Raw genomic sequence first — 55,315 nt, forward strand, 5'->3', positions numbered from 1 at the left:
GCCTACGCGTTCTCGCGATTTCGCATTCCGCTGGCGGACGATCTCCTGTTCTTCATCCTATCGACGCGCATGATGCCGCCCGTTGCCGTGGCGATCCCGATCTATCTGATGTACCGGCAGCTCAACCTCACCGACACCAGGCTCGGAATGATCCTGCTCTATACCGCGGTGAACGTCTCGCTCGCGGTCTGGCTGCTCAAGGGGTTCATCGACGAGATCCCGCGCGAATACGAGGAGGCCGCCCTCGTCGACGGCTACACGCGGCTCCAGGCCCTGCGCAAGGTGGTATTGCCGCAGGCCGTCACGGGGATCGCGGCAACCGCAATCTTCTGCCTGATCTTCTCGTGGAACGAGTACGCCTTCGCTGTTCTCCTGACGAGCGGCGAGGCACAGACCATGCCGCCCTTCATTCCCTTCATCATCGGCGAGGGCGGGCAGGACTGGCCGGCGGTTGCTGCCGCGACCACACTGTTCGTCGTGCCGATCGTCCTGTTCACCGTGTTGTTGCGCAAGCACTTGTTGCGCGGCATCACCTTCGGAGCTGTACGCAAATGAGCGGTTCTGCGGGTGCCAAAAGCGGAATGTCTCGCTGGTTCCTTCGTGGGCCTTGGGAGGCCGGCGCGATGACCCTGATCGGGGGCGGCATCGTCATGCTGGTGCAGCCGTGGTCGATCGATCTGTACAGCTATTCCTTCGCGACCATCCTCGCCGGCACGGTTGGCTACGTCATCGTCAGCCATTTTCCGGAATAGGGCGGCAGCCATGGCACAAATCCGCGTCGAAAACCTGCGCAAGTCGTTCGATCAGTTCACAGCCGTTGAAGGCTCGAACTTCACCATCGACGACGGCACCTTTTTCGCGATGCTCGGGCCCTCCGGCTGCGGCAAGACAACCACGCTGCGCATGATCGCTGGCCTCGAGCTGCCGACCGAGGGCAAGATCCTGCTCGACGGCGAGGACGTGACCTTCGACCGTGCATCCGCCCGCGACATCGCATTCGTGTTCCAGCTCTTCGCGCTCTATCCGCACATGAATGTTGCCGGAAACATCGGCTTTCCCCTGAAGTGCCAGGGCATGGGCCGGGGCGAGATTCGCCAGCGCGTCGAGGAGACCGCGCGGCTGCTGCGGATCGAGCATCTCTTGTCGAGCAAGACGTCAAAGCTGTCGGGCGGCGACCGGCAGCGCGTTGCGCTCGGACGGGCAATGGTGCGGCGGCCAAAGGCCTTCCTGATGGACGAGCCGCTCGGGGCGCTTGACGCCGAGTTTCGGCATCTGATGTGCGGCGAGCTTCGCGACCTGCACGACCGCATCGGCGCGACCACCGTCTACGTGACGCACGACCAGCTCGAAGCGATGTCGATGGCGGATCAGATCGCGGTCATGAACAAGGGACGGGTAGAGCAGATCGGCTCGCCGCAAGAGGTCTATGACCGGCCCGCCAGCATGTTCGTGGCCGATTTCATCGGCTCGCCGCCGATGAATTTCCTGCAGTTTGACAGCGGCCTGCGGTCGGGGGATCGGGCTGTCGCCTTTCATAGCGTCAGCGTCGAAGTCCCGGAGATCCGCGAGGATCGTGCGAGCGCACCACTGGCGCTCGGGATACGTCCCGAGCACATCCGCTTTGCCGACGAGGCTCCCGTCCGCGGCGAGGTGTTCGGTGCCGAATATCTCGGCACCACGCAGATCGTCACCGTCGACACGCCGCACGGACGCCTCGCGGCGCGGCTGCCCTCCAGCGCGTCGGTGCGGATCGGCGAGACGGTGGGTCTTGAATTCCACTCCGAGCGGCTGGCGCTGTTCGATGTCGCCAGCGGCCTCGCCGTTCGAACCGCCAATGAGGGGAGTGTGCGCCATGGCTGACGTCGCGTTGCGCAACATTAGCAAGCGTTTCGGCGCGGTCGAGGCGGTCCGCGAGCTTTCGCTGGCGGTGAAAGATGGAGAGTTTCTGGTCCTGCTCGGGCCGAGCGGCGCGGGCAAAACCACGACGTTGCGGCTGATCACGGGGCTTGAGACCCCCGACGCCGGCTCGGTCATGATCGACGGCCGCGACGTGACGCGTGATCCGCCGGGATCACGCGATATCGCCTTCGTCTTCCAGCAATATTCGCTGTATCCGCACCTCACGGTCTATGACAATCTGGCATTTCCGTTGCGCTCTCCCGCACGGCGCGTGCCGGAGCCGATCATCCGCAAGCGCGTCGAACGGACTGCGGAGCTGTTGCACATCGCAAGCAAGCTGAACAACCGTGCAACCCGCCTGTCCGGCGGCGAAATGCAGCGGGTGGCGATCGGCCGCGCGCTGGTTCGCGATCCCTCGATCTACCTGATGGACGAGCCGCTCTCATCGCTGGATGCGAAGCTCCGTGCGGAGCTTCGTCTCGAGCTCAAGCGGATCCAGCTCGAGCTTGGCGCGACCATTCTGTACGTGACCCACGATCAGGTCGAAGCCATGACGATGGCCTCCCGGATCGGGGTGATCAGGGATGGCCAGCTTCTTCAGCTCGGCACGCCGCGGGAGATCTATGAAAGTCCCGCCAGCAGCTACGTCGCCTCGCGCCTCGGGACGCCGCAGATCAACTTCCTTCCCGCCCGGCTGTTGTCCGACGTGCCGGTGCCGCCCGGAACGGAAACTGTCGGCATCCGCACCGAGCATCTTCAGGTTGCCGCGCGCAATGGTGGGCAGATGGTCGGCCGCGTCCGTCGCGTCGAGCACCTCGGCGAGCAGAATCACGTTCACCTGGACTATAAGGGGGAGACGCTGGTGACGCTCGCGGATCCGCATCGGCCGCTACGGGCCGGTCAGGAGGTCGAACTGCACCTGGTGCATCCGCTCTGTTTCGATCGCGCAGGACAACGCATCCCTGCGATGGTTCACTAGAGGATCAACTCGATGTCGTTGCAACCCGAGACATTCAAGTCGCTGGTCAAGGTGGCCGCCGAGCAGGTCATCGCCAGCGCCCCGGAGCTCACGACGCTGGATCAGGCGATCGGCGACGGTGATCACGGAACAAACATGAAGCGCGGCTTCGAAGCCGTGCTCGGCAAGCTCGATGCCATCTCGGCGCAGCCGCTCAACGAGGCGCTGAAGATGATCGGCAAAACCCTGGTGATGACGGTCGGCGGCGCTTCCGGACCGCTCTACGGCAGTTTCTTTCTTGCCGCGGGCGAAGCACTCTCGCATGACCGGCACTTGCCGGACGATCTTGCGGACGTCTTTGGCAGCGGCGTGAATGCGGTGAGCGCGCGGGGGCGCTCGCAGGCTGGCGAGAAGACAATGCTCGACGTGCTTGTTCCCGTCCTGGAAACCTTGAGGACGGGGGCCGGCCAGCCGGATCTGATCGCTCGGGTCCGAGCCACTGCTGCCGAAGCGGTCGAGCGGACCGCACCAATGCAGGCCACCAAGGGGCGAGCGTCGTTCCTCGGACCGCGCAGCGTCGGACATGTCGATCCCGGCGCACGTTCGAGCTGCGTACTCGTGCAGGCGGTCTGCGCGAGTCTGGAGGGGCAGCCATGACCGACACTGTGGGTATCGTGATCGTCTCGCATTCGAAGGATATCGCCAAGGGCACCGCCGACATGGTGCGGCAGATGGTCGGCAGCGAGGTCAAGGTGGCCTTCTGCGGCGGCAATCCCGACGGCGGGCTCGGCACGAGCGTGTCCCTGATCATCGACGCCATCAACGATGCCTGGTCGGCGAAGGGCGTCGCGATCCTCGTCGATCTCGGCGGCGCCGAAACCAACAGCGAAATGGCGGTCGAGATGCTGGAGCCCGCACGGCGCGATCTCGTTGTCGTATGCAACGCCCCGATCGTCGAGGGGGCCGTGATGGCGGCGACCGAGGCGGCAGGCGGCAGCTCGCTGGCCCAGGTGAAGGCCGTAGCCGAGGAACTCTCTGCCGACTAACACGTCGGCGAAGCGATGATGGATGATGAGCATGCTGGACAAAGCGGACGGACATATCTTCACCGGCAATGTGCGCCTGGTCCACGCGGTGGGCATGCACGCGCGCCCGGCGGTCAAGCTGACCAAGCTCGCCAAGAAGTTTCAGGCCCAGATTTCCGTGCGGGTCGCAGGCGCGGCCGAGTGGATCAACGCCAAAAGCGTCGTCAAGATCATGGCGATGCGGGCGGCTCACGGAAGTACGATCGAGATCAAGGCGTCAGGCAGTGACGCGGAAGCAGCAGTTGCGGCGCTGGTCGATCTGATCGCAACCGATTTTCCGGATGAGGCGTCCTAGCATGCAGGGAGGCGCGACAGGGCTGGCCTTCCGCGGCAGAACCGCCTCGATCGGCTTTGCCCATGGGCCATTCGTCCGTGTCGATGCGGGCACCAGCGGCGAGCGAGTCGCCGGTTCGCTGGTCGAGGAGGCGCTGGCCCTGCGCGGCGCGATCGACGTGGCAAGCGGGCAGATCGCGGAACTTGCCGCGATCGCCGGCGGTGAGGCCGCGCAAATTCTCGAATTCCAGGTCGCGCTCCTGGAGGATGAGGATTTCATTGAAGCGATCTTCGCGTCGATCGGGGAGGGAAAGGCGGCGGACGTCGCATGGCGTTCGGCGCTCGACACGCAGATCGCGGACTACAATTCGGCGGAGGACGAATATCTGAAGGCGCGCTCGTCTGATCTTGCCGACCTGCGCGACCGCGTGATCAACGTTCTCCGGGGAGGCGAGGGCCAGACTCCAAGAATTCCGAGCGGTGCCGTCGTCTGCGCCGACGATCTGCCGCCCTCGCGATTCCTGGAGATCGACTGGTCCGGCGGCGGCGGTCTGGCGCTCTTGCGCGGCAGCCCCACAAGCCACGTCGCGATGCTGGCGCGGGCGCGGGGCATCCCCATGGTCGTGCAGCTCGGTGCGATTCCGGGCGTCGGGGCCACCGCGCTGCTCGACGGCGAAAGCGCGACGCTCGAACTCGATCCCGGCGCCGAGCAGGTTCGTGTGTTCGAGAAACGGCGCGAAAGCCATCGTAAAAGCAGGGCGTCGGCCCGTGCGATCCTCAGGCGGCCGACGGCATCGTGGCGCGGCGAGCGGATCAAGCTGTTCATCAATATCCAGCGCGTCGACGATCTCGAGCATGCGGATGCGCAATATGCCGATGGCATCGGCCTGATGCGCACCGAGTTTCTGCTGACGAGTGGCCTGCCCGACGAGGAGACGCAGTTTCAGGCTTACGACGCGGTATTGCGTTGGGCAGACCGGCGACCGGTCACCATTCGGACGTTTGACGCGGGCGGCGACAAGCCCGTGCCGGGCTTCACGATGGATGGCGAAGCCAATCCCTTCCTGGGGGTTCGCGGCTTGCGGCTTTGCCTGGCCCGGCCCGACATCTTTACCGTTCAACTTCGCGCGCTCGCGCGTGCCGCCGTGCGCGGAAACCTCAAGGTCATGTTTCCGATGGTCACGTCGGCGGACGAGCTCGAAGCAGGGCGGAAGCTGTTCGCTGAAATCGTGCAGCGCTTGCAGGCGGACGGCATTGCCGCGATGCTCCCCGAGCTGGGAATCATGGTCGAAGTCCCGGCGGCGGCCCTGGCGATTGCGAGTTTCAAGGCTTCCTTCTTCTCGATCGGCTCGAACGATCTCGCGCAATATGCCCTTGCCTGCGATCGTTCCAATGGAGCTCTCGCCCCATTGATGGATCCACTACATCCGGCCTTGCTCGAACTGATCGCACGGACCGCGGAGCACGGGCGGCGCGCCGGCATCAGCGTCAGCCTGTGTGGCGATATGGCGAGCGATCCGCGTTTCATTCCCGCATTGCTGAACTGCGGCCTGCGCGAGCTTTCCGTGAATGCGTCGGCGCTCGCGCAGATCAAGCAGACGATCGACCGGCTGAGCAGCGGAGGTGGCCTTGGCTGATACGGCGATCGATGAGCCGGCGGAAGCCGGCGCTGTTGCGGTTTACAAGCGCATCTTCAAGGAAGTGCTGGAGAGCCGCCCGTCGGGCATGCGGCTGCGTCTGGCGCATGCAATGGGCAAGAATCGCAGTTTCGTCAGCCAGATCAGCAATCCGGCATATCCGGTGCCGATTCCGGTGCAGCATCTCAATACGATCTTCGATGTCTGCCACTTCCCGCCGCAGGCGAAGACTGCCTTTCTTCGCGCCTATGCACGCGCGCATCCGCGTCGGATCGGCCGGCTGACCGAAGGATCGCACGAGAGAACCTTGACGCTGCACTTGCCGGATCTCGGCAGCGCCAAGCGGAACGCGGAGCTCGATGCGCTGCTTCAGGAATTCGCGCGGCGCCTGATTGCCATCGTGCGCGAAAAATGAGGCGTGCGACCAAAGGGAAGAAGCGGGGAGGAGACAATGAAGAAGTTCATCAATTCAGTCGACGATGTGCTCACGGAAAGCCTCGACGGCTTCGCGGGTGCGCATGCCGATCTCGTCGCGCTCGGGCCGCAGCGGAAATTCGTGCGACGCCGTGAGCTGAACCCGAAGAAGGTCGCACTCGTGTCCGGTGGCGGCAGCGGGCATGAGCCGCTGCATGCGGGCTTCGTCGGCTATGGCATGCTCGACGCCGCCTGTCCGGGACAGGTCTTCACGTCGCCAACGCCGGACCAGATCGTCGAGGCCGCGCAGGCGGTTTCCGGTGAAGCCGGCGTGCTGTTCATCGTGAAGAACTATGCGGGGGACCGCATGAATTTTGAGATGGCGGCCGAGATCGCCGAGGGCCGCACGGCGACGATCGTGACGGACGATGACGTCGCGGTCGAGAACTCGACGCACAGCATCGGGCGCCGCGGCGTGGCCGGCACGCTGATCGTCGAGAAGATCGTCGGCGCGGCTGCCGAGAAGGGTGCTGACCTGAAAAGCTGCGTTGCGCTCGGTGAGCGTGTCAATGCGCGCACGCGCTCGATGGGCGTGGCGCTGACGAGCTGCACGGTCCCGGCCGCGGGCACGCCGACCTTTTCGCTTCGGGAGGACGAGATGGAGATGGGGGTCGGCATTCACGGCGAACCGGGACGCCGCCGCGTCAAGCTGGAGCAGGCCGATGCGATCGCAGACGAGATGACAACGGCCATCGCGCAGGATCTCGACGCGCGTGGTGGGGCCGAGGCCCTCCTGCTCGTCAACGGATTTGGCGGGACGCCGACGATCGAGCTCTATCTGATGTACAATGCGGCGCGGCGAATGCTCGAGAAGCGCGGCTTGCGCATCGCTCGCTCGCTGGTCGGCAGCTTCGTCACCTCGCTGGACATGGCCGGGTGCTCGCTCACCGTGAGCCTGCTCGATAGCGAGACCGCGGCGCTCTGGGACCATCCCGTGCGTACGGCCGCGTTGAAATGGTGACCGCGATTCTCCCCGGCGGAGAATCGGTTGGGAATGGTTCACTGCAACGTCCGCTCAGTTCTCCAGCCCTGAAACTTGCCGTGTCTGTCGGACGCGGTATTTTTTTGCGGGCCCTTTTCGAAGGAATTCGCGTCCTCCTCTCTGCAATGACATGGCGCCCTTTCTACCTGCCGCAAGAATAACGTAGGAGATGCGCGCCCTCGACCAGCACAATCACTGCGCCGGAGGGCAATGCGAACGCGGCGGGATCGGCCCGGTTTTCAGTTCGGTAGCATGAGTCGAATTATACTCACATTGCGAAGTGAGTATAATTGCGGCGGCTACGATCGCAGTAGTTCTGAGCGCTCTGCATGTGCAATCTCGCTCTCGTGTGCGCGACATGTGCACTGAGAATCCGAAGAAGCGATTTCCGCTTCCAATTCATGCATATATCGTCCTAGAAGAGCCAAGCTACGGAAGCCTCGTCAAACGAGAATTCTCAGTCGGTCCAATCACATGAAGGGTCGATCTGAGCTAAAATACCTCAACAAAATGAACGAGTTAGATCGAAAATTTGCCACGGCCCCCATGATGGATTGGACTGACCGCCATTGTCGCGTGTTCCACCGGCAACTGACGCGGCGCGGGCTGCTCTATACGGAGATGCTGACCACGGGCGCAATCATTCATGGCGACCGGGAGCGGCTGCTTGGGTTCGACGCATGCGAGCATCCGGTGGCGCTTCAGCTTGGCGGGTCGGATCCGCAGGAGCTGGCGCAGGCCGCGCGGATCGGCGAGGCGTTTGGTTATGACGAGATCAATCTCAATGTCGGTTGCCCGTCCGATCGTGTGAAGGACGGACGTTTCGGCGCCTGTCTCATGGCGGAGCCGGAGCTGGTGGCGAGGTGCGTTGATGCCATGAAGCGCGTGGTCGCTGTTCCCGTCACGGTGAAGTGCCGCATCGGGATCGACGACCAGGATCCGGAGGCCGCGCTCGATGTGCTCGCGCGTGCGGTGGTGGCGTCCGGCTGCGATGCGCTGATCGTGCACGCGCGCAAGGCCTGGCTCAACGGCCTGTCGCCGAAAGAGAACCGCGACATCCCGCCGCTTGACTATGATCGCGTCTATCGGCTCAAGCGGGCGATGCCCGGTGTGCCCGTCATCATCAATGGCGGCGTTCAGAGCATTGACGAGGCAAAGGCGCATCTTGCCCATGTCGACGGCGTGATGCTCGGCCGCGCCGCCTATCAGGAGCCGTGGCGGCTGCTCAGCGTCGATGCCGAGATCTTCGGCGAGACGGCACCGCACATCTCCATGCAGGACGCGCTCGAGGCGATGATGCCCTACATCGAGGAGCAGCTGGCGCGCGGCATCCGGCTGCACGCCATCACGCGGCATTTCGTCGGCGCATTCCATGCCGTTCCCGGGGCGCGCGCATTCCGGCGGCATCTTGCCGAGCAAGGGGTGAAGCCGGGAGCCGGTCTCGACGTGCTGCGCGATGCGATCGCGCGCATCGCCGCCCGCGCGCCGGCCGAAGCGGCGTAGATTCGTCTAGTCGACCGCCGTGCGGGAGCGGCGGGGACCGCTCTGGAGCTCCGGATACCCTGTCAGCATCAGCGTGTCCGCGCGCACGCCCCAGCTTTCCAGGCGGTCGAGGAAGCTCATGCCAAGCAGATTGGTCTTCATCTGGCCGCGTTGCACGACGAGGGCCGGCACCGACTTCTCGACCAGCTTGCCGACGGCGAGACGGTCGAGCGTGAGCCGGGCCGCCTTGGTGTGGCCGCCCGCGGTCTCGAGGTCGACATCGTATTCGAGCATCTCGAGCGGCAGCCCGATCGCCTTTGCGGTTTCCCAGGTCAGCACCACCGACGTTGCGCCGGTATCGATCACCATCGGTGCGGTGACGCCATTGATCTTCGCGCGCAGCGTGAATTCGCCGCCCTGGCCGCGCGGGATCTGGACGGCCGGCGCCGGGGAAGCGGCCTGTGCGCGAAAAATGTGCGAGACCTTGTGGCTGGCTCGCGCGATCTGGTCGGGATCGCCATAGGCGACGACGGCACCTGCCGTGCCGGCAAGCATGATCAGAACGAGCAGGAGGCGGATCATCGCGCGCCTCCGAAGGCACGCAGGCGGATCAGATGCGTTTTGGTGACCCTGCGATCGGCGCCAGTCCAGCTTCCGTCATGCGCGCCGGCAAGAGGGCCATGATCGCGAGCCGGTCCGCGCTTTCCATGGCATGCCAGCGCGCGATCTCGGGCAAGGTCCGGCCGCAGCCGAAGCACAGCTTGGTCTTGGGGTCGATCATGCACACGGCGACGCACGGCGTTTCTTTGCTCATACGGACATAGTGAGGGATGGTCGGGCATGTCTGCAAGCATCACGTTAAGAGCCTGTGCCAGCACTCATGATCGGCTTGTGGCGCGGCCGGCGTTTCTCGTCCGGCAGGACCGAACTCTCCGGCTGCAGCGGTGGAGAATCATCCGACAGCGGCGCAAGCGCGCTCATCACACGCTCCGGCGGGAACGTGACGATCACCTCGGTGCCGATGCGCAGCTTCGATTTCAGCGTGAACGTGCCGCCATGCAGGTCGATCAGGTTCTTGGCGATCGGCAGGCCGAGGCCGGCGCCCTGCTCGGCCGACTTGATCGAATTTGAGCCCTGGCCGAACGAGGCGAGCACGACCGGAATCTCGTCCTCGGGGATGCCGGAGCCGGAATCCTTCACCGAGAGATATTGTCCGCCCGAGGCGGTCCATCCCGCCTTGAGCCAGATCTCGCCGCCTTGCGGGGTGAACTTGATCGAGTTGGAGAGCAGATTGAGCACGACCTGGCGGATCGCACGCTCGTCGGCCCAAAGCCGCGGCATGGCCTGCTCGAACACTTCGTGGATGGTGATGCCGCGGCTCGAGGCACGCAGCTTCATCAAATGATGGCAGTCGGCGACGATGCCGACCAGCGACACCGCTTCCTCATTGAGTTCGTAGCGGCCGGCCTCGATCCGCGACAGATCGAGGATCTCGTTGATGAGGTTGAGCAGGTGGACGCCGGAATTATGGATGTCGGCGGAATATTCCTTGTAGACCGGCACCGCGTGGGCGCCGAAGATTTCGCTCTTCATCACCTCGGAGAAGCCGAGGATGGCGTTCAGCGGCGTGCGCAGCTCATGGCTCATCTGCGCGAGGAAGCGCGACTTGGCTACGTTGGCGGCTTCGGCACGGTGGCGCGCTTCGTCCGAGATTGCCTTGGCCTGTTCCAGCTCGCCGATCAGCGCGTCTTTTTCTGCGCGCGCTTCCAGCGTGGCAAAGGTGGAGGAGTGCAGGCGGTGCGCCAGCAGGACGAAATAACCTTCGGCGGCGAGCGCCAGCGCTGCCAGGATGTAGTTGTCGAGTGAGCCGGTCATTGCAAAGCTCAGCGCCATCGCGACCGCGACCGGCGCCGTGGCGGCAACGGCGGCGATCGGCAGATTGGCGGCGAGCATGCTCGATACTGCGATCACCAGCAGCATCAGGAACATCATCAGCGTTTCCGTGACCATGTCGAGCACGGGATGAATCAGGATCGCTATCCAGCACAGGCCATAGAGCAGGTCGAGCACGACGAAGCGCGTCCGCCATGCGCGCGTCGCGGCGGGCGAGGCGGGCTCGGTCAGGAAACGCCGGCAACTGCGGATCATGGCGCTGTGGATGCAGAGCATGCCGGCGGTCCAGGCCGCGGCCGGGATCGGCTGCATCCACAGCCCGAACAGCACGCCGGTCGCCACCACCAGCAGCATCACGACATAGGAGGCAGACAGCCGCGTCTGGGCGTATTGCCGCAGCATCTCGGCGTCGAAAGCCGGCCGGGTTCCACTGGTCGACGTTAACTTGTCGCGCGCCTCGCGCACCCGCTGCGCCGCAGCCCTTCGGCTGCTCGCCGATGGCGCGCTCACCGGCTCGGCCGGAAGCTGCACAACCTCAGGCTTTTCAGCGGGGTTACTCATCAAGCAACACGATTCCTGCCCACGCCGGACGCGGGCCTTCTGCATTGTCTATCTGTGGCAAGAAATCCTTAAGAGCTGACTTAAGGAGCTAAAGAATTACGTTAACCGGGCGTTAATTCGGATCTCGCCCGCACGGCTCAATGCAGCGCCGCGTGCTGCGCGATGTATACCATCGCCCCCGCCAGATATCCCACCAACGCCGGCCCCGCGATGCGGCGCGCGTACCACAAAAATTCGATCTTCTCGAGGCCCATGGCGGCAACGCCCGCGGCCGAGCCGATGATCAGGATCGATCCGCCGGTGCCGGCGCAATAGGCGATGAACTCCCAGATGAAGCTGTCGGGCGGGTATTGCACCAGATTGTACATGCCCATCGTCGCAGCGACGAGCGGCACGTTGTCGATGATGGCGCTCAGCAGGCCGAGCAGGATGACGATGATATCGAGACGACCGACCGTCGAATCGAGCCATTTTGCCAGCAGTTCCAGGACGCGAGCGTGCTCCAGGCACGCGACGGCCATGAGGATGCCGACGAAGAACACGATCGAGCTCATGTCGATGCGCGTCAGCGCATGGACGAGGGTGAGGGGCCGCCGCGCATCCTCGTCCTTGTGGCGGTGAACGATCTCGCCGACCAGCCAGAGGATGCCCAGCCCGAACAGGATGCCCATGAAAGGGGCGAGGTGCGTCACGGCCTTGAAAACCGGAACGGCGACCAAGGTGCCGAGGCCGAGATAGAACATCAAATTGCGCTCGAACAGCTCGACTTTAAGCACCTGCGCTTGCCCTTGCAGCGGCGGGACGATCTCCTTTCCCTTGAGCCAATAGCCGATGATTAGCAGCGGTATCAGCAGGTTGAGCAGTGACGGCAGGAACACCGACTTCATGATGTTGACGGGAGAGATCTGTCCTCCGATCCAGAGCATCGTCGTCGTGACGTCGCCGATCACGGTCCAGGCACCGCCGGCGTTGGCGGCAATCACGATAATGGATGCAAACAGCAGGCGGTCGTTTTTGTTGCCGATCAGCTTCTGGATCAGCGAGATCATCACGATGGTGGTCGTCAGATTGTCGAGGATCGCACTCAGGAAGAACGTCACGAAGCCGATGATCCACATCAGCGTGATCTGCTTCGTGGTGCGGATGACCGAGGTGATGACCTCGAAGCCGTTGTGGGCGTCGATGACCTCCACGATCGTCATGGCACCAATCAGGAAGAAGACGATCTGCGCGGTCGAGGCGACGGATTCGTCGAGCTGGTGGTTGACGAGCGAGGCGTCACCGAGGGCGAGCGCATAGATGGTCCAAAGCAGGCCCGCTCCCAGCAGAGCCGTAGCGCTTTTGTTGACGCCGAGCGGGTGTTCGAGCGCGATGGCAGCATACGCAACAATGAAAACGGCGGCGATCACGCTCAGCAACTCAGTCCCCCCATTCGTTCTTCTCGATGCGCCTGTCAGGCCTCCTCGTGCCGCTGGCGCCGCGTCGGGTCGTTGACGGTCGCGGTTGCCCGGCAGCCACCGTCAACGCGCGCCTCAGCGTTGCAGGCGCGCAAGCAGGCTCGACGTATCCCAGCGCTTGCCGCCCATCTTCTCGACCTCGGAGTAGAACTGGTCGACCAGCGCGGTTACCGGCAGATTGGCGCCGTTGCGGCGGGCTTCAGCCAGCGAGATCGAGAGGTCCTTGCGCATCCATTCGACCGCGAAGCCGAAATCGTACTTGCCCTCGTTCATCGTCTTGTAGCGATTTTCCATCTGCCATGACTGTGCGGCCCCTTTCGAGATGGTCTCGATCACCGCGGCGACGTCGAGGCCACTCTTCTTGGCGAAATGGATACCCTCGGAGAGGCCCTGCACCAGACCGGCGATGCAGATCTGGTTGACCATCTTCGTCAGCTGGCCGCTTCCGGCGGGCCCGAGCAGTTTGCACATCCGCGCATAGGCGCCCGTGATGATCGGCTCGGCGCCGGAATAGGCGTCCTGCGCGCCGCCGCACATCACGGTCAGCACGCCGTTCTCGGCGCCGGCCTGGCCGCCGGAGACCGGGGCGTCGACGAATTTGAAGCCGGCCTTGGTGGCGGCGGCGTCCAGCTCGCGGGCGACTTCGGCGGAGGCGGTGGTGTGGTCGACGAAGGTCGCACCCTTCTTCATGCCGGCGAACGCGCCGTCGGGGCCGATCGTGACCGCGCGCAGATCGTTGTCGTTGCCGACGCAGCACATCACGAAATCCTGGCCTTCGGCGGCGGCCTTCGGGGTCGGTGCGATCCTGCCGCCGAATTTGTCCGCCCATTCCTTCGCCTTGGCCGCGGTGCGGTTGTAGACGGTGACCTCATGGCCCCCTTTTTTCACGAGGTGTCCGGCCATGGGGAAGCCCATCACGCCGAGACCGAGGAAAGCGACTTTAGCCATTGTGGTACCTTGTCCGCAGTTTGGGTTTACGGTTCTTGCCAGGCGGGGGACGCCTGGGTTCCGCGGTGAGGGCGGATCGGAGGCGCACCATAAACCCTTGAGGGCAGAGGGCAACGGCTTCGTTTGGCGGCCTCCTGTGCTAGGATGCCGGACCTAAGGACTTCAAAACAAGGGAGCGAGAACATGGGCGGCGTGAGCGTGGGCGTCCTCGATCATTTCAACATCCGGACCCGGAATCTGGCCGAGACCGTCCGCTTCTACGAGGATGTGCTGGGTCTCGAGAAAGGCGCACGGCCGAATTTCGCCTTCCCGGGCGCCTGGATGTACAGCGAGGGGAAGCCGGTGGTGCACCTCGTCGACATTTCTCTGACCGCCGAGCCACAAAAGCCGGATTCCGGCGTTGTCCACCACGTCGCCTTCGTCAGTCGCGGCTTTGACGGCATGAAACAGCGGCTGGCGTCAAAAGGGATGAAGTTCGAGTCCCGCCAGGTGCCCGGCGGCGACCTCTGGCAAATCTTCGTCCACGACCCTAACGGGGTCATGATCGAGCTGAATTACGAGGCCGCCCGGGAGCAGGGGGCGGCGCCTGCCGAAAAAGCTGACGATATCGGCAGGCAGTAGCCTTTTAGGCGTTTCCGCTCTAATGGGGCATCCTCAACTCTAGGAGATGCGCTTTGAGCGTGACGCAGCAACAGGTTCTCGACAGCCTCGCCAGGGTCAAGTCACCCCGCGGGGTCGCGCTCACCCATGCCAATGTGCTGAGCGCGATCAGCGCGTCTGACGGCAAGGTGTTCTTCTCGATCAATGTCGATGCCGCCGAGGCAAGGGCCTGGGAATCGGTCCGAGCCGAAGCGGAGGCCGCCGTGCGCACCGTTCCCGGCGTCACCACCGTCATGGTGGCGCTGACCGCTGAGCGCAAGCCGGGCTCCGCGCCGCCGCCACCCCCGCAGCCGAGCCGCGGCACGCCCGGCGTGCAGCCGGCCCACGCCCACAAGCCTCCGCAGGGCGGTGGGTCGCCGATGGCGCGGCAGTCTGAGATTCCCGGCGTCGCCGCGGTGATTGCGGTCGCCTCCGGCAAGGGCGGGGTGGGCAAGTCGACCACGGCGCTTAATCTGGCGCTCGGCCTGCGCGATCTCGGCCTCAAGGTCGGATTGCTCGATGCCGACATCTACGGCCCCTCGGTGCCGCGCCTCACAGGCCTGCGCGAAAAGCCGGAGCTGAACGACGAGCGCAAGATGATTCCGCTTCGGCGTTTCGGCCTCGCCATCATGTCGATCGGCTTCCTGGTCGAGGAGGAGACCGCGATGATCTGGCGCGGTCCCATGGTGATGTCGGCGGTGACGCAGATGCTGCGCGACGTCGAATGGGGCAAGCTCGACGTGCTGGTCGTCGACATGCCGCCGGGCACCGGCGATGCCCAGCTCACGCTGGCGCAGAACGTGCCGCTCAAGGGCGCCGTGATCGTCTCGACTCCGCAGGACCTGTCTCTGATCGACGCGCGGCGGGGGCTTGCCATGTTCAAGAAAGTCAACGTGCCCGTGCTCGGCATCGTCGAGAACATGAGCTACTTCCAGTGCCCGCATTGCGGCACGCGGTCGGACATTTTCGGCCATGGCGGGGCGCGGCACGAGGCCGAGAAGCTCGGGGTACCGTTCCTGGGCGAGATCCCCCTGCACATGGCGATTCGCGCCACCTCGGACGCCGGCAATCCCGTCGTCGACAGCGAGCCGGACGGCCCTCATGCGGCGATCTATCGCGCCATCGCCGGCCAGGTCCGGGACCAGCTCAAGGGTGTCATCGCGGCGGCCTGAGCCGGTCGCCACGGCAAGCTGCGGGACATGCGACTTTCGTAGAGCCCCGTCATGCCATTGTCGCGTTCCGCAAGCGGGACTTCCGTGTTAAAGGCCCACGGCAGTCAAGCCCCTTCGGTTCGACGCGGTCCCAATGCGTCGCCGGAATGAGCGGCGGCAAGAAGAGAAGTCAAGGGGAAACGCCCCAGCAAGGAGAGACCTGAAGATGAAGCGTCGTGATTTTCTCAAAGTGTCGGCAGCAGGCGCGGCGGCGACCGCGGTGGCCTCGCCGGCGATCGCGCAGTCCTCGCCCGAGGTAAAGTGGCGCCTGACTTCGAGCTTTCCGAAGTCGCTCGACACCATCTATGGCGGCGCCGAGCAGGTGGCGAAATACGTCGCCGAGATGACTGACAACAAGTTCCAGATCCAGGTGTTCGCGGCCGGCGAAATCGTCCCCGGTCTCCAGGCCCTCGATGCGACCTCGAGCGGCACGGTCGAGATGTGCCACACCGTCTCGTACTACTACGTCGGCAAGGACCCGACCTTCGCGATCTTCGCCTCGGTGCCGTTCGGCCTCAACGCGCGCCAGCAGAATTCGTGGCTCTATCAGGGCGGCGGCAACGAGCTCGCCAACGAGTTCTTCAAGAAGTCGAACGTGGTCGGCTTCCCCTGCGGCAACACCGGCACCCAGATGGGTGGCTGGTTCCGCAAGGAGATCAAGACCGTTGCCGACCTCTCCGGCCTCAAGATGCGCATCGGCGGCATTGCCGGCCAGGTGCTTCAGAAGGTCGGCGTGGTGCCGCAGCAGCTCGCCGGCGGCGACATTTATCCCGCGCTGGAGAAGGGCACCATCGACGCCGCCGAGTGGGTCGGCCCCTATGATGACGAGAAGCTCGGCTTCGCCAAGGTCGCCAAGTACTACTACTATCCCGGCTTCTGGGAAGGCGGTCCGACCGTCCATGCCTTCGCCAATCTGGAAAAGTGGAATGCGCTCCCGAAGAGTTACCAGGCGATCCTCACCAACGCGACGGCCAATGCCAACAGCTGGATGGCCGCGCGCTACGACATGCAGAACCCGGCGGCGCTGAAGCGTCTGGTCGCCGGCGGCACCCAGCTTCGCCCGTTCACCAACGAGGTCCTGGAAGCCTGCCTCAAGGCGACCAACGAATTGTGGGCGGAGATCTCGGGCAAGAACGCCGACTTCAAGAAGTCGATCGACGCCATGCAGGCCTACCGCTCCGACGAATATCTGTGGTGGCAGGTTGCCGAATACACCTATGACAGCTTCATGATCCGCTCGCGCACCCGCGGCTGATCTACGGCTTAAGTCGTAAGACCGGTAGCCCGGCCTCCTTAAGGAGGCCGGGCTTTTTCTTTGCCGCAGTGCGTTCGGGATAGCATTCGGCCCGGCGATGTTCCATGCTGCCCCCAAGCCTCGGCAAGAAGGCTCCACAAGCAGATCCATCAGGGTAGGAAATCATGAAGAGAAGAGACTTCATCAAGGTCACAGGACTTGGTGCGGCCGGTGCCGCCACGCTCGCGGCTCCCGCGATCGCGCAGTCGATGCCGGAAATCAAATGGCGCATGCCGACGAGCTGGCCGAAATCGCTCGACACGCTGTTTGGCGGCGCCGAGATGATGTGCAAGATGGTCGCGGAGGCGACCGACAACAAATTCCAGATTCAGATCTTCGCGGCCGGCGAGATCGTGCCGGGCCTCCAGGTGCTCGACGCCGTGCAGAACGGCACTTGCGAGATCGGCCACACCGCGTCCTACTATTATTTCGGCAAGGACCCGACCTTCACCTTCGGCTCGGCCGTGCCGTTCGGTCCCAACATGCGCATCAACCAGGCCTGGTACATGCTGGGCGGCGGCCGCGACATTCTCAACGAGTTCTACAAGGGCTACAATGTCGTCTCGCTGCTCGCGGGCAACACCGGCTGCCAGATGGGCGGCTGGTTCAGGAAAGAGGTCAACACGCCCGAGGACCTCAAGGGCATGAAATTCCGCATCGGCGGCTTCACCGGCCGCGTGCTCCAGAAGCTCGGCGTGGTGCCGCAGCAGCTCGCCGGCGGCGATATCTATCCAGCGCTGGAGAAGGGGACCATCGATGCCGCCGAATGGGTCGGCCCCTATGACGACGAGAAGCTCGGCTTCTACAAGATCGCGCCGCACTACTACTACCCCGGTTGGTGGGAAGGCGGGCCGATGCTGCTCGCGTTCGTCAACCTCGACAAATGGAACGCGCTGCCGAAATATTACCAGAGCGTGCTGGAGCAGGCCGGCCACTACGCCAACAACTACATGATGGCACGCTACGACAACGCCAATCCGCTGGCGCTGAAGAAGCTGCTCGCGGGCGGCACCAAGCTGCATGCCTTCTCGCCCTCGATCATGGATGCCTGCCACAAGGCCGCCAAGGAGCTGCACGCCGAAGTCTCTGCGACCAACCCCAACTTCAAGAAGGTGCACGACTCGCTCGCCAAGTTCACGAGTGACGGTTACGCCTGGTTCCAGGTCGCCGAGGTCGGCTACGACATCTTCATGGCGCGGCGCTCGCAGAGCTGATCGTTCTGTCCGTCGCATGAAGCGCCCCGAAGCAAAGGCTTCGGGGCGCCGTCGTTGCAGCGTTCCCGGTGGGCGTCCAAACAAAAAACATGGAAAACAACCCCATGCACAGTAGGCGGGGATAGGTTTATCAATGACTTGGCGGCGTAGCGCGAGCTTCTGCGGAATTGCCGAATTCACTTGATGCGTCGGGCAAAACAGTGGCAGGATCTCATAATCGCATAATCCGAATTTGCGGCTCGGCGCCGGACCCGGGGATCCGATGAGATTCGATCCCGATCAAGTTCAGAGCGCACTGCGCAGGGCGTGGTCGCTGTCGACGGCCAGCCAATGGACGGCGAGTAATCCGGCGGCAGGACAATGCAACGTCACCTCGCTGCTCGTTCACGAGCTCTTCGGCGGTGACTTGTTGAAGACGCCTCTTCCGGCCGGCGATCATTTCTACAACCGGATCGGAGGTAAGCGATACGACTTCACGGCATGCCAGTTCGATCAGCCAATCGCTTACATGGACGCGCCCACAAATAGAGCCGACGCACAGTTAGGAGCGACGAACGATCAACTGGCTGAACTCAGAGTGGCGTTTCGGGAGCACTGGGCCGGACCAGGCTAGCTGCAGCAGCCGAGATTGCTCTTGTCGTTATCAGAGGTTCGCTTGTTGGCGGTTTCCGAGCATTAGGGAAGCGGCTAGCGAACGACGCCTGCCGCGTCTCTCGCGTTTGGCATGAGCCAATCGAGTCCGAGCAGGCCAGATTCGAGGATAACGAAGGCGGCAATGCCGCCGAGCCAGCCGAAAAAGACGATTGAGAAGGTGCCGAGCAAGATCGCGCAAAAGACGTCAGAGAGCACCTTGCAGATGCGGAAGTCTCGGTCTTGGCCAGTGTCTTGGCCAGCGTCTTGGCCAGTTGGGAAGTACGGCATCGGGCTGCTCCAGGTGCCAATCCTGAGCCTTGGATCAACCCCGTTCAGCGGCAGATGTTCCGCGGATCAATTCTTCGGCTGGCCGAAATCGAGTGGCGGTGGCAGTTCGATTTCCGGAATCTCGATTTTGATCTTGTCCAGATCCACCTTCGCAGGCGCGTCGAGCAGCCCCGTCACCGTTATCGGGAATGCGATGACAACGGCAACCATGATCGCCTGCAGGCCGATCCAAGGCATTGCGCCCCAGTAGATGTCCGAACTCTTGACCTCCTTCGGCGCCACACCCCGCAGGTAGAACAACGCGAAGCCGAAGGGGGGATGCAGGAAGGAAGTTTGCATGTTGACGCAGAGCATGACACCGAACCAGATCAAGGCGGCATCCGCGCCGACGACAGGGGTGAGCAGCTTGTGCGCGATCGGCGCAATCATGGGGATGATGATGAAGGCGATCTCGAAGAAATCGAGGAAGAAGGCGATGAAGAAGATGAACAGGTTGATGAAGATCAGGAAGCCCCAGACGCCGCCCGGCAGCGACGTCAGCATGTGCTCCAGCCAGACACCACCGTTGCAGCCGAGAAAGACAATCGAGAAGCAAGTCGATCCGATCAGGATGAAGGTCACCATGCAGGTGATGCGCATGGTGGTCTCATAGCCCTGCTTAACCAGGATGCGCAGGTCGGGGATCCTGATTGCCTCGATGCAGACCCACGCCACTGCGAGATAGGCAATTGCAAAGGCGATCTTGAACGGCAGATTCGGCGCGAAATAGATGCCGATCATGGTGCCGACACCAGCAGCGGCGACGCCGACGAACAGCACCTTGTGACCAGCCGAGCTGAAATCCTTGTGATGGATGACGGCGAGCACGATCGCGCCGACGGCGCCCATCGCGCCCGCTTCGGTCGGAGTGGCGAGGCCGAGCATCATCGTGCCGAGCACCACGAAGATCAGAACGGCAGACGGAATGATGCCCAGAAGACACTTGCGCCAGAGCGCCCAGCCCTTGAGCGTCCTCGCTTCCTTGGGCACTGCCGGGACATGGCCCGGCTTGACCACGCTCAGAACAAACGTGTAGCCCGCGAACAGGGCGATCTGGAGAATCGATGGCCCCCAGGCGCCCAGATACATGTCGCCAACCGACTTCCCGAGCTGGTCCGCGAGCACGATCAAGACCAGCGAGGGAGGCACCAGCTGGGTAATGGTGCCGGAGGCTGCGAGCACGCCGGTGATGTAACGCATGTTGTAGCCGTAGCGGATCATGACCGGCATCGAGATCAGCGCCATCGCAATCACCTGGGCAGCCACGGTGCCTGTGATCGCACCGAGGATGAAGCCGACGATGATCACGGAATAGCCGAGACCGCCGCGAACGGGGCCGAACAGCTGCCCCATCGAATCCAGCATATCCTCTGCGAGGCCGCATCGTTCGAGGATCGCGCCCATGAACGTGAAGAATGGGATGGCCAGCAGCAGCTCGTTGGCGAGGACGCTGCCGTAGATACGCTCCGGGATCGCCTGGAGAAAGCTGAATCCGAAGAATCCCTCGTGGATAGCAAGAAATCCGAACGAAAGTCCGAGCGCGGCCAGTGTGAAGGCGACGGGGAAGCCGATCAGCATCGCCACGACCAGCCCGCCGAACATCAGCGGCGGCATCATCTCAATCGTGATCATTGGGTCGGCCGCTCGTATTTCGCATCGATGGTGACTTCACCGCGCAAGGCGGCAGCGCGTTTGATGACCTCCGAGATACCTTGCAAAGCCACCATGAAGAATCCGGCCGGCAGGACAAACTTGATCGGCCACCGCAGGAGGCCACCGGCATTGTTGGACATCTCGCCGATGATGAACGAGTTGTAGAACATCGCCCATGACAGGTAGCTGAGGAGCAGGCACGCGGGGACGAGGAAAACCAATGTCCCGATCAGGTCCAGCCACAGCTGCCCGCGTTCAGACAGCATAAGATAGAGGATTTCGACGCGCACATGCTCGTTGCGCTTGAAAGTGTAGGACGAACCGAACATCACGACGACAGCGAACATGTACCACTGGGTCTCGAGCCAACTGTTGGAGCTGTAGCTGAAGGCGTAGCGGATCATCGCATTTGCAGCGCTGACCAGGCAGGCCGCGAGCACCAGAACGTTGCAGATGTTGCCGACCTTTTCGTTCAGCCAGTCGATAGCTGTACTTATCGCCAACAATGGGCGCATCGATCTCTTTTCCCCGCTCGCTGAGCGCTGCTCCCAAACGAGCAGGACCATGGTGCTGCATCAGCAGCCATCCACGTCTGCGCGGGAGCCAGTCCACTCTCCTGATGCTTCAGCTCGCTCTTGTTGTCGGTTTTATCCGAGACATGTGGATGTCCTGGCCGCGCGTGAAGCAAGTCAGCTTTACCGTCAGCAGTTTCCTGGTCAACCGAAAAATGGGCAATCTGTCGCGGCGAGCTCGAGGTACGTCTAACCCTCGACGTCATACTGCTTGCAGAGGTGATCGCCGATCTGGACCAGCATGGCAACGCATTCAGGGTAGCCGGGCCGATCCGAGGTGGCCCGATCCGCACTGGCTCGAAATTCCCAGCGCTTGCCATCGCGGAGGATCGAGATTGTCATCCCTTCGGGACAGTCGGCATGAATCTTCAACTCGGCCTTCGCCATGGCGATGAGTTCGCTTTCAGTCTTCACGGGTTTGCTCATAATGCCCATCCCTCGATCCGATGTGGAGACTTGCTGGTATCTGCAAAGCTAGCAACCTCTCGCGGAGGACCAGAAGCTGATTGGCTTACACGAACCTGACAAGAGGTCGGCTGCCCGTCAGATGTAGCCCATCAGTCTCTACACAGTGAGACATCCGGAGTGTCGCGTGGACAGAGATCCTCCGCGGTGTAGCATTACAAGCCGCCAATGTTGCTGAGCGCGCAAGACTTCATCTCGACGTCAGCGCGGTAGGTAGTTTTTCGGTGTTCCTTTCGCGGAACGATCAGGCTATCGGAATCTGGCAATCGGGCTGAAGTCGCGGCGGTATCAGGTGGGTTTCACCGCCGCTCCGACTTCGCGGTACTGCTTACCGGGCTCTACCAGTCCCGACGGGAATCCAGCTTTCATCGAACACGGCGGCTCTCGATCCTTGATCGAGAAGCCAGGGCGGCCGTTTCCGTTGGGGACTTATCAATGAGAATGGCAAATGAAATCGTACAACTCCTGGTGCAATCGGCCGGCAGTTGGCTTTTTGAAGGTAATCGTTCGGGCCTGAGCGATCGCGAATGGATGGCCTTGCGGTTTCTCGCCCTTGCAAACAGATTCTCGAAGACGCCGACTGCTCTCGCCAGCTTTCTGGGTACCACTCGCAGTGCCGCATCGCAGATTGCCGCCGTTCTCCTGGAGAAGCGATTGGTGGTCCGTAAGCCTTCTGCGGAGGATAAACGCTCGATCACGCTATGTATCACACGTGAGGGAGAGAAGTTCCTGGAGCGCGATCCGATCAATGCTCTGCGCGATCAGCTTGTGGCACTCGAGGACTCCGATCGATTTCGGCTGCGGGACACGCTTCGCCGCGTCCTGGTGGGGCTCGATGTTGCCGAGCGCCGTCATCATACCGACGTTTGCAACCAATGCATGTTCCTGGTCGAGAACGGAGCGGGGAAAGACCGTCATTTCAAGTGCCGGCTCTTTCGGAAATCCATAGCGGAGAAGGAGACGGCCTTGCTCTGCACCTATTTCGAGGCGCGGAGCTAGAAGGCTCACCTGCTCTGCGCGGAACTGTCCAGAAGGGCACGGGTCGTCCGGGCTCGACTGACTTACACGAAGCTGACAGGGCGGACGGCCGTCGGACACTTTTTCGCTGGCCGCCGCGGCCGGAATGGTGGAAGAGAGCGAAGATACCGCGCGGACCGCGCGGCGACCTGGTTATCCGTCGGGACTACGATGCGCCTTCTGATCGTCGAGGATAATGCCGAGCTGTCGCGGCTCGTTGCCGGCGGGCTGGCGGCGGCCGGCTATGAGAGCGACATCGTGGGCAGCGCGGCCGAGGCGCGCGAGGCGGTGAGCAGCGTCAGCTATGCCGCGATGATTCTCGACCTCGGCCTGCCCGACGGCGACGGCCTGTCGGTGTTGCGCGAGCTGCGCCTCAAGATGGAGCCGCTGCCGGTGCTGGTGCTGACCGCGCGCGGCGGCGTGCAGGACCGCGTCAGCGGCCTGCGTAGCGGCGCCGACGACTATCTCGCAAAGCCGTTTGCGATGGAGGAACTGGTGGCGCGGCTCGAGGCCATCCTGCGCCGACCGGGCCAGTTGCTCGGCCGCTCGCTCAGTCTCGCCAACCTCGTCTACGACACCGAGAGCCGCCAGATCTTCGTCGACGACCAGCCGCGGATCATCTCCGCGCGCGAGACCTCGGTGCTCGAGATCCTGCTGCGCCGGCAGGGGCGGGTCGTACCGAAGAAGAACGTCGAGGACCACATCTTCGGGCTCGAAGGCGAGGTCGCTTCGAACGCGGTCGAGGTCTATGTCTCGCGGCTGCGCAAGCAGCTGGCGGAACATGGCGCCAAGGTCGTGATCCACACCATCCGGGGCGTCGGCTATCTCATGACCGAGGAGAAATAGCGTGGCCCGGCTCGGATCCAGTGCCGGGTCCTATGGCAGGTCGCCGACGTTCAAATCGCTGATCTGGCGCATCGTGTTCCTCCACATCGTTGCGGTCGCGGTGGTCGCGATCTTCCTGCCGCTGGTGCTGTTCTGGCTGCTCAATTCCGAGATCGACCAGCTGCATCGCGATGCCATGCGCGCGCAGGCCGAAGTGCTGGCGGGGCGCATCGTCGCGCAGCCGGACGGCACGTTGAGTTTCAACCTGCCCGACAGCCTCAAGGGCCTCTATTCAGACGCCTATGGCCGCTACCAGTACGACATTCGCGACGCCGAGGGCCGGTTGCTGTTCTCCTCCCACCGGCGTTCTCCAGCGGTGGCAGCTCCGCGCTTGTCTGACACCATTTCCGGCGCCGGCGTCACCCGCGACATCGACGGCAGGACGGTGCGCATCCAGGTTGCCGAGGACCTCGCGCACCGCGACGTCATCATCGACGACATCGTCTCGAACTTCTTCCGGCGGGTAGGGTGGATCACCATCCCGATCCTCCTGATCCTGCTTGCCACCGACATCATCATCTTCCGTCGCGCGATTGCGCCGCTGTGGAAGGCCTCGGAGGAAGCCAGCAATATCGGCCCGGCGCGGACCGACATCCGCTTGCCGACGGCACAGATTCCACGCGAGATCATGCCGCTGGTCACTGCCGTGAACCAGGCGCTCGATCGTCTCGAGGGCGGCTTTCGCGTGCAGCGGCAGTTCACGGCGGACGCCGCGCATCAGTTGCGCACGCCGCTCGCGATCCTGCGCACGCGTATCGAGACGCTCGACGACCGTGCGGCACGGCAGGCGCTGCATGCCGACATCGAAACCATGAGCCGCCTCGTCGCCCAGCTGCTGGAGATCGCCGAGCTCGACACATTGGTGCTCGATCCCAGCGAGACCGCGGATTTGCGCGCCGTCTGCGCCGAGGTGGTCGGTTCGATCGCCCCGTTCGCGATTGCGCAGCACAAGGACATTGCGCTGAAGGGCACGGACGCGCCGGTCGAGATCCACGGCAATTCCGAGATGCTCCAGCGCGCGATCTTCAACCTTGCCGAAAACGCCATCAAGTTCACGGCGAAGGACACCTCCGTCGACGTCGAGGTGCGCGACGATGGTTCGGTGCGCGTACGTGACCACGGTCCTGGCATCCCGGAAGCCGAGCGCGAGCTGATCTTCCAGCGCTTCTGGCGCGCCGACCGCCGGCGCAGCGACGGTGCGGGACTGGGACTCTCGATCGTGCGCGCGGTGGCGGACGATCACGCTGGCACGGTTGCCGTGGAGAACCTTGCAGGCGGCGGCGCGGAGTTCACGCTGCGGTTCAGGCTGACGCACAAGGTGACATCTTCACCCTCCCCTGGAGGGGGAGGGTCGCTGCGCATGTAGCGCAGCGGAACGCGGAGCGGGGTGGGGTGACAGTCTGTCCGTATTGAACAGTGCCCGAGTGGAGAGATCACCCCACCCCGGCGCTTCGCGCCGACCCTCCCCCTCCAGGGGAGGGTAAGAGGCGGCTTGCCCTGCCGCTCGCTACTTCTGCGGCGGGCCGAGATCGAGCGGCGGCAGCTCGATCTGCGGCACCTCGATCTTGATCGTAGAGGGGTCGATGTTCGACTGGACGCCCTTGTAGTGCATCACCATCGACGGGAACGCGATCACCAGACCGACCATGATGATCTGGATGACGACGAATGGCACCGCGCCCCAATAGATCTGGCCCGTGGTCACAGGGTCCATCCTCTTGCCGGTGACGCGATCGATGTATCGCTCCTTCGGCGCGACCGATCGGAGATAGAACAGGGCGAAGCCGAACGGCGGATGCATGAACGAGGTCTGCATGTTGACGCCGAGAATGACACCGAACCAGATCAGGTCGATGCCGAGGTGCTCGGCCGCCGGTCCGAGCAGCGGGATCACGATGAAGGCCAGCTCGAAGAAGTCGAGGAAGAAGGCCAGCACGAACACGAACGCGTTGACGAAGATCAGGAAGCCGACCTGGCCGCCGGGGAGGGAGGTCAGCAGGTGCTCGACCCAGACGTGCCCGTTGACCCCGTAGAAGGTCAGCGAGAACACGCGGGCGCCGACCAGGATGAACACGACGAATGCCGACAGCTTGGCGGTCGATTCCGTGGCTTGCCGGATCAGGTCCCAGCTCAGTCGGCGCTTCGCGGCGCCGAGGATGAGGGCACCGGCGGCACCCATCGCGCCGCCTTCGGTCGGCGTCGCGATGCCGATGAAGATCGTGCCCAGCACCAGGAAGATCAGGAACAGCGGCGGCACCATGACGAAGGTGGTCTGCTGCGCCATCTTGGACAGGAAACGGAAGCCGGTGAGCTTGTCGATGACCCAGTTCACGACGGCGACGACGAACGCGAAGATGATGCCGTAGAACATGCTGAGCACGACATAATCGGCGCCATGCACGTCCGAACTCCGCATCATGAACCAGCCGAACACGCAGCTCGCGAGGAACAGCATGCCAAGGGAGACGAGGCCGCGGCTGCCACTCTCCTCGCGGAAGCCGATGGCCTCCTTCGGCAGGCCCGGCGTGGCCTTGGGGAAGATCATGCTGACGAGGAAAGCGTAGCCGGCGTAGAGGCCGGCGAGCACGAGGCCTGGGATGAAGGCGCCCTCATACATGTCGCCGACGGACTTGCCGAGCTGGTCGGCCATCACGATCAGGACGAGCGAGGGCGGAATGATCTGCGCGAGCGTGCCGGATGCTGCGATGACGCCGGATGCCACGCGGCGGTCATAGCCATAGCGCAGCATGATCGGCAGCGAGATCAGACCCATCGAGATCACCGAGGCGGCGACCACGCCGGTCGTCGCGGCGAGCAGCGCGCCGACGAAGATCACGGCATAGGCGAGACCGCCGCGGATCGTTCCGAACAATTGGCCGATGGTGTCGAGCAGATCCTCGGCCATGCCTGACCGCTCCAGCACCAGCCCCATGAAGGTGAAGAAGGGAATGGCGAGCAGCGTGTCGTTGTTCATCACGCCATAGACCCGCTCCGGAAGGGCCTGCAGGAAGTCGGGGTGGAATTGGCCGAGCTCGACGCCGACGATGGCGTAGAACAGGCCGACCGCGCCGAGCGAGAATGCCGCGGGATAGCCGAGCAGCAGCACGACGACCAGCGACGCGAACATGATGGGCGCCATATTGGCGATGATGAATGCGGTCATGATTTCCCCTAAACCGTCGCCAACGGCTACTTCTTCTCGATCGCTTCGACGAGGTGCTCGACTTCCGCCTCCAGGGCCGACACCTGGGATTCATGGGGATCCGGCATCAATCCGCGCATGACCGCAATTCGCTTGATCAGTTCGGAGATGCCTTGAACGAGCAGCAAAGCGAACCCGATCATGATCAGCGCCTTGGCGGGCCATTGGGGCAGGCCACCGGCATTGCCTGATTGCTCGTTGATGTGGAACGAGCGCTGGAAGAACGGCACGCCGGTGATGATCATGACGATGCAGAGGGGAACGAGGAAGAACAGGTGGCCGATCACGTCGATCACGTTGCGGGCCGTCTTCGGCAGTGCGTTGTTCACGATGTCGATGCGGATGTGCTCGTTGTCGAGCAGCGTCCAAGGCGAGCAGAGCAGGAAGACGATGCTGAACAGCACCCATTGCAGCTCAAGCCACGAATTGGACGAGGTGTCGAACGTCTTGCGGACGATCGCATTGACCGCCGAGATGATGACGGCGAGCACGATCAGCCATGCCAGGCGCTTGCCCGTCCAGCGCGTGAACGCATCAATCCTGCTGCTCAACTTTAGGAGCGCTTGCAACGATAGGTCCTCCCCCGATTGTGCCCCGGCCGTCTTGACTGCGCCGAGCGGGCGCGTGGCTTGTCTCGCCGCGCAGGCATGAGGCAGGCGCACCAAATCAGCGGGCGTGCCGCCAGTCAATCGGAAGTTTGTTGATAGTTAAGGGGAATAAGACCGTAATCCGACGGTGTCAGCCGCCGGTGACGCTCATGTGCCTGGAGACGCTGGGACGGTCGTGGCGGCGGTCGATGATGAAATCGTGCCCCTTGGGCTTCAGCCCGATGGCGCGGTCGATCGCATCCGCAAGCAACAGGTCGTCGCTCGATGCACGCAGAGGTTTGCGTAAGTCGGAGGCATCCTCGTGGCCGAGGCAGGTGTGCAGCGTTCCGGTGCAGGTGATGCGCACCCGGTTGCAGGATTCGCAGAAATTATGGGTCATCGGCGTGATGAAGCCGAGCTTGCCGCCAGTCTCGGCGACGCTGACATAGCGGGCCGGACCGCCGGTGCTCTCGGCCAGATCCGTCAGCGTGAATTGCTGGGCGAGCCGGGCACGCACCAGCGACAGCGGCAGATACTGGTCGATCCGGCCCGAGCCGATCTCGCCCATCGGCATCACTTCGATCAGCGTCAGGCCCATGCCCTTGCCGTGGGCCCAGCGCATCAGCTCGGGCAGCTCGTCCTCGTTGAGGTTCTTCAGGGCGACGGCGTTGATCTTCACGGCAAGCCCTGCGGCGCGCGCGGCCTCGATACCCTCGAGCACCTTGTCGATCTCGCCCCAGCGGGTGATCTCGCGAAACTTCTTGGGATCGAGCGTGTCGAGCGAGACGTTGATGCGGCGGACGCCGCAATCGGCGAGTTCCCGCGCGTGCTTCGCAAGCTGGGTGCCGTTGGTGGTCAGCGTCAGCTCGTTCAACGCGCCGCTCGACAGATGCCGCGACAGCGAGTGCACCAGCGTCATCACGTTGCGGCGGACCAAGGGCTCGCCGCCGGTGAGCCGCAGCTTCTTCACGCCCTTGGCGATGAAGGCCGTGCAGAGCCGATCGAGTTCCTCCAGCGTCAGCAGATCGGCCTTGGGCAGGAACGTCATGTCTTCCGACATGCAGTAGAAGCAGCGCAGGTCGCAGCGGTCGGTGACGGAGACACGCAGATAACTGATGGTCCGTCCGAACGGATCGGTCATCGCGCTCGACAGCGCGGCGCGGGGGCTCACGGAAGGTCCGTTCATACCAAATGCCTTGTCACTTACGGGCGACGGGCGCACCTTTGCTTCGGCGGTGCTGTCGACGCAATCTAAGCATCGGACGCGGCTAGGACAATCGGTTGGTATGCGTAAGTCAGCGCTTGCCCGCATTCGGATCGGGGAAGGGCGAGCTAGCTGCGGGGGCGGCCGGCGCTGCGGCGGGCTTTGGCTTCTTCGGCCGGTACGGCTTGCGGAGCGGCCTCGGCGGCACCGCCGGCGGGAGTCCGCGCGGGCATAGATAATGATAATAGAGGGTTAACGCAGGATTCCTGGAAATAACCCAGCCGTATCAGTTGGTTGGGAGGGACGATGCCGTCATCAGGCTGCTGGCGGCCGACGGCAGATCGCGCATGTGATGAATCAGCCGGTCAGGCTTCAGCTCGGCAATCGGCACGTCCGTGTAGCCGAAGCTGACCCCGATCACGGGAACTCCGGCCCGCCGGGCCACCCCGACATCGGTTCCGGCGTCGCCGACCATGATGCTGGCCTTCACATGGCCACCGGCCCGGGCCACCGTCTCGCGGAAGATGGTCGGATCGGGCTTCTGAACGCCAAAGGTGTCGGCGCCGCAGATCGCCGCGAAGCGGCGGCTGAGGTCGAGCTGGTCCAGCAGGCGCTTGGACAGCCATTCCAGCTTGTTGGTGCAGACCGCGAGCCGATGGCCCTGCGCCGCGAAATGGTCGAGCGCGGCCTCGAGCCCCTCGAAGGGGCGCGATTCGACCGCAATATGCTCGGCGTAATAGGCAATGAAATCCGCGGTCATCCGGTCCATGTCGGCGGGGGTGACGGTGCGGCCCTCCGCCTCCAGCCCTCGCTCGATCAGCTTGCGGGCGCCGGCCCCGATCATGTTGCGGGCCGAAGCCATCGGGACCGGCGGCAGGCCTTCGCGGTCGAGCACGTAGTTCAGCGCGGTGATCAGGTCGGGCGCCGTATCCACAAGCGTCCCGTCGAGATCGAAGACGATGGTGTGAGGGCAAGTCTTTTCGAAGGAGGTCATGATCCAAGCGCTACCGGCCCGGTCGTGTCCGTGCAAGGGGCAGGCCCATAAGATCACCTTATAGGCCTGTTCCCGCGAGAAAAACGAGGCTACATAGGCCGCCGAAAGCGGCCGCGATCGGCGGCGTATCCTTCCGAATTCAGAGGCGGGCGCACACGTGAATATGGACCAGTTGAAGCGGCAGGCTGCTGCGCGCGCCCTCGAGGAGGTGCGCGACGGCATGCAGCTCGGGCTCGGCACCGGATCGACGGCCAAACATTTCGTCGAGCTGCTCGGCGAGCGCGTCGCGGCCGGGCTCAAGGTGATTGGCGTGCCGACCTCCGAGGCGACGCGGGCCGATGCGGAGCGTTGCGGCGTGCCGCTGACCACGCTGGACGAGATCGACCATCTCGATATCACCGTCGACGGCGCCGACGAGATCGATCCCGAGCTCAATTTGATCAAGGGCGGCGGCGGCGCGCTGCTGCGCGAGAAGATCGTGGCGGCCGCCTCGGATCGCATGATCGTGATTGCCGACGACAGCAAGTGGGTGCCGACGCTCGGCAAGTTTCCGCTGCCGGTCGAGGTCATCCCGTTCGGCCTCGGGGCGACGCGCCGCGCGATCGAAAAGGCATTTGCCGAATGCGGCGTTTCCGGGCAAATGGCGGTCCGCAAGGCCAAGGACGGCCACGTTTTCGTCACCGATGGCGGCCACTGGATCGTCGATGCCCAGCTCGGACGTATTGTGAATCCCCCCGGTCTCGCCAAGGCGCTCAGCGCCATCCCCGGGGTGGTCGAGCATGGCTTGTTCATCGGCTTGGCCAGCTCGGCCGTTCTGGCGGGCGGCGACGGAATTCGCGTGATTGAACGGCGCAAGCCGAAAGGAGACCAGGAATGAAGAACGTGTTGAAATTGGTGCCGGCCGCGACTCTCGCTGTGGGACTGGCCCTCTCGGCCGCCCCGGCCATGGCGCAGCAGCCGGCGCCGGCCCCCAAGGCCGCCGCAGCACCGGCACAGCCGAAAGCCTCGCCGGCGGCGATCGCGGCGGCCAGGGAGATTCTGCAGCTCAAGAACGCCACGGGGATGTACACGGGTGCGGTGCCGGGCATGGTCGAGAAGACCAAGATCGCGCTGATCCAGCAGAACCTGAACTACCAGAAGGACCTCAACGAGGTTGCACCGATCGTGGCCCAGCAGCTCGCCGGCCGCCAGAACGAGATCGGTGAAGGCATGGCGCAGATCTACGCCAGCGAGTTCACCGAGCAGGAGCTGAAGGACCTCGTCACCTTTTACAAGTCGCCGCTGGGCAAGAAGCTGATCGAAGCCGAGCCGCGCGCCATCGGCCTCAGCATGGCCTTCATGAACTCCTGGGCCCAGAACTTCTCCGAGACGGTGATGGGCGCCTTCCGCGCCGAGATGCGCAAGCGTGGCAAGGAGATCTGATCGATACTATCTGATCAGAATCTTGATCATGCTCTAGGAGAGGTCGGAGTGGACAATGGCTGAATTCGACGTCGACCTCTTCGTCATCGGTGGCGGCTCGGGCGGCGTGCGTGCCGCCCGCATCGCGGCCGGTCACGGCGCCCGCGTGATGGTCGCGGAAGAGTACCGCATGGGCGGCACCTGCGTGATCCGCGGCTGCGTGCCGAAGAAGCTGTTCGTGATCGGCTCGCATGTCCGTCACGAGATCGAGGACGCCGCAGGCTTCGGCTGGACCATTCCGTCCATGAGCTTCGACTGGCCGACGCTGATCGCCAACAAGGACAAGGAGATCGCGCGGCTGGAGGCGGCCTACACGACGAATGTCGAGAAGTCGGGCGCGCAGATCGTCAAGAGCCGTGCGGTGATCGAGGACAAGCACACCGTCCGCCTGCTCGAGAACGACAGGAAGATCTCCGCGAAGTACATCCTCATCGCCACCGGCGGCGCGCCCAATCACGGCGCCTCGATCCCCGGCATCGAGCACGTGATCTCCTCCAACGAGGCGTTTCATCTTGCGAGGCTGCCGAAGCGGATCGTGATCCAGGGCGGCGGCTATATCGCGCTGGAATTCGCCGGCATCTTCGCCGGCTTCGGCTCCGACGTCACCGTGATCTATCGCGGCGACAACATTCTTCGCGGTTTTGACGAGGATGTCCGGACCCATGTGCGCGCCGAGATGGAGAAGCAGGGGATCACGATTCTCACCGGCTGCACGGTGACCAAGGTCGACCGCCACGGCGAGGGCTTCACCACCCATCTGTCGAACGGGTCGAGCATTGGCTCCGATCAGGTGATGTTCGCCATCGGCCGCCATCCCAACGTCGCCAATCTCGGCCTGGAGAAGGCCGGCGTCGCCATCAACCCCAGGAATGGCGGCATCGCCGTCGACCATTTCTCCAGGAGCTCGGTCGACAGCATCTATGCCATCGGCGACGTCACCCACCGTTTCAACCTGACGCCGGTCGCGATCCGCGAGGGCCATGCCTTCGCCGACACCGTGTTCGGCAAGCGCGAGGTGAGTGTCGATCATGCCAACATCCCAACGGCCGTGTTCTCGCAGCCCGAGGTCGGCACGGTTGGCCTGACGGAAACCGAGGCGCGCGCGCAATTCAGCCATGTCGACATCTACAAGACGACGTTCCGGCCCATCAAGGCGACGATGTCGGGCCGCGATACCCGCGTGCTGATGAAGCTCGTGGTCGACGGCGCGACCGACCGCGTGCTCGGCTGCCACATCGTCGGCGACGCCGCTGCCGAGATCACGCAAGCTGTCGCGATCGCGGTGAAGATGAAGGCGACCAAAGCCGATTTCGACGCGACCATCGCGCTGCATCCGACCGCAGCCGAAGAGCTCGTCACCATGCGCACCCCGACCGCACGCCATGTGCGGCAGGCGGCGGAGTAGCGACGGCGCTGAGCGGCTCTCAAGCGAACGAGTTCTTGCCAAATTTGGTGCGGGATAACCCTCTCCCCTTGGGAGAGGGAGGCTTCGCGGAACGCGAAGCCGGGTGAGGGGTCTCTATCCTCGCCAACCGTCGTGCAAGTGGAGAGAACCCCTCATCCGGCGCTTCGCGCCACCTTCTCCCACAAGGGAGAAGGAAGAAACCTCAGCGCCGACTAGCGAACAGTTTACCCGTACAAATATCCGACCGGCTTGCCTTCGGTGCGCAGGGGACGGATGTCCTTCTGCGTGATGATCTGGCCGGCGAGGCCGTCGATCTCGTCGCGCTGCGTCGGGGTCCAGCTGCGCAGCTCGTTCATGCCCTTGAGCAGGCCGAGGCGGAGGACCTGGGTGTTCTCGCCGACGCCGATGAGGCTGATGGAGTCCTTGCCCGCCGTCACCACGTCGCCGGCCGAAAGTTCAAAGCTCTCGCCGGCCTTCTTCTGAAATTCGGCCGTGCCGCGAATGACGCGGTAGATCACGACCTCGCCCTTGGCGAAACAGCTGGCGTCCGCGGCGATCGATGTGCTCTTCGGCAGCAGCGACTGACCGCGCGGGTCGGTCGCGATGATGTGGCCAGTGACGAGATGGCCGCTCGGAATCTCGATGCCGATGTCGCGCACGTAGACCGGCATCGCCGATTTGACCGCGCCGCCGGTGAGCGGCTTGAACAGCGCGTCCAGCGCCAGGGGATCCTGCAGCCAGAAGCCGGCATCGGCCGGCCGGTTGTGCAGCGGATGGCTCCAGGCCGCACGCGGTGTCTCGGCTTCGTTGATCTGATCCGGACCGACGATGGTCGGGTTGGGAAACGTGGTGGGATCGGTGATGAAGGCTTCGAGGAATTTACCCGAGTAGCCCATCGAGATCGGATCGGGCACCACGGTCTGCGGCGTCTTCAGATTCTCTTCGGTCGACAGGCCCGACCAGGTGTAGAACAGCTGGCGGTGCACGATCGCGCTTTGCAGCATCACCGCGCCGGGACCGACATTGTAGAAGCGCCCGTCATAGTCGAAGGTGAACGCGCCCGAGGTGACCAGCACGAGCTGAAAGCCGCCCGGCGGAAGATGCAGATGGAAATCGGTGGGGCCGGTGTCGGGCCGGTAGATCGGCAGATTGGTCGCGACCTCGTGCAGGAGGAAGGCCTCGTTGTTGGCGTGAAAGCCTTCATTGGCGCGGTTGTAGAGCGCCTGCGGCCGGTACGTCGCCTCGAATTTCGCATCCCGGTCGCGATCGATCGCCACGAAATCCTGATCATTGAGGCGCAGCCGCGCGCCGTTCGGATGGGTGAGACCGGTGAATTTGAGATCTCCGGCAGCATGCACGTTCATGGCATTCTCCGATCTGAGGCCATTCATCCCGGAGCTGGGCGCGCGTAACTTGCCGCTCCTTATCGTGGCGGGGCAGGGAATTGGCCTGATGCTGTCTTGCGAATTTTAGGCCAGTCGGAGCGCGGTGCGACGCTGCAGGCTCGTCGGCTGCTCGCGGCGCGAAAATAATCGAGATTGCACCTGAGGTTAGGCAACAGGGGGCGCCAACTTGCCCGGCCTGTCCGCGCCAGCCGCAAGTCGGGTGGAGCGACTTATCTTGTCCAATTTGTCGGCATGTCCTGCAAAGGGCGTGCAGCCTTTCCGGTTGCGGCGACAGGCAAATGCCGGCGGCTCAGATGCGGTTCATTCGAACGATCGACGGACGGTCCGCTCGGGCTTGCCGGACGGGCTATCGGTCCACTTCGCCATATCCAACGTGCGCACGTCGAAGCCTTCGCACCAGAGGCAGCTCAGCGCCGCGCGGCCTTTGGCCGTCAGCATCGGGACAAGCGCGTGACCGCAGCCGGTGCAGGATGTGATGCGATTCATGCGCTTCTCCGTGATCGTCGAATTCAGGAATGGCATTTTGGTTGCCGAAGCTTGCGCGGGCGCTATGACGGCGCGGGAGCGCTGCGTTCGGCGGGTGCAGCCGTCCCGGAGAGCGAACGTCAAGGTGCGGCGTGTCGCCCCGCCGTGACCCGCCGTGTCGCCCTGACCGTCGCCGTCGATATTGAGCCGCCGGACCCTGCGCTTTCCTAAGACGGGAGTCTTCCAATGCCGGTATGGACGGTTCTGCCTTGCCAGGTGACGTCGCGCGGCAAGCCGATATTGAGGGAAAGCAGACGGGCCATGCACATTCCCCGACGGAACCAGGCGGCTGCGCAACCCGGCGAATTCCAGATCGCTGCATCGTCAATCTGCATCCAGATCCAAGGTTTAGCACGTTAGGGGTTGTTAGACGTTGCTAGAGTGCCTTGCCATGGGCTGTCCGGGCGCCGATTTGAAGAGCTGAGGCGGAAGACGGGAGAGGCGCGATGGATGATCAAGCGACACTGGCGGCGCTCAGGCGCCATTGGGATGCTTCGGACGCCAATGATTTCGAGGCCGAGCACGACATCTATCGCGAGGATGCCGTGCTCGACTATCCGCAATCGGGCGAGCGCATTCATGGCCGCAGGAACATCCAGGAGAGCCGTTTTGTGCAGCCGAACAGGAAGCGCTTCACGGTCCGGCGGATCATCGGCGGCGGCGATCTCTGGGTGAGCGAGTTCGTGCTGAGCTATGACGGGGCGCCATCCTACGTCGTCAGCATCATGGAGTTCCTTGACGGATTGGTCGCGCACGAAACGCAATATTTCGGCGGCCGGTTCGATCCGTCACCATCCCGTGCGCATCTTGTCGAGCGGGTGAATTGAAGGAGTGACGCTTGTCGCCCATGTTCCGTCATTGCGAGCGCACCGAAGCAATCCATTCCGCGGTGGGATTCTGGATTGCTTCGCTGCGCTCGCAATGACGGTGTTGGAGCGGCGGACTCAAATATTGATCTCGTGCCCCGGACGCAGCGCAGCGCTTCTTAGCGGTGCGCTGCTGAGCCGGGGCCCATGCGGCGGCGAATGCGTGACCTTTTTGGTCCCGGCTCAGCGCAGCAACGCTTAGGGCGTTGCAGCGCGTCCGGGACACGATTCAGCAACACGGAACCGATGCGGCGGCTGGTCGCAGTCGCATCGCCTTGATTCCGACAGACCCGTCTTTATGTGTCGGGAGAACAAGAATCCGGGCCCCTCTGGCGAGGACGCCGACGACGTCGGTCAACCTCGTGATGTCGGATGACCTGTCCCGCGCGAATGCGATGGATCGGCCGATCGTCGGGCCTTTTTCGGTTCTCTCCGACCAGTCGTTCCATCGCAGCTCCGTGCGGCCATTTCGCAAGATCGAGGAGCAACGATGTCTGACGCCAAGCATTCAAATCCGAACGAGATCGAGATCGCGGATCCGTCCAGCCTGAATGAGCAGGCTGCGGCGGCGCTGGTCATTGCCGGCGCGCTGGTCGCCGTGGCCGACCGGCGCGTTTCGCCGGTCGAGCGCGACGAGGTGATCCGCTTCATCCGGGATCGCGGATTGGCGCCTCATATCGACGACGAAAGGCTGCTAGCAATGTTCGACACACTCGCCGACCGGCTGGAGGAGCCGGACTTTGCCAACGTCGTGATCGACACGCTGCGGCCGGTCTCGAACATGCCGCTGTCGTCGCATCTGATGGAGCTGTCAGAGCGCGTCGCGGCCGCCGACGAGGACGTCCATCCCCATGAGGTGCAGGCGATCAAGCTGTTGCGCCTGCTGACGCTGGCTCTACCGCGCGCAAAGCAGGTCGCACCGGCCCCGTCCCCCGCCGCAAACCACGCAGCCGCCGAGGAATGAGCATGACCACTGCCTCGGACGAGCGTACGACGGGAGCCGAGGGTGCCGCCAGCCAGATGGCCGGCGGCGACCCGCGCCTCGACAAGCTCGTCCATCGCCTGCCGCCGCGCATGGGCGACGCCGTCACCTATCTGCTCAAGCCGTCCAGCCGCTGGGTGAGAATCCCCTCGGGTGCGCTGCTCGTCGTCGGCGGCGTGTTCTCCTTCCTGCCGGTGCTCGGCGTCTGGATGCTGCCACTCGGCCTCGCGCTGCTTGCCGAGGACGTGCCCGTGCTGCGCTCCTCCCGCGCCAAGGTCCTGGATTGGGTCGAGCGCAAGAGGCCGCAATGGCTCGATCCGTCCGCATCGAAACCTGATCGATCATGACAGAGTTCATCACCCCCGATGCGCTGACCGCGCTGTTCCAAGTCGTCCTGATCGACCTCGTGCTCGCCGGCGACAACGCCGTCGTGATCGGTCTCGCCGCGGCGGGCCTGCCGGCCACGCAGCGCCGCCGGGCCATCATCGTCGGCATCGCCGCCGCCACTGCGCTGCGCATCGTCTTCGCCGGTGTCGCGACCCAGCTCCTGCAGATCATCGGCCTGCTGCTCGCCGGCGGCGTGCTGCTGCTCTGGGTGTGCTGGAAGATGTGGCGCGAGCTGCGCGAGCAGTCTGCGCATTCGGGGCAGCTCGCGTTCAGCCATGGCGGCGGCGCGGATGCTACGCCGGTACAGCGAAAGACCTTCGGCCAGGCGGCGGTGCAGATCGTTGCCGCCGACGTCTCGATGTCGCTCGACAACGTGCTCGCAGTCGCGGGCGCTGCGCGCGAGCATCCCTACATCCTCATCTTCGGCCTGTTGCTGTCGGTTGCGATGATGGGCGTCGCCGCCGATCTGCTCGGCCGCGTGCTCCAGAAGCATCGCTGGGTTGCCTATGTCGGGCTCGCCATCATCATTTACGTCGCCTTCGAGATGATCTATCGGGGCTCGCTCGAGCTCGCGCCTGTCATCGCGAGTCTCTGAGGCGCATGCCTGTCTGCAATCCGGAGTGATCAATGACGCCTGAACCCAAGGCACCTTCGGCGCTGGCCGCGCCGCAGCCGCCGATTGGCCTGTTTCCGAAGCTGATCTTCGGCTCGCGCTGGCTGCAATTGCCGCTCTATATCGGCCTCATCGTCGCCCAAGCGGTCTATGTGCTGTTGTTCTTGAAGGAGCTCTGGCACCTGGTCGCGCATTCGTTCGACGCCAGCGAGCAGCAGATCATGCTGGTCGTGCTCGGGCTGATCGACGTCGTCATGATCTCGAATCTGCTGGTGATGGTGATCGTCGGTGGCTACGAGACCTTCGTCTCCCGCCTGAACCTCAGTGGGCATCCGGACGAGCCGGAATGGCTCAGCCACGTCAATGCCAGCGTGCTCAAGATCAAGCTCGCAATGGCGATCATCGGCATTTCCTCGATCTCGTTGCTCAGGACCTTCATCGAGGCCGGCAATCTCGGCACCACGCGGAGCAATTTCACCGAGACCGGCGTGATGTGGCAGGTGCTGATCCACACGACCTTCATCATCTCGGCGATCGGCATCGCCTGGGTCGACCGTCTCAGCGAGAGCGGCCATCGCAAGGAGGCCAGCCACGGCTGATGAACATGGCCGCCTGAATGCCTCCCGAGCGGCCAACGCTCAGGGCTATCGCACTTGAAAGCTTTTTCCCTGCGGCCATCCTTCGAGACGCCCGCTTTGGGCGGGCTCCTCAGGATGAGGACGGAGTGCGCGGTAGCAATCTCAATAGGCGCTCACGCCAAATAGCCTCATCCTGAGGAGGCGCGTTAGCGCCGTCTCGAAGGAGAAGGCGTGCACGCAGGCTGCAGCCACAAGTCATTTTCAATAGCCTCTTCTTTCGAGATCGATAAAATTGTCTGCAATCCGTTCAGCGGTGGCAAACGCTGCGGACAAGAAGCTCGGCGCTTTAAACCAGAGCTTTGGAACCGATCTGCATCCTGCCTCGCAAAAGGGCAGGGCATCAGCATGTCAATTCTCAGGGAGATCGTCGCAGCGGTCGCGGGAGTCTACGCGCTCCTGTTCGTCTGCGACGCATTGTTCGGGGTCGGCGAGGCGCGCTTCGACGACACCTATTACAGCGCCAGCTTCTATGCGCCGCGGCCGAAGGAGTTTCGGTTCGCCATCGACACGCCGCCGGCCGTGCGCGTCAGCGAAGCGTTCGCACAGTTTGCGCCGGGCGACGCCAAGCCCAACAAGCGTTACTCGTCGCTGACGACGATCATCCGGTAGTGATGAGAGCTTTTCCCTGCAGCCATCCTTCGAGGCGCCCGCTTTAGGCGGGCTCCTCAGGATGAGGACGGAGTACGCGGCGGCAGTTTCAACGAGCGCTGACGCCGATTAGCCTCATCCTGAGGAGGCGCGTAAGCGCCGTCTCGAAGGACGAGGCGTGCGCACAGGCCGCCGCCATCAGTCAGATGCGATAGCCCTGCTCCGGGAGAGGCGAACAACCTCACTCCCCCTGAATCCACTCCGCGACGCCGCGCCACAGCGTGTCGCGGTGCTCGGGGCGGAAGAAGCCGAAATGGCCTATTCTCTTGGCGCCGACGTCGGACGGCTTCACCGTCAACACCTCCGGCCTGATCGCCGTGAATCCGTTTGCGAGCAGCTCGACCGCGGGGCGCGTGGCCCAGGGATCGTCGGAGAAGCATAGCGCGCGCAGTTCGCCCTTGAACTTTGCGAAATTATCCAGCGCCGGCAGCTTTGAATCGAACAGATAGCGCGGGCTCGAGACCCACTCGGCCCATTGCAGGAATACGCCCTTGGGCAAATCCTCGCCGATGCCGGCCCAGCCCGGCGCGTAACCGAGCGCGTGGGCCAGCGGCACGCCAATGAGGTTCATGAAGGCGTAGACCCGGTATTTTTCCGGCGAGGTCATCAGCCGCCAGGTTGCCGCCTGCGAGGCCACGAACGCGGCGCGCGAGATGTCGCTGTTGTTCTCGATCAACCCGAGCGCCTGGCCGCCGAAGGAATGGCCGACATAGGCGAGCGGCAGCGTATTGTACCGCTCGCGCATCCAGCGCACCGCTGCGGTGACGTCGAGCGCGGCCCAGTCGGACATCGAGGCCTTGAAGCCGACCAGCGATTTCGGCTGGTTGTAGCCGACCATCGCCGGCAGCCGGGAGTCGCCGATGCCGCGATAGTCGTAAGTGAGCACCGCGCAGCCGCGATGGGCCAGGTAGGAGGCAAAGCCCCGATAAATCTTGCGTGGCACGGCGGTCGCCGAATTGATCAGGACGGCATGGCGCTTGGCGCCGCGCGGCAGGAACAGGGTGCCGGTCAGCGCATAGCCGTCGGTCGCCGGGAAGCTGATCTCGTCGATGAAAACGTCGTCCTGTGCCGCGTCCATGGGCAGAAGCTGTCCTGCCAGTTTTCTTAGCCATCCCCAGCAAATGCGAATTTGGCTTTCGCCGCAAGGGTTTGCGGTGCGAAATGGATTTACAACTGGCGGGGCGTGGCCAGCCTGTGTATAAGGCGGCCCTCGCAACCCCTAGATCAGGTTGTGCTTTTTGCTTCACGGAGAGATTGCGATGTCCGAGCGGTGGACGCCCGAGTCCTGGCGCAGCAAGCCGGTGCTACAGGTGCCCGATTATCCCGACGCCAAGGCCTTGGCCGACGTCGAGGCGCAGCTTGCGACCTTTCCGCCGCTGGTGTTCGCAGGGGAGGCGCGCAATCTGAAGAAGGCCTTGGGCCGCGTTGCGGCCGGCGAGGCCTTCCTGCTCCAGGGCGGCGACTGCGCCGAGAGCTTCGCCGAGCACGGCGCCAACAACATCCGCGATTTCTTCCGCGTGCTGCTGCAGATGGCGGTGGTGCTGACCTATGCCGGCGCGGTGCCGGTGGTGAAGGTCGGCCGCGTTGCCGGCCAGTTCGCCAAGCCGCGATCATCGCCGACCGAGAAGGTGAATGGCGTCGAGCTGCCGAGCTATCGCGGCGACATCGTCAACGACATCGCCTTCACCAGGGAAGCGCGTATCCCCGATCCGCAGCGCCAGCTGATGGCCTATCGCCAGTCAGCGGCGACGCTGAACCTGCTCCGCGCGTTCGCCACCGGCGGCTACGCCAATCTCGGCAGCGTGCATCAATGGATGCTCGGCTTCCTCAAGGACTCGCCGCAGTCCCGCCGCTACAAGGAGCTGGCCGACCGCATCTCGGACGCGCTCAATTTCATGCGTGCCTGCGGCCTCGACCTCGAGAGCCATCCGGAGCTGCGCGCCACCGACTTCTACACCAGCCACGAGGCGCTGCTGCTCGGCTACGAGCAGGCCATGACCCGCGTCGATTCCACCACGGGCGACTGGTATGCAACCTCGGGCCACATGATCTGGATCGGCGACCGCACCCGCCAGCTCGATCATGGCCATGTCGAATATTTCCGCGGCATCAAGAACCCGATCGGGCTCAAATGCGGCCCGTCGCTGAAGCCGGACGAGCTCCTGAAGTTGATCGACGTGCTCAACCCCGACAACGAGCCGGGCCGGCTGACGCTGATCGGCCGTTTCGGCTCCGACAAGATCGGCGAGCATCTGCCGAACATGGTCCGCGCCGTGAAGCGCGAAGGCCGGGTGGTGGTCTGGTCCTGCGATCCCATGCACGGCAACACGATCACCTCGACATCGGGCTACAAGACGCGGCCGTTCGACCGCATCCTGTCCGAGGTGAAGTCGTTCTTCGCGATCCACGCGGCCGAAGGCACCCATGCCGGCGGCGTGCATCTGGAGATGACCGGCAAGGACGTCACCGAATGCCTCGGCGGCGCCCGCGCGATCACGGACGAGGATCTCAACGACCGCTACCACACGGTCTGCGATCCCCGTCTCAATGCGGAGCAATCCATCGATATGGCTTTCCTGGTCGCGGAGCTGCTCAAGCAGGAGCGTGCCGGCAAGGCCCTGCCGATTCCGGCCGCAGCGGGGCTCTAAAACCTTGCTGCGGATCTGGAAGGCCACGATCAATTCCCGCAACGGTCTGGCCTTTGCGTTCCGGTCGGAGCAGGCCGTCCGCGAGGAGATCTTTGCGCTCCTGCTGTCGGTGCCGCTCGCCTGGTTCATCGGCGCGACCGCGATGCGCGCGGTCGAATTGGTGTGCTCTGTCGCGTTCGTGCTGACGGTCGAGCTGCTCAACACCGCGATCGAGAAGCTCGCCGACCGGCTGACCATGGATCACGACAAGCAGATCGGCCGCGTCAAGGACATGGGCTCGGCTGCGGTTGGCGTTGCGCTCTTGATGACCGGCGCGTTCTGGATCATCGCCGTCATCGAGCGGTTGGGGTTCCTGTAACGCGCGGAGAATATCCATTGCGCGTGGGTGTCCGAGGTCCCTTCACCTCGGGAGAGGTGAAAGCGAGCGCTCGATGACCGAACGTCTCAACACATTCGCGGTCACGCTCGCCCAGCTCAATCCGACCGTGGGCGACGTGGAGGGCAATGCGGACAAGGTGCGCGCGGCGCGTGCGCGAGCTGCCGCCGACGGCGCCGATCTCGTGCTGTTTCCGGAACTGTTCATCGCCGGCTATCCGCCCGAAGATCTGGTGCAGAAACCGGCCTTCCAGGTCGCCTGCCGCGCCGCGATCGAAAGCCTCGCGCGCGAGACCGCCGATGGCGGGCCTGCGATGCTGGTCGGCACGCCCTGGGTTGAGGACGGCAAGCTCTACAATGCCTGCGCGCTGCTCGATGGCGGACGCATCGCTGCGCTTCGCTTCAAATGCAATCTGCCGAACTACGGCGTGTTCGACGAGAAGCGGCTGTTTTCGCGCGGCCCTGCCGCCGGTCCCGTCACCGTACGCGGTGTGCGGATCGGCGTGCCGATCTGCGAGGACATCTGGCTGGAGGAGTCCGAGGACTACGAGAACGTGGTCGAGACGCTGGCCGAGACCGGCGCCGAGATCATCCTCGTGCCGAACGGCTCGCCTTACGCCCGGGACAAGAACGACGTGCGCCTGTCGGTCGCGGTGGCCCGCATCACCGAGAGCGGACTGCCGCTGGTCTATCTGAATCAGGTCGGCGGCCAGGACGAGCTGGTGTTCGACGGCGCATCCTTCGCGCTTAACGGCGATCTCTCGCTTGCGGCGCAGTTGCCGGCCTTTGAAGAGAGCATCGCCACGCTGCGCTTTACCAGAAACGACGAGGACTGGTGCTACACCGGGCCGATCGCCGAGCAGCCCGAGGGCGACAAGGCCGACTACGCCGCCTGCGTGCTGGGCCTGCGCGACTACGTCGCCAAGAACGGCTTTCCCGGCGTGCTGCTCGGCATTTCCGGCGGCATCGATTCCGCGCTGTGCGCGGCGATCGCGGTCGATGCGCTCGGCGCCGATCAGGTGCATGGCGTGATGCTGCCTTATCGCTACACGGCCGCACACTCGATCGCGGACGCCGGCGAGCTCGCCGGCCATCTCGGCATCCGCTACGAGGTCTTGCCGATCGCGGAAGCCGTGAACGGGTTCGAGACCATCCTCTCCGGCATCTTCAAGAACCTGCCCCCTGATATCACCGAGGAAAACCTCCAGGCCCGCACCCGCGGCACGCTTCTGATGGCGATCTCCAACAAGACCGGCCTGATGGTGGTCACGACAGGCAACAAGTCGGAGATGTCGGTCGGCTACGCCACGCTCTATGGCGACATGAACGGCGGCTTCAACCCGATTAAGGACATCTACAAGACGCAGGTGTTTCGGCTGGCGAGCCTGCGCAATTCCTGGAAGCCGGATGGCGCGCTCGGGCCCGCCGGCGAGGTCATTCCCCCTGATATCATCACGCGTCCGCCGACGGCAGAGCTGCGCGAGAACCAGACCGATCAGGACTCATTGCCGCGTTACGACGTGCTCGATGCCATCCTCGAGCGCCTGGTCGAGCGCGAGGAGCCGCTGGATCAGATCATCGCCGCCGGCTTCGACCGCGAGATCGTCACCCGCATCGACCATCTGCTCAACGTCGCCGAATACAAGCGCCGCCAGGCCGCGCCCGGCGTGAAAGTGACACCCAGGAATTTCGGCCGCGACCGCCGCTATCCCATCACCAACCGCTTCCGCGACAAGGGGGAGAGGCTGCCCGCGCCGGACGAGACGCTGGTCTCGCGCGGCAGCAAGGCGTCAATAGACGCGTTCGAGGGCTGAACTCCAGCTTGAGCGACGGTGGGCCCTATGACGGGGCTGCAAAAAACAGCACCCTTAGGAAGTGCGTGTATTCGGATTCGAGCACCATGATCGACACAAATACCAACACCGCGATCGGCGGCAGCAGGATGGCATAGGCCAAGGCCAGCCGCTCCCAGGCCATGTGCATGAAGACGGCGACGATCAGGCCGGCCTTCAATATCATGAACAGCAGGATCAGCGACCACCGGAGATAACCGTGTAGGCCAAAGTAGTCGACGAGGTAGGAGCACGTGCTGAGGACGAACAGCCAGCCCCAGACCACGAGGTAGAGCTTGATCGGGTGCTGTTGCCCCTTGGCGTGAACGGCTGCCGTTGCGACTGCGCCATGCGCCGGAGCGTGGAGCTGTCCTTCCATGTGTACCGCCGCGTTTGTCATGCGCCGACCTCACCAAAGGTAGAAGAATGCAAAGATGAACACCCACACGAGATCGACGAAGTGCCAGTACAGGCCCGTGATCTCGACGATCTCGTAGTACCCCTTGCGGCTCGTGAAGAAGCCGCGCCTCTCGACGTCGAAGTCGCCGCGAAAGACCTTCCGCGCAATGGCGATCAGGAAGATCACACCGATCGTCACATGGGTGCCGTGGAAGCCGGTGATCATGAAGAAGCTCGCACCAAACTGCGGCGCACCCCATGGATTGCCCCAGGGCCGGACGCCTTCCATGATCAGCTTGGTCCATTCGAAGGCCTGCATCCCGACGAAGGTTGCGCCGAAGGCTGCCGTGACCAGCATCAGGATTGCGGTTCTCACGCGATCGCGGCGGTAGCCGAAATTGACGGCCATCGCCATTGTCCCGCTGCTGCTGATCAGCACGAAGGTCATGATGGCGATCAGGATCAGGGGGATGTGGTTGCCCCCGATATTGAGGGCGAAGACCTCGCTGGGATTGGGCCACGGCACGGTCGTCGACATGCGCGCCGTCATGTAGGAGAGCAGGAAGCAGCTGAAGATGAAGGTGTCGCTGAGGAGGAAGATCCACATCATGGCCTTGCCCCAGGACACGTTCTTGAAGGCACGCTGATCGGACGCCCAGTCGGCGGCGATGCCACGCCAGCCTTCAAGCCGCGCAGGCGATTGGCCCGGATTTGTCAGCACGGTCTCAGCCATCTGGTCGCGCCTCCCTAGCTCAGCAATTGGCGGCAGATGTTGACGAAATCGTCGGTCCAGCCGGTGAGAAGACCGAGCAGGACAAGCCAGACCAACAGCAGGAAGTGCCAGTAGATGGCGCACAGTTCCACGCTCAAGCGCATCTCGGCGATCTCGGCGCCACGCCACATCTTGGCTGAGGTTCGGCCCAAGGCCACCAGACCGCCCGTCAGATGCAGCCCGTGTACCGCAGTCAACAGGTAGAAGAAGGAATTCGCCGGGTTGGACGCCACGAAATATCCGGCGGCCCCGAGCCGCTGCCAGGCCAGGAGCTGCCCGGCGAGGAAGATCACGGCAGACGCTCCGCCGGCGAGCAGACCGATGATGACGCCTTCCGTATCATGTCGTCGCGCGGCCACGTACGACCATTGCAGCGCGACACTGCTCAGGACCAGAACGCCGGTGTTGACCCACAGCAGCCGCGGTACCGGCAGCGGCCGCCAGTCCACCACGCTCATGCGCATCGAGTAAGCGCTGATAAAGAGGACGAACAATGCGCTTGCGACAGCGAGAAACACGCCAAGTCCGACCTTCGCTGCCGGCCAGGCCATGGCATCGCCGCCAGGGAAGTCACCGGCCGGGCCTTCCTCCAGCCAGGGCTTGGCCGTCAGCCGCTGCTGCGACAGCCACCATCCGGCGATCACCGCAAGCACAGTCAGGAACAGGATGACGGCGCTCACGAAGCAGCTCCCTGAACGAGCTGCGTCGCGCGCGGCGGCTGGTTCTGTGGAATGAAGTCCTCCGCGGCGCCGGGTACACTGTAATCATAGGCCCAGCGGTACACGACCGGGAGCTCCTTGCCCCAGTTGCCGTGCCCTGGCGGCGTTTCCGGCGTCTGCCACTCCAGCGTCGTCGCCCGCCACGGATTGCCGCCTGAGGCCTCACCTTTGAACAGGCTCCAGGCCAAATTGAACAGGAATACCAGCTGGCTGAAGCCGACGGTCAAGGCCACCACGGAGATGAAGGCGTTCAGTGAATGGGCCGAGGACGGGATGAACGTTGCATCTCCGAGCTCGAAATACCGGCGCGGAACCCCGAGCAGTCCAAGATAGTGCATGGGGAAGAAGATCAGGTAGGCACCCAGGAAGGTGACCCAGAAGTGAAACTTGCCCAGGGCCTCGTTCAGCATCCGTCCCGTGACCTTCGGGTACCAATGATAAATCGCGCCGAGCACGACCATGATCGGCGCCACGCCCATCACCATGTGGAAATGTGCGACCACGAACATGGTATCCGAGAGGGGCACGTCCACGACGACGTTGCCGAGGAAGAGGCCGGTGAGCCCGCCGTTCACGAAGGTGATGATGAAGCCGAGGGCGAACAGCATCGGCACGGTAAGATGAATGTCGCCGCGCCACAGGGTCAGCACCCAGTTATAGACCTTGATCGCGGTGGGGATTGCGATGATGAGCGTCGTGGTGGCGAAGAAGTACCCAAATTGCGGGAACATGCCGCTCACATACATGTGGTGCGCCCATACGATGAAGCTGAGCGCGCCGATGGCCACAATCGCCCAGACCATCATGCGATAACCAAAGATGTTCTTGCGCGCATGCGTGCTGATCAGATCGGAGACGATGCCGAAGGCGGGCAGGGCGACGATGTAGACCTCGGGATGGCCGAAGAACCAGAACAGGTGCTGGAAGAGCAGCGGGCTGCCGCCGCCATATTTCGACAGCGTGCCCATCTCGACGAGGGAGGGCATGAAGAAGCTGGTTCCCAAGAGACGGTCGAGCAGCAGCATGACCGAGGCAACGAACAGTGCAGGGAATGCCAACAGCGCCATGACGGTCGCCGTGAAAATGCCCCACACCGTCAGGGGCAGGCGCATCAATGTCATGCCGCGGGTCCGCGCCTGCAGCACCGTCACCACATAGTTCAGCCCGCCCATGGTGAAGCCGATGATGAACAGGATCAGGGACGACATCATGAGAATGATGCCCCAATCCTGCCCGGGCGTTCCGGAGAGGATTGCTTGCGGGGGGTACAGCGTCCAACCGGCGCCGGTGGGGCCGCCGGGCACGAAGAACGTCGAGGCCAGCACCAGGACTGCGAGCAGATAGACCCAGTAGCTCAGCATGTTCACATAGGGGAAGACCATGTCCCGGGCGCCGACCATCAGCGGGATCAGGTAGTTGCCGAAGCCACCCAGGAATAATGCGGTGAGCAGGTAAATCACCATGATCATGCCGTGCATGGTGATGAACTGGAGGTACTGGTTGGCATCGATGAAAGAGAAGGTGCCGGGGAATCCCAGTTGCAGCCGCATCAGCCACGACAGCACCAGGGCCACCAGCCCGATGGCCGTGGCGGTCAGCGAATACTGAATGGCGATCACCTTGGCGTCCTGCGAGAAGACATACCGTGTCCACCAGCTCCGCGGATGATAGAGCTCGACATCGGGTACTTCGGCAGGCGGGATGCCGCGGATCCCTTCATATGGAATATCGACCATAGAAACCTCCTCGGTCGTTTCCATCGGGGTAAGGCGTTGGCCTCATGCACCCGATCAATCTTTGCGGCGGCAGCTTGCTACTTGCCGCCGGATTGGTACGTCGCCTTCACGACGGCTTTTGCCGGCGATAATTCTGCGAACGTTTTTTGTTGGTCCAGCCAAGCGTGGTATTCACCCTCTTCGTCGACGATGACCTTGGCCCGCATCTGATAGTGAGCAGCGCCACAAAGCTCCGCACAGAGGACATCAAACGTTCCGGTTCGGATCGGCGTCATCCAGAAATAGGTCACCATGCCTGGAACCATGTCCATCTTGGCCCGGAATTCGGGCACGTAGAAATCGTGCAGGACATCAACCGAGCGGAGGAGAACCTTGACCGGCTTTCCCACTTGCAGGTGCAGCTCGCCGCTCTCGATCACGACGTCGTCCTGCGCGTGGGCGTCGTCACGATTGAGTCCCATCGGATTGTCGGAAGCGATGTTGCGGACATCGGATGTGCCCAAACGCCCATCCTTGCCCGGAAGGCGGAAGCTCCATTGCCATTGCTGGCCCATGACCTCGACCTCGGTGGCATCCGCAGGCACCGTCACGAACTGGTGCCAGACCACGAGGCCAGGCGCCAGCATGGCCGCGACGCCGACGCCGGTCCCGACGCTCAGCCACCATTCGAGCCTTTTGTTTTCCGGATTGTAGTCGGCCCGTCTTCCCTCCTTGTGGTGAAAGCGGAAGACGCAGTAGGCCATGAAGGCGATCACCGCGACGAACACGAAGCCCGTGATCCAGAACGTGATGTTGATGGTGTGGTCGATATAGGCCCAGTTGGTGGCGATCGGCGTCCACCACCACGGGCTGTAGATGTGAAACAGCACCGAGCCGATCGCGACCAGAAGCAGTATCAGTGCGACAGCCATCCTGATCCATCCTTGCCGTTGAAGGCTACGGATACGAATCCAGGGCGGAGCTCATGTCTGTCGCGATGGCTGGCCTTTCTTGGTTGGCATTCATGCCATCGCCGGCCTGTTGCCTCGCCCATTCCACTGTTCGCGAAATCAAGAACGCTCGCGACCATTCAACTCTAAGGGCGTCTGCGTTCAAAATGGTACCAGCCGAACCCGGCGTCAATAGAGCATGTAGGCGTGCTGACCTGGCGTGGCGTTGCTGTCGGCCGAGAGGTCGGCGAAGCGTCAGTTGCGCATGTAAGGCTGGCGGGGTCTTCGGTGACGCAACGCACAAATCTGTGCAGATGCACAATTCACCCAACCGTGAGTTCAGCCGTGGCCTATGCGCGCTAAGCTCGCGCGGCAGGTCGCGACGGGTTCCGTCCGGCCAGGCTCGGTTACTGAACCTGGGTTACCGTACTTGACCCATCGCGTTTCCTGCTTATCCGGCGGACACGCGTGACTGGAAAGCGCGTGTCATCGAAACCGCGATTTTCAGCACGGGAGCTCCGTTCATGGCCACTCTGTACTCCCACGACATCAGGCGGCACGCATTCGGCGAAGCGGCCTCCTATCGCATTCGCAAGATCAGCTTGTCCGACCTGACCGAGGCCCTGCGCCTTGGTTGGGCGGATTTCCAGGCGATGCCGAGCCACGCGATCGTCGTGTGCCTGATTTATCCCGTTCTCGGTCTCGTCCTGTTCAGGATGGTGCTCGGCTATTCGGTGCTGCCGCTACTGTTTCCGCTGGCCGCCGGCTTTGCCCTGATCGGTCCTTTTGCTGCGATCGGTCTCTACGAACTCAGCCGCCGTCGTGAGCGCGGCGAGGAGGTCGAAGCATGGGATGCGATCAAGGTGCTGCGCGCACCGTCGTTCGGCGCCATGATAGAACTCGGTGTGCTCCTGCTGGTCCTGTTCGGGGCCTGGATCGGTGCCGCGAACGCGATCTATGTCTCAATCTTCGGTCATGCGGCGGCCGCAAGCATTCCCGACTTCGCGACGCGCGTGCTGATGACACCGGAAGGCTGGTCGCTCATCGTCGTCGGTTGCGGTGTCGGCTTCCTGTTTGCGCTTGTGGCATTGTGCGTCAGCGTCGTGTCATTTCCGTTGATGCTCGACCGGCATGCGACCGCGATCGACGCGATCCGCACCTCGCTCCGGGCGGTGGCGGCGAATCCGGTTGCGATGGCCGGATGGGGCCTCATCGTGGCGGCGCTGCTCGTGATCGGCTCGCTGCCGCTCTTCGTCGGTCTCGCTGTCGTTTTGCCGGTGCTCGGTCATGCCACCTGGCACCTCTATCGGCGAGTGGTTGAGCCGAATCCGAACCCACCGGACGCACCGCCGCCGCCCCCGAAGGGAAGGCGCTACGCAGCAGACTTTCCGGCCAATCTTTTCCCGTGGAGCCGCGAGGGCGAGCCGTAACAGCGGAAGCGGCCGCTTGCGCGGAGCGCGACAGAGAGTAACGCCTACTTCTGCTGCTGCGGCAGGAAGGTCGGGCCGACCGAGCGGATCGGCTTGTTCTCCGACGAGGTCGTGGGGGCTGCATCCGCAGGCGGTGTTGCAGCCGGTGCAGTCGCCGTCGTCGGCGCGGGAGCTGCGCCCTTCTTGGCATTGGCAGGCGTGCCCTTGTTGAGCCGCTGCTGCTGCATCTTCCTGGCGCTCTCCTCGGTGACGATGATGTCGCCCTGCTGCTCGGCTGCGGCCTTGTCGTCGGCTGATTTCAGCGCGTCCGCCCAGGTCTGGCCCGCCGCCTTGCAGGAGCAGGACGGGTTGAACTCGCTTCGGAATTTGAACGCGGTCGGCAGCGCGGTGTAGGGCTGGCCGCCGATCGAGACTGCCGAGTTCATGTCCTCGCCGGGATTGCGATGGCTGTAGAGCACGGCTTCCGCGGCCGGGCACAGCGCCTTGCAGGTCTTCTCGTCGTCGGGGAAGCGCGCCGGCACGGTGGCAAACGAGATCGGGAAATAAGCGCCGTCGCAGGTGCGCACGCACACGGTGCGGAAGGTGCCTGATTGCGGACCGAGATCGGAGGGCGGCACGGCTTGCGGATTGTTCGGGTTGTTGTTGCCGCCGAACAGGTTGCTCAGGAAGTTGCCGCCGCCTTGCGACTGCGCGGCATTGGCATATTGCGGGCCGCAATTGTTCTGCGCCAGCGCCATCAGGACCGAACGGCGCTGGTTGTCACGCTCCGGGCTGAAGCCGCCGGGGCCGCCGCCGCGCAGCCGTTCGAGGTTGCCGGTGATCTGGTCCAGATTGGCGCGCATCTGTTGGATCTGGGTGTTCACTGGGCCACACTGCGCCGACTGGCCGTTGAACAGCGAAAAGAAGCCGGAGGAATCGCAGCCCATGCGCTTGGCCTGCATGGTGACGCGGTCGAGCTCGGCCTGCTGCTTGGCCTGGGAATCCTGATAACGGCGGATCTGCTCTTCGCGCGCGGGATCGCCACCGCCGCCGCCGCGGTCGAGCGCGGCGAGCTGGCCTTCCAGGCGGACGCACATCGGGTTCGGCCCGAGCCCGTTCTGGCCGGGCTGAGGCGGCGGGCCGGGCGGGCCGGCCTGCGCGAAGGCGCCATTGGCGAGCACGACAGTGCTCAGGAGCACGGTGCAGGCGAGGAGGAAGCGGGCACGGGAGAGGAGCGACAAAAATTCAGGCATATCCGCCATTCTAGCGAGGTCACGGCCCAGCGTGATCTGGGGGGCCGAAGCGCGCCCTCCAATAGCCGCTTCCTGCGGCATCGTCACGTCGTTTCAGGGGCCAAAGATTGGGCCTAAGGTCCGCCAGCTCCGAGCGAATTCAGCGCTGGCAGGTGATTGCGACATATTCGTCGCAATGCCCATGGGAGCAGTTTGCGCCAGTTTTGGGGACGGAGCCGGTGATTTCGTCGGGATCGACCCGGCGATAGCTTGATGCCTGGGCAAAATCTCGTGACTGGCAATAGGCGCGCGCGGCCGATGCGCCGCATTTGTCGCCCCTGGCCAGGCACTGGTCGACCCCATAGCCATCCGCCTGATTGGCGACGATGAAAACGCGGGTCTCGGCGCAAGCGCTGGGTGCTGCAAGGATCGCGGCGCTGAAAATGAGCGCGAGCAGGGATCGCATGAAAATACCGGGGCTAAAAATGGAGGAACCGCCGGTTCCAGAATGGCCTCAAATGGTTAGGGGATCATGAACCATCAGGGCGGGCCGCGCGCTTTGCGGAGACAAAGCGGCATTTTCGCGGCTCTTGACGCCGGGGCCCGTGGTGGCCCATATGTGGCCGCATGAACGGTCTCCTCGCCATTTGCGCCATTTGCCGCGAGATTACGAGCTAGCGATTCGCTGGCTGGAGCCGTCTTTTCTCAAAAACATTGAGAGCCCTGGACGCCCGGCCAACAGCCGACGGGTATCCATATGGAATTGCGCCTTCACGATACGCTGACGAGGGAAAAGCGGACCTTTGTACCGCTCGATCCGAACAACGTCCGCATGTATGTCTGCGGACCGACCGTCTACGACTTCGCCCATATCGGCAATGCGCGGCCAGTGATCGTGTTCGACGTACTGTTTCGGCTGCTGCGCCATCTCTATGGCGAGGCGCATGTCAAATATGTCCGCAACATCACCGACGTCGACGACAAGATCAACGACCGCGCCGCGCGCGATTTCCCGGGCCTGCCGCTGAACGAGGCCATTCGCAAGGTCACCGAGCAGACGGGCAAGCAGTTTCACGCCGACGTTGATGCGCTCGGCGCGCTTCGGCCGACCGTGGAGCCGCGCGCGACCGAGCACATCGGCGAGATGCGCGAGCTCATCGAGAAGCTGGTCGCCGGCGGTTTTGCCTATGTCGCCGAGGACCATGTGCTGTTCTCGCCTCAGGCGATGAACGCGGCCAATTCGGTGCTGCCGCGCTACGGCGCGCTGTCCAATCGCTCGCTGGACGAGATGGTCGCCGGCGCCCGCGTCGATGTCGCGCCCTACAAGAAGGGCAACACCGATTTCGTGCTGTGGAAGCCGTCCAAGCCCGGCGAGCCGTCATGGCCGTCGCCGGCCGGCATCAAGGCGGAGGGGCGGCCCGGCTGGCACATCGAGTGCTCGGCGATGGCCTGGAAGCATCTCGGCGAGCATTTCGACATCCACGGCGGCGGCATCGATCTCGTGTTTCCGCATCACGAGAACGAGGTTGCGCAGAGCTGCTGTGCCTTTCACCAGGAGCGCATGGCAAACTATTGGATGCACAACGGCTTCCTGCAGGTCGAGAGCGAGAAGATGTCGAAGTCGCTCGGTAACTTCATCACGATCCACGAGCTGCTCGCAGAATGGCCGGGCGAGGTGCTGCGCTTGAACATGCTGAAGACGCAGTATCGTTCCCCAATCGACTGGACGGTGAAGTCGCTGGAAGAGAGCGCCAAGACGCTCGACGACTGGTACCGTGTCGCCGCCGATGTTGCGCCCGGAAAGCCGGCTGCGTCGGTGGTCGAATCTCTGCTCGATGACCTCAACACGCCGCAGGCGATCGCGGCGCTGCACGGCCTGCGTGGCAACGATATCGCGGGTCTTGCGGGCTCGTTGCGGCTACTCGGTTTCCTCTCCGAGAGCGCTGCGCAATGGGAAAGCCGCAAGCAGCAGGCGAGCGGCATCGATGCGAAGGAAGTCGAGCGCCTGATCGCGGAGCGGACGGCCGCCCGTAGCCGCAAGGACTTTAAGGAATCCGACCGCATCCGCGATCTGCTCGCTACGATGGGTGTTGCGATCAAGGACTCAAAGGAAGGAACGACCTGGGAGATCGCGCGATGAAGCGGCCCGACACGCCTTTCCCGCGGCACTGGCTCTACTACATCGTGCTGAAGATCGCGCTGCTCGCCGGTGCCGTGGCGCTGGTGCTCAAGCTCTATGGGATGTGGTGAGGACGATGGGACAGACTGTGCCAAAGCCCGCACTCAGGCCCTTCCTGCCCGCGGATGTGCCCGTGCTCGCAGCGATCTTCGCCGCCAGCATCGAGGAGCTGACCGGCGACGATTATAGCGAGGCGCAGCAGGAAGCCTGGATGGCGGCGGCCGAGGACGAAGAGTTCGGCAAGCGGCTCGCCGCCGACCTCACGCTGATCGCGACACTCGAGGGCTCGCCCGTCGGCTTCGCCTCGCTGCGCGGTAACGATCACATTCGCATGCTCTATGTCCATCCGGCTGTGGCCGGGCAGGGCATCGCAACCATGCTGGTCGACGCGCTGGAGAAGCTCGCCGGCGGCCGCGGCGCGGCGAGCCTGTCGGTCGATGCCAGCGACAACGCGCAAGGCTTCTTCGCCAAGCGCGGTTACACCGCCCAGCAGCGCAATAGCGTCACCATGGGCGACGAGTGGCTCGCCAACACCACCATGAAGAAGACGCTCGGAGCGGGGCCATGAGCAAGGAGCGTCTTTATCTGTTCGACACCACGCTGCGCGACGGGGCGCAGACCAATGGCGTCGATTTCACGCTGGCTGACAAGCAGGTCATCGCGGCGATGCTCGATGATCTCGGCATCGACTATGTCGAGGGCGGCTATCCCGGCGCCAACCCGCTCGACACGGAGTTCTTTGGCTCCAAGCCGAAGCTCAATCACGCGCGCTTCACCGCCTTCGGCATGACGCGGCGGGCGGGGCGCTCGGTCTCCAACGATCCCGGTGTCGCCGGACTGTTGGAGGCGAAGGCGGACGCGATCTGCTTCGTGGCAAAATCGTCCGCCTATCAGGTGCGGGTCGCGCTGGAGACGACAAAGGAGGAGAACCTCGCTTCGATCCGTGACAGCGTCGCAGCCGCGAAGGCCGCCGGCCGCGAGGTCATGCTCGACTGCGAGCATTTCTTCGACGGCTACAAGGAGGACCCGAGCTTTGCGCTGGCCTGCGCCAAGGCGGCCTATGAAGCCGGCGCGCGCTGGGTGGTGCTGTGCGACACCAATGGCGGCACCATGCCTGATGAGGTCGAGGCCATTGTCATCGAGGTGACCAAGCACATTCCCGGCGATCATGTCGGCATCCACGCCCATAACGACACTGAGCAGGCGGTGGCCAATTCGCTCGCCGCGGTGCGCGCGGGCGCGCGGCAGATCCAGGGCACGCTGAACGGCCTCGGCGAGCGCTGCGGCAACGCCAATCTCTGCTCGCTCATCCCGACGCTGAAATTGAAGAAGGACTTTGCTGACGTTTTCGAAATCGGCGTCACGCCGGAGAAGCTGGCGACCCTGGTCAAGGTCTCGCGCACGCTCGATGACATGCTCAACCGCGTGCCGAACCGGCATGCTCCTTACGTCGGCGAGAGCGCCTTCGTCACCAAGACCGGCATCCATGCCTCCGCCGTGCTGAAGGATCCGCAGACGTACGAGCACGTGCTGCCGGAGCTGGTTGGCAATCACCGCAAGGTACTGGTGTCCGATCAGGCCGGCCGCTCCAACGTCATCGCCGAGCTCGACCGCGCCGGCATCGCTTACGACAAGAGCGATCCCAAGCTGACGCGTCTCGTCGAGGAATTGAAGGAACGCGAGGCGGCCGGCTATGCCTATGAATCCGCCAACGCCTCGTTCGAGCTCCTGGCGCGCCGCACGCTCGGCAAGGTGCCGCATTATTTCCAGGTCGAGCAGTTCGACGTCAATGTCGAGCAGCGCTACAACGCGCTGGGGGAGCGGGTCACCGTGGCGCTCGCGGTGGTCAAGGTCGACGTCGCCGGCGAGCATCTGATCTCGGCGGCCGAAGGCAACGGCCCCGTCAACGCGCTCGACGTTGCCCTGCGCAAGGATCTCGGCAAGTACCAGAAATACATCGAGGGCTTGACGCTGATCGACTACCGCGTCCGTATCCTCAATGGCGGCACCGGCGCGGTCACGCGCGTCCTGATCGAGAGCGAGGACGAGAACGGCGACAGCTGGACCACGGTCGGCGTGTCCCCGAACATCATCGACGCCTCGTTCCAGGCGCTGATGGATTCGGTGATCTACAAGCTCGTGAAGTCGGGCGCGCCCGCGTAGCTGGAGACATTCCGGGGCGGTCCGCCGGACCGAACTATGGTGCGCAGTTGCGCACCTGAGAATCTCGAGATTCCGGGTTCACGCTTTGCGTGTCCCGGAATGACAACGGAGGGGGAGCACGGCACATGATCGACCACATCTCCGTCGGCGTCAGCGATCTCGAGCGCGCCGCAAAATTCTACAAGGCAACGCTCGCCACCCTCGGTCTCACGCGCCTCGTCACGCGGCCGCGGACGGTTGGCTTCGGCAAGGCCTATCCCGAGTTCTGGATCAACTTACGCGAAGGCATGCCGCGCGTCGGACCGGAGAGCGGCGTGCACATCTGCTTGCGGGCGAAAACCGTCTGAGGTCGATGCGTTTCACGCGGCGGCGCTGTCCGTTGGCGGCGCCTCCGACGGCGCGCCCGGCATCCGCCCGCACGACCGCGTGCGCTACTACGCAGCCT

The 55,315-nt window shown here is 63.6% G+C and carries 58 protein-coding genes and 2 pseudogenes (2 of these 60 only partly in view); 36 read left to right on the plus strand and 24 right to left on the minus strand.

The window, feature by feature from the left end; translation table 11 throughout:
- The 11 genes from YU9_RS0104055 to dusA all read left to right on the plus strand — a co-directional run.
- Positions 1 to 555, plus strand: the 3' portion of a protein-coding gene (locus YU9_RS0104055) for a carbohydrate ABC transporter permease (RefSeq protein WP_027571611.1). 408 nt of this gene lie to the left of the window's left edge; the window shows 555 of its 963 coding nt (coding positions 409–963); its start codon lies off the left edge, out of view; the stop codon is at positions 553 to 555.
- A 68-nt stretch (positions 556 to 623) separates the two neighbouring features.
- On the plus strand, positions 624 to 752 hold the full coding sequence (locus YU9_RS50990; protein WP_371259102.1) for a hypothetical protein: 129 nt from the start codon (positions 624 to 626) through the stop codon (positions 750 to 752).
- Between the two features lie 10 nt (positions 753 to 762).
- Positions 763 to 1,860: an ABC transporter ATP-binding protein gene (locus YU9_RS0104065; RefSeq protein WP_027571613.1), complete on the plus strand. Its 1,098-nt coding sequence runs from the start codon at positions 763 to 765 to the stop codon at positions 1,858 to 1,860.
- A complete protein-coding gene (locus YU9_RS0104070) occupies positions 1,853 to 2,878 on the plus strand; it encodes an ABC transporter ATP-binding protein (protein WP_027571614.1) in 1,026 nt (341 codons plus the stop codon). The genes YU9_RS0104065 and YU9_RS0104070 overlap by 8 nt, the downstream gene beginning before the upstream one ends.
- A gap of 12 nt (positions 2,879 to 2,890) precedes the next feature.
- Entirely contained in the window at positions 2,891 to 3,514 is a 624-nt protein-coding gene (dhaL, locus tag YU9_RS0104075) for a dihydroxyacetone kinase subunit DhaL (RefSeq protein WP_027571615.1), read from the plus strand.
- On the plus strand, positions 3,511 to 3,903 hold the full coding sequence (dhaM, locus tag YU9_RS0104080) for a dihydroxyacetone kinase phosphoryl donor subunit DhaM (protein WP_011086355.1): 393 nt from the start codon (positions 3,511 to 3,513) through the stop codon (positions 3,901 to 3,903). Before dhaL ends, dhaM begins: the two co-directional genes overlap by 4 nt.
- A 31-nt stretch (positions 3,904 to 3,934) precedes the next feature.
- Positions 3,935 to 4,237 carry an HPr family phosphocarrier protein gene (locus YU9_RS0104085; RefSeq protein ID WP_036017039.1) on the plus strand — a complete coding sequence of 101 codons (303 nt, stop codon included), beginning with the start codon at positions 3,935 to 3,937 and terminating at the stop codon, positions 4,235 to 4,237.
- Between the two features lies 1 nt (position 4,238).
- Positions 4,239 to 5,852, plus strand: coding sequence for a phosphoenolpyruvate--protein phosphotransferase (ptsP, locus tag YU9_RS0104090; protein WP_027571617.1), 1,614 nt, complete (start codon positions 4,239 to 4,241; stop codon positions 5,850 to 5,852).
- Entirely contained in the window at positions 5,839 to 6,267 is a 429-nt protein-coding gene (locus YU9_RS0104095; RefSeq protein ID WP_027571618.1) for a hypothetical protein, read from the plus strand. The genes ptsP and YU9_RS0104095 overlap by 14 nt, the downstream gene beginning before the upstream one ends.
- Positions 6,268 to 6,303: 36 nt before the next feature.
- On the plus strand, positions 6,304 to 7,287 hold the full coding sequence (gene dhaK, locus YU9_RS0104100; protein ID WP_027571619.1) for a dihydroxyacetone kinase subunit DhaK: 984 nt from the start codon (positions 6,304 to 6,306) through the stop codon (positions 7,285 to 7,287).
- Positions 7,288 to 7,818: 531 nt separating this feature from the next.
- Entirely contained in the window at positions 7,819 to 8,811 is a 993-nt protein-coding gene (gene dusA / locus YU9_RS0104105; protein ID WP_084298898.1) for a tRNA dihydrouridine(20/20a) synthase DusA, read from the plus strand.
- 6 nt (positions 8,812 to 8,817) lie between these two features.
- Here the strand turns inward: dusA and YU9_RS0104110 are convergent, their stop codons facing one another.
- From YU9_RS0104110 to YU9_RS0104130, 5 genes are all read right to left on the minus strand, one after another.
- On the minus strand, positions 8,818 to 9,372 hold the full coding sequence (locus tag YU9_RS0104110; RefSeq protein ID WP_027571621.1) for a TIGR02281 family clan AA aspartic protease: 555 nt from the start codon (positions 9,370 to 9,372) through the stop codon (positions 8,818 to 8,820).
- Positions 9,373 to 9,400: 28 nt separating this feature from the next.
- Positions 9,401 to 9,604, minus strand: a complete 204-nt coding sequence (locus tag YU9_RS0104115; RefSeq protein WP_027571622.1) for a DUF1289 domain-containing protein — start codon at positions 9,602 to 9,604, stop codon at positions 9,401 to 9,403.
- Positions 9,605 to 9,648: 44 nt separating this feature from the next.
- Positions 9,649 to 11,244 (minus strand): HAMP domain-containing sensor histidine kinase, encoded by a 1,596-nt coding sequence (locus tag YU9_RS0104120; protein WP_027571623.1) that lies wholly within the window; start codon positions 11,242 to 11,244, stop codon positions 9,649 to 9,651.
- Between the two features lie 137 nt (positions 11,245 to 11,381).
- Positions 11,382 to 12,662 (minus strand): sodium:proton antiporter NhaD, encoded by a 1,281-nt coding sequence (nhaD, locus tag YU9_RS0104125; protein WP_027571624.1) that lies wholly within the window; start codon positions 12,660 to 12,662, stop codon positions 11,382 to 11,384.
- 114 nt (positions 12,663 to 12,776) lie between these two features.
- The gene (locus YU9_RS0104130) at positions 12,777 to 13,649 is read right to left on the minus strand and encodes an NAD(P)-dependent oxidoreductase (RefSeq protein WP_027571625.1); all 873 of its coding nucleotides are present in this window, start codon (positions 13,647 to 13,649) and stop codon (positions 12,777 to 12,779) included.
- Positions 13,650 to 13,832: 183 nt separating this feature from the next.
- Here YU9_RS0104130 and YU9_RS0104135 point away from each other — a divergent pair, with 183 nt between their 5' ends.
- From YU9_RS0104135 to YU9_RS0104155, 5 genes are all read left to right on the plus strand, one after another.
- Positions 13,833 to 14,270 (plus strand): VOC family protein, encoded by a 438-nt coding sequence (locus YU9_RS0104135; RefSeq protein ID WP_027571626.1) that lies wholly within the window; start codon positions 13,833 to 13,835, stop codon positions 14,268 to 14,270.
- 53 nt (positions 14,271 to 14,323) lie between these two features.
- Positions 14,324 to 15,460 carry an Mrp/NBP35 family ATP-binding protein gene (locus YU9_RS0104140; RefSeq protein ID WP_027571627.1) on the plus strand — a complete coding sequence of 379 codons (1,137 nt, stop codon included), beginning with the start codon at positions 14,324 to 14,326 and terminating at the stop codon, positions 15,458 to 15,460.
- Between the two features lie 205 nt (positions 15,461 to 15,665).
- On the plus strand, positions 15,666 to 16,754 hold the full coding sequence (locus tag YU9_RS0104145; RefSeq protein ID WP_027571628.1) for a TRAP transporter substrate-binding protein: 1,089 nt from the start codon (positions 15,666 to 15,668) through the stop codon (positions 16,752 to 16,754).
- 164 nt (positions 16,755 to 16,918) lie between these two features.
- Positions 16,919 to 18,007 (plus strand): TRAP transporter substrate-binding protein, encoded by a 1,089-nt coding sequence (locus YU9_RS0104150; RefSeq protein WP_027571629.1) that lies wholly within the window; start codon positions 16,919 to 16,921, stop codon positions 18,005 to 18,007.
- A gap of 262 nt (positions 18,008 to 18,269) precedes the next feature.
- Positions 18,270 to 18,620 (plus strand): hypothetical protein, encoded by a 351-nt coding sequence (locus YU9_RS0104155; protein WP_027571630.1) that lies wholly within the window; start codon positions 18,270 to 18,272, stop codon positions 18,618 to 18,620.
- Positions 18,621 to 18,694: 74 nt separating this feature from the next.
- Here YU9_RS0104155 and YU9_RS40955 read toward each other — a convergent pair whose 3' ends face one another.
- The 4 genes from YU9_RS40955 to YU9_RS0104175 form a co-directional block, all read right to left on the minus strand.
- Entirely contained in the window at positions 18,695 to 18,928 is a 234-nt protein-coding gene (locus YU9_RS40955; protein WP_036017021.1) for a hypothetical protein, read from the minus strand.
- 66 nt (positions 18,929 to 18,994) lie between these two features.
- Entirely contained in the window at positions 18,995 to 20,599 is a 1,605-nt protein-coding gene (locus YU9_RS0104165) for a TRAP transporter large permease subunit (RefSeq protein WP_027571631.1), read from the minus strand.
- Positions 20,596 to 21,135 carry a TRAP transporter small permease subunit gene (locus YU9_RS0104170; protein ID WP_027571632.1) on the minus strand — a complete coding sequence of 180 codons (540 nt, stop codon included), beginning with the start codon at positions 21,133 to 21,135 and terminating at the stop codon, positions 20,596 to 20,598. Before YU9_RS0104170 ends, YU9_RS0104165 begins: the two co-directional genes overlap by 4 nt.
- A gap of 246 nt (positions 21,136 to 21,381) precedes the next feature.
- Positions 21,382 to 21,618 (minus strand): hypothetical protein, encoded by a 237-nt coding sequence (locus YU9_RS0104175; protein ID WP_027571633.1) that lies wholly within the window; start codon positions 21,616 to 21,618, stop codon positions 21,382 to 21,384.
- A gap of 474 nt (positions 21,619 to 22,092) precedes the next feature.
- Between YU9_RS0104175 and YU9_RS0104180 the strand changes: the two genes are divergently transcribed.
- The 3 genes from YU9_RS0104180 (at position 22,093) to YU9_RS40960 (ending at position 24,925) form a co-directional block, all read left to right on the plus strand.
- On the plus strand, positions 22,093 to 22,656 hold the full coding sequence (locus YU9_RS0104180) for a MarR family winged helix-turn-helix transcriptional regulator (protein ID WP_027571634.1): 564 nt from the start codon (positions 22,093 to 22,095) through the stop codon (positions 22,654 to 22,656).
- A gap of 189 nt (positions 22,657 to 22,845) precedes the next feature.
- The gene (locus tag YU9_RS0104185) at positions 22,846 to 23,520 is read left to right on the plus strand and encodes a response regulator transcription factor (RefSeq protein ID WP_027571635.1); all 675 of its coding nucleotides are present in this window, start codon (positions 22,846 to 22,848) and stop codon (positions 23,518 to 23,520) included.
- Between the two features lies 1 nt (position 23,521).
- A complete protein-coding gene (locus YU9_RS40960) occupies positions 23,522 to 24,925 on the plus strand; it encodes an ATP-binding protein (protein WP_036017022.1) in 1,404 nt (467 codons plus the stop codon).
- A gap of 141 nt (positions 24,926 to 25,066) precedes the next feature.
- Here YU9_RS40960 and YU9_RS0104195 read toward each other — a convergent pair whose 3' ends face one another.
- The 4 genes from YU9_RS0104195 to YU9_RS0104210 form a co-directional block, all read right to left on the minus strand.
- Entirely contained in the window at positions 25,067 to 26,722 is a 1,656-nt protein-coding gene (locus YU9_RS0104195; RefSeq protein WP_027571636.1) for a TRAP transporter large permease subunit, read from the minus strand.
- 26 nt (positions 26,723 to 26,748) lie between these two features.
- Positions 26,749 to 27,330 carry a TRAP transporter small permease subunit gene (locus tag YU9_RS0104200; RefSeq protein WP_027571637.1) on the minus strand — a complete coding sequence of 194 codons (582 nt, stop codon included), beginning with the start codon at positions 27,328 to 27,330 and terminating at the stop codon, positions 26,749 to 26,751.
- Positions 27,331 to 27,499: 169 nt separating this feature from the next.
- Positions 27,500 to 28,534 carry a GTP 3',8-cyclase MoaA gene (gene moaA, locus YU9_RS0104205; RefSeq protein ID WP_027571638.1) on the minus strand — a complete coding sequence of 345 codons (1,035 nt, stop codon included), beginning with the start codon at positions 28,532 to 28,534 and terminating at the stop codon, positions 27,500 to 27,502.
- Positions 28,535 to 28,838: 304 nt separating this feature from the next.
- The gene (locus tag YU9_RS0104210) at positions 28,839 to 29,546 is read right to left on the minus strand and encodes an HAD family hydrolase (protein ID WP_027571639.1); all 708 of its coding nucleotides are present in this window, start codon (positions 29,544 to 29,546) and stop codon (positions 28,839 to 28,841) included.
- 157 nt (positions 29,547 to 29,703) lie between these two features.
- On the opposite strand from YU9_RS0104210, the gene rpiA reads away from it, so the two are divergent.
- From rpiA to gor, 3 genes are read left to right on the plus strand one after another with little or no spacing between them, the layout of a single operon-like run.
- The gene (gene rpiA, locus YU9_RS0104215; protein ID WP_027571640.1) at positions 29,704 to 30,423 is read left to right on the plus strand and encodes a ribose-5-phosphate isomerase RpiA; all 720 of its coding nucleotides are present in this window, start codon (positions 29,704 to 29,706) and stop codon (positions 30,421 to 30,423) included.
- Positions 30,420 to 30,968 (plus strand): DUF2059 domain-containing protein, encoded by a 549-nt coding sequence (locus tag YU9_RS0104220; protein ID WP_027571641.1) that lies wholly within the window; start codon positions 30,420 to 30,422, stop codon positions 30,966 to 30,968. The genes rpiA and YU9_RS0104220 overlap by 4 nt, the downstream gene beginning before the upstream one ends.
- Before the next feature lie 55 nt (positions 30,969 to 31,023).
- The gene (gene gor / locus YU9_RS0104225) at positions 31,024 to 32,412 is read left to right on the plus strand and encodes a glutathione-disulfide reductase (protein ID WP_027571642.1); all 1,389 of its coding nucleotides are present in this window, start codon (positions 31,024 to 31,026) and stop codon (positions 32,410 to 32,412) included.
- Between the two features lie 224 nt (positions 32,413 to 32,636).
- On the opposite strand, the gene YU9_RS0104230 is transcribed toward gor, so the two are convergent.
- The 3 genes and pseudogenes from YU9_RS0104230 to YU9_RS50995 all read right to left on the minus strand — a co-directional run.
- Positions 32,637 to 33,776 carry a hypothetical protein gene (locus YU9_RS0104230; protein WP_027571643.1) on the minus strand — a complete coding sequence of 380 codons (1,140 nt, stop codon included), beginning with the start codon at positions 33,774 to 33,776 and terminating at the stop codon, positions 32,637 to 32,639.
- A gap of 342 nt (positions 33,777 to 34,118) precedes the next feature.
- Positions 34,119 to 34,304 (minus strand): hypothetical protein, encoded by a 186-nt coding sequence (locus YU9_RS0104240; protein WP_027571644.1) that lies wholly within the window; start codon positions 34,302 to 34,304, stop codon positions 34,119 to 34,121.
- A 114-nt stretch (positions 34,305 to 34,418) separates the two neighbouring features.
- Positions 34,419 to 34,606 (minus strand): annotated as a pseudogene (locus tag YU9_RS50995) (sulfurase); the annotation flags it as partial.
- A gap of 183 nt (positions 34,607 to 34,789) precedes the next feature.
- On the opposite strand from YU9_RS50995, the gene YU9_RS0104245 reads away from it, so the two are divergent.
- The 6 genes from YU9_RS0104245 (at position 34,790) to YU9_RS0104270 (ending at position 38,438) form a co-directional block, all read left to right on the plus strand.
- Complete coding sequence (locus tag YU9_RS0104245; protein ID WP_027571645.1) at positions 34,790 to 35,170, plus strand: nuclear transport factor 2 family protein; 381 nt, start codon at positions 34,790 to 34,792, stop codon at positions 35,168 to 35,170.
- A gap of 529 nt (positions 35,171 to 35,699) precedes the next feature.
- Positions 35,700 to 36,173, plus strand: coding sequence for a TerB family tellurite resistance protein (locus YU9_RS0104250; protein WP_027571646.1), 474 nt, complete (start codon positions 35,700 to 35,702; stop codon positions 36,171 to 36,173).
- 2 nt (positions 36,174 to 36,175) lie between these two features.
- The gene (locus YU9_RS0104255) at positions 36,176 to 36,538 is read left to right on the plus strand and encodes a hypothetical protein (RefSeq protein ID WP_027571647.1); all 363 of its coding nucleotides are present in this window, start codon (positions 36,176 to 36,178) and stop codon (positions 36,536 to 36,538) included.
- Positions 36,535 to 37,173: a TerC family protein gene (locus tag YU9_RS0104260; RefSeq protein WP_027571648.1), complete on the plus strand. Its 639-nt coding sequence runs from the start codon at positions 36,535 to 36,537 to the stop codon at positions 37,171 to 37,173. Before YU9_RS0104255 ends, YU9_RS0104260 begins: the two co-directional genes overlap by 4 nt.
- 32 nt (positions 37,174 to 37,205) lie before the next feature.
- A complete protein-coding gene (locus YU9_RS0104265; RefSeq protein ID WP_027571649.1) occupies positions 37,206 to 37,790 on the plus strand; it encodes a TIGR00645 family protein in 585 nt (194 codons plus the stop codon).
- Between the two features lie 384 nt (positions 37,791 to 38,174).
- Complete coding sequence (locus YU9_RS0104270) at positions 38,175 to 38,438, plus strand: hypothetical protein (protein WP_027571650.1); 264 nt, start codon at positions 38,175 to 38,177, stop codon at positions 38,436 to 38,438.
- Between the two features lie 220 nt (positions 38,439 to 38,658).
- Here YU9_RS0104270 and YU9_RS0104275 read toward each other — a convergent pair whose 3' ends face one another.
- The gene (locus tag YU9_RS0104275; protein ID WP_027571651.1) at positions 38,659 to 39,555 is read right to left on the minus strand and encodes an alpha/beta fold hydrolase; all 897 of its coding nucleotides are present in this window, start codon (positions 39,553 to 39,555) and stop codon (positions 38,659 to 38,661) included.
- 181 nt (positions 39,556 to 39,736) lie between these two features.
- Between YU9_RS0104275 and YU9_RS0104280 the strand changes: the two genes are divergently transcribed.
- From YU9_RS0104280 to YU9_RS0104290, 3 genes are all read left to right on the plus strand, one after another.
- Entirely contained in the window at positions 39,737 to 41,125 is a 1,389-nt protein-coding gene (locus tag YU9_RS0104280) for a class II 3-deoxy-7-phosphoheptulonate synthase (RefSeq protein WP_027571652.1), read from the plus strand.
- A 4-nt stretch (positions 41,126 to 41,129) separates the two neighbouring features.
- Positions 41,130 to 41,483 carry a diacylglycerol kinase gene (locus YU9_RS0104285; protein ID WP_027571653.1) on the plus strand — a complete coding sequence of 118 codons (354 nt, stop codon included), beginning with the start codon at positions 41,130 to 41,132 and terminating at the stop codon, positions 41,481 to 41,483.
- Between the two features lie 73 nt (positions 41,484 to 41,556).
- A complete protein-coding gene (locus YU9_RS0104290; protein ID WP_027571654.1) occupies positions 41,557 to 43,314 on the plus strand; it encodes an NAD+ synthase in 1,758 nt (585 codons plus the stop codon).
- Positions 43,315 to 43,339: 25 nt separating this feature from the next.
- Here the strand turns inward: YU9_RS0104290 and YU9_RS0104295 are convergent, their stop codons facing one another.
- The 5 genes from YU9_RS0104295 to YU9_RS0104315 form a co-directional block, all read right to left on the minus strand.
- Positions 43,340 to 43,732: a cytochrome C oxidase subunit IV family protein gene (locus YU9_RS0104295; RefSeq protein WP_027571655.1), complete on the minus strand. Its 393-nt coding sequence runs from the start codon at positions 43,730 to 43,732 to the stop codon at positions 43,340 to 43,342.
- A gap of 9 nt (positions 43,733 to 43,741) precedes the next feature.
- Complete coding sequence (locus YU9_RS0104300) at positions 43,742 to 44,464, minus strand: heme-copper oxidase subunit III family protein (protein WP_027571656.1); 723 nt, start codon at positions 44,462 to 44,464, stop codon at positions 43,742 to 43,744.
- Between the two features lie 14 nt (positions 44,465 to 44,478).
- Positions 44,479 to 45,183 carry a cytochrome c oxidase subunit 3 gene (locus YU9_RS0104305; RefSeq protein ID WP_027571657.1) on the minus strand — a complete coding sequence of 235 codons (705 nt, stop codon included), beginning with the start codon at positions 45,181 to 45,183 and terminating at the stop codon, positions 44,479 to 44,481.
- Complete coding sequence (locus YU9_RS0104310) at positions 45,180 to 46,958, minus strand: cbb3-type cytochrome c oxidase subunit I (protein WP_027571658.1); 1,779 nt, start codon at positions 46,956 to 46,958, stop codon at positions 45,180 to 45,182. Before YU9_RS0104310 ends, YU9_RS0104305 begins: the two co-directional genes overlap by 4 nt.
- Positions 46,959 to 47,035: 77 nt before the next feature.
- Positions 47,036 to 47,869 (minus strand): cytochrome c oxidase subunit II, encoded by an 834-nt coding sequence (locus YU9_RS0104315; RefSeq protein ID WP_027571659.1) that lies wholly within the window; start codon positions 47,867 to 47,869, stop codon positions 47,036 to 47,038.
- A gap of 542 nt (positions 47,870 to 48,411) precedes the next feature.
- Between YU9_RS0104315 and YU9_RS0104320 the strand changes: the two genes are divergently transcribed.
- Positions 48,412 to 49,317, plus strand: a complete 906-nt coding sequence (locus YU9_RS0104320; protein WP_027571660.1) for a DUF2189 domain-containing protein — start codon at positions 48,412 to 48,414, stop codon at positions 49,315 to 49,317.
- A gap of 44 nt (positions 49,318 to 49,361) precedes the next feature.
- On the opposite strand, the gene YU9_RS0104325 is transcribed toward YU9_RS0104320, so the two are convergent.
- On the minus strand, positions 49,362 to 50,558 hold the full coding sequence (locus YU9_RS0104325) for a DUF2865 domain-containing protein (protein WP_027571661.1): 1,197 nt from the start codon (positions 50,556 to 50,558) through the stop codon (positions 49,362 to 49,364).
- Positions 50,559 to 50,688: 130 nt separating this feature from the next.
- Positions 50,689 to 50,994: a hypothetical protein gene (locus YU9_RS0104330; RefSeq protein WP_027571662.1), complete on the minus strand. Its 306-nt coding sequence runs from the start codon at positions 50,992 to 50,994 to the stop codon at positions 50,689 to 50,691.
- 291 nt (positions 50,995 to 51,285) lie between these two features.
- Between YU9_RS0104330 and cysS the strand changes: the two genes are divergently transcribed.
- The 4 genes and pseudogenes from cysS to YU9_RS40965 form a co-directional block, all read left to right on the plus strand.
- Positions 51,286 to 52,668, plus strand: a complete 1,383-nt coding sequence (gene cysS / locus YU9_RS0104335) for a cysteine--tRNA ligase (protein WP_027571663.1) — start codon at positions 51,286 to 51,288, stop codon at positions 52,666 to 52,668.
- A 115-nt stretch (positions 52,669 to 52,783) separates the two neighbouring features.
- The gene (locus YU9_RS0104345) at positions 52,784 to 53,275 is read left to right on the plus strand and encodes a GNAT family N-acetyltransferase (RefSeq protein WP_027571664.1); all 492 of its coding nucleotides are present in this window, start codon (positions 52,784 to 52,786) and stop codon (positions 53,273 to 53,275) included.
- On the plus strand, positions 53,272 to 54,870 hold the full coding sequence (gene cimA / locus YU9_RS0104350) for a citramalate synthase (protein WP_027571665.1): 1,599 nt from the start codon (positions 53,272 to 53,274) through the stop codon (positions 54,868 to 54,870). Before YU9_RS0104345 ends, cimA begins: the two co-directional genes overlap by 4 nt.
- Positions 54,871 to 54,995: 125 nt before the next feature.
- Positions 54,996 to 55,315: pseudogene (locus tag YU9_RS40965) on the plus strand (VOC family protein) (it continues 56 nt past the right edge of the window).

It is taken from the genome of Bradyrhizobium sp. WSM1743 (assembly GCF_000473065.1).
In the GTDB taxonomy this organism is placed as follows: Bacteria; Pseudomonadota; Alphaproteobacteria; order Rhizobiales; family Xanthobacteraceae; genus Bradyrhizobium.

Bases quoted from the DNA above. Each gene is read 5' to 3' on its own strand.
- YU9_RS0104180 (WP_027571634.1), top strand. From the start codon at position 22,093: ATGAGAATGGCAAATGAAATCGTACAACTCCTGGTGCAATCGGCCGGC.
- YU9_RS0104275 (WP_027571651.1), bottom strand. From the start codon at position 39,555: ATGGACGCGGCACAGGACGACGTTTTCATCGACGAGATCAGCTTCCCG.
- moaA (WP_027571638.1), bottom strand. From the start codon at position 28,534: ATGAACGGACCTTCCGTGAGCCCCCGCGCCGCGCTGTCGAGCGCGATG.
- YU9_RS0104230 (WP_027571643.1), bottom strand. From the start codon at position 33,776: ATGAACGTGCATGCTGCCGGAGATCTCAAATTCACCGGTCTCACCCAT.
- YU9_RS0104120 (WP_027571623.1), bottom strand. From the start codon at position 11,244: ATGAGTAACCCCGCTGAAAAGCCTGAGGTTGTGCAGCTTCCGGCCGAG.
- YU9_RS0104175 (WP_027571633.1), bottom strand. From the start codon at position 21,618: ATGAGCAAACCCGTGAAGACTGAAAGCGAACTCATCGCCATGGCGAAG.
- dhaM (WP_011086355.1), top strand. From the start codon at position 3,511: ATGACCGACACTGTGGGTATCGTGATCGTCTCGCATTCGAAGGATATC.
- dhaK (WP_027571619.1), top strand. From the start codon at position 6,304: ATGAAGAAGTTCATCAATTCAGTCGACGATGTGCTCACGGAAAGCCTC.
- YU9_RS0104115 (WP_027571622.1), bottom strand. From the start codon at position 9,604: ATGAGCAAAGAAACGCCGTGCGTCGCCGTGTGCATGATCGACCCCAAG.
- dhaL (WP_027571615.1), top strand. From the start codon at position 2,891: ATGTCGTTGCAACCCGAGACATTCAAGTCGCTGGTCAAGGTGGCCGCC.
- YU9_RS0104070 (WP_027571614.1), top strand. From the start codon at position 1,853: ATGGCTGACGTCGCGTTGCGCAACATTAGCAAGCGTTTCGGCGCGGTC.
- YU9_RS50990 (WP_371259102.1), top strand. From the start codon at position 624: ATGACCCTGATCGGGGGCGGCATCGTCATGCTGGTGCAGCCGTGGTCG.
- YU9_RS0104295 (WP_027571655.1), bottom strand. From the start codon at position 43,732: ATGACAAACGCGGCGGTACACATGGAAGGACAGCTCCACGCTCCGGCG.
- YU9_RS0104195 (WP_027571636.1), bottom strand. From the start codon at position 26,722: ATGACCGCATTCATCATCGCCAATATGGCGCCCATCATGTTCGCGTCG.
- YU9_RS0104085 (WP_036017039.1), top strand. From the start codon at position 3,935: ATGCTGGACAAAGCGGACGGACATATCTTCACCGGCAATGTGCGCCTG.
- YU9_RS0104110 (WP_027571621.1), bottom strand. From the start codon at position 9,372: ATGATCCGCCTCCTGCTCGTTCTGATCATGCTTGCCGGCACGGCAGGT.
- YU9_RS0104130 (WP_027571625.1), bottom strand. From the start codon at position 13,649: ATGGCTAAAGTCGCTTTCCTCGGTCTCGGCGTGATGGGCTTCCCCATG.
- YU9_RS0104260 (WP_027571648.1), top strand. From the start codon at position 36,535: ATGACAGAGTTCATCACCCCCGATGCGCTGACCGCGCTGTTCCAAGTC.
- YU9_RS0104330 (WP_027571662.1), bottom strand. From the start codon at position 50,994: ATGCGATCCCTGCTCGCGCTCATTTTCAGCGCCGCGATCCTTGCAGCA.
- gor (WP_027571642.1), top strand. From the start codon at position 31,024: ATGGCTGAATTCGACGTCGACCTCTTCGTCATCGGTGGCGGCTCGGGC.
- YU9_RS0104240 (WP_027571644.1), bottom strand. From the start codon at position 34,304: ATGAATCGCATCACATCCTGCACCGGCTGCGGTCACGCGCTTGTCCCG.
- cimA (WP_027571665.1), top strand. From the start codon at position 53,272: ATGAGCAAGGAGCGTCTTTATCTGTTCGACACCACGCTGCGCGACGGG.
- YU9_RS0104265 (WP_027571649.1), top strand. From the start codon at position 37,206: ATGACGCCTGAACCCAAGGCACCTTCGGCGCTGGCCGCGCCGCAGCCG.
- YU9_RS0104155 (WP_027571630.1), top strand. From the start codon at position 18,270: ATGAGATTCGATCCCGATCAAGTTCAGAGCGCACTGCGCAGGGCGTGG.
- YU9_RS0104280 (WP_027571652.1), top strand. From the start codon at position 39,737: ATGTCCGAGCGGTGGACGCCCGAGTCCTGGCGCAGCAAGCCGGTGCTA.
- YU9_RS0104320 (WP_027571660.1), top strand. From the start codon at position 48,412: ATGGCCACTCTGTACTCCCACGACATCAGGCGGCACGCATTCGGCGAA.
- YU9_RS0104220 (WP_027571641.1), top strand. From the start codon at position 30,420: ATGAAGAACGTGTTGAAATTGGTGCCGGCCGCGACTCTCGCTGTGGGA.
- YU9_RS0104300 (WP_027571656.1), bottom strand. From the start codon at position 44,464: ATGGCTGAGACCGTGCTGACAAATCCGGGCCAATCGCCTGCGCGGCTT.
- YU9_RS0104245 (WP_027571645.1), top strand. From the start codon at position 34,790: ATGGATGATCAAGCGACACTGGCGGCGCTCAGGCGCCATTGGGATGCT.
- YU9_RS0104250 (WP_027571646.1), top strand. From the start codon at position 35,700: ATGTCTGACGCCAAGCATTCAAATCCGAACGAGATCGAGATCGCGGAT.
- YU9_RS0104135 (WP_027571626.1), top strand. From the start codon at position 13,833: ATGGGCGGCGTGAGCGTGGGCGTCCTCGATCATTTCAACATCCGGACC.
- cysS (WP_027571663.1), top strand. From the start codon at position 51,286: ATGGAATTGCGCCTTCACGATACGCTGACGAGGGAAAAGCGGACCTTT.
- YU9_RS0104210 (WP_027571639.1), bottom strand. From the start codon at position 29,546: ATGACCTCCTTCGAAAAGACTTGCCCTCACACCATCGTCTTCGATCTC.
- YU9_RS0104345 (WP_027571664.1), top strand. From the start codon at position 52,784: ATGGGACAGACTGTGCCAAAGCCCGCACTCAGGCCCTTCCTGCCCGCG.
- YU9_RS0104185 (WP_027571635.1), top strand. From the start codon at position 22,846: ATGCGCCTTCTGATCGTCGAGGATAATGCCGAGCTGTCGCGGCTCGTT.
- YU9_RS0104255 (WP_027571647.1), top strand. From the start codon at position 36,176: ATGACCACTGCCTCGGACGAGCGTACGACGGGAGCCGAGGGTGCCGCC.
- dusA (WP_084298898.1), top strand. From the start codon at position 7,819: ATGAACGAGTTAGATCGAAAATTTGCCACGGCCCCCATGATGGATTGG.
- YU9_RS0104315 (WP_027571659.1), bottom strand. From the start codon at position 47,869: ATGGCTGTCGCACTGATACTGCTTCTGGTCGCGATCGGCTCGGTGCTG.
- YU9_RS0104310 (WP_027571658.1), bottom strand. From the start codon at position 46,958: ATGGTCGATATTCCATATGAAGGGATCCGCGGCATCCCGCCTGCCGAA.
- YU9_RS0104150 (WP_027571629.1), top strand. From the start codon at position 16,919: ATGAAGAGAAGAGACTTCATCAAGGTCACAGGACTTGGTGCGGCCGGT.
- ptsP (WP_027571617.1), top strand. From the start codon at position 4,239: ATGCAGGGAGGCGCGACAGGGCTGGCCTTCCGCGGCAGAACCGCCTCG.
- YU9_RS0104270 (WP_027571650.1), top strand. From the start codon at position 38,175: ATGTCAATTCTCAGGGAGATCGTCGCAGCGGTCGCGGGAGTCTACGCG.
- YU9_RS0104170 (WP_027571632.1), bottom strand. From the start codon at position 21,135: ATGCGCCCATTGTTGGCGATAAGTACAGCTATCGACTGGCTGAACGAA.
- YU9_RS0104065 (WP_027571613.1), top strand. From the start codon at position 763: ATGGCACAAATCCGCGTCGAAAACCTGCGCAAGTCGTTCGATCAGTTC.
- YU9_RS0104145 (WP_027571628.1), top strand. From the start codon at position 15,666: ATGAAGCGTCGTGATTTTCTCAAAGTGTCGGCAGCAGGCGCGGCGGCG.
- YU9_RS0104325 (WP_027571661.1), bottom strand. From the start codon at position 50,558: ATGGCGGATATGCCTGAATTTTTGTCGCTCCTCTCCCGTGCCCGCTTC.
- YU9_RS0104165 (WP_027571631.1), bottom strand. From the start codon at position 20,599: ATGATCACGATTGAGATGATGCCGCCGCTGATGTTCGGCGGGCTGGTC.
- YU9_RS40955 (WP_036017021.1), bottom strand. From the start codon at position 18,928: ATGCCGTACTTCCCAACTGGCCAAGACGCTGGCCAAGACACTGGCCAA.
- YU9_RS0104290 (WP_027571654.1), top strand. From the start codon at position 41,557: ATGACCGAACGTCTCAACACATTCGCGGTCACGCTCGCCCAGCTCAAT.